The organism is Parasphingorhabdus sp., from assembly GCF_048269865.1.
In the GTDB taxonomy this organism is placed as follows: Bacteria; Pseudomonadota; Alphaproteobacteria; order Sphingomonadales; family Sphingomonadaceae; genus Parasphingorhabdus.
The window spans coordinates 1-56213 of the sequence record NZ_JBLWUA010000013.1 but is presented as its reverse complement, the minus strand read 5'-3'; the positions used below and the strand labels follow the sequence as shown (position 1 = coordinate 56213).

General features: G+C 53.0%; 59 protein-coding genes (1 of these 59 running past the window's edge). 24 read left to right on the top strand and 35 right to left on the bottom strand.

Translation table 11 applies throughout. The features are described from left to right. The 6 genes in view from ACN0WW_RS16120 to ACN0WW_RS16095 are tightly spaced (at most 46 nt apart) and all read left to right on the top strand, a layout consistent with a single transcriptional unit that may run on beyond the window. Positions 1-342: the 3' portion of a VOC family protein gene (locus ACN0WW_RS16120; protein WP_417613935.1), read on the top strand. It extends 132 nt beyond the left edge of the window; 342 of the gene's 474 nt are visible here — the last part of the coding sequence; the start codon falls outside the window, past its left edge; the stop codon is at positions 340-342. A gap of 40 nt (positions 343-382) precedes the next feature. After that, positions 383-835: a VOC family protein gene (locus ACN0WW_RS16115; RefSeq protein WP_417613933.1), complete on the top strand. Its 453-nt coding sequence runs from the start codon at positions 383-385 to the stop codon at positions 833-835. Between the two features lie 17 nt (positions 836-852). Beyond that, a complete protein-coding gene (locus ACN0WW_RS16110; protein WP_417613931.1) occupies positions 853-2181 on the top strand; it encodes an MFS transporter in 1329 nt (442 codons plus the stop codon). Beyond that, positions 2178-2984, top strand: a complete 807-nt coding sequence (locus ACN0WW_RS16105; protein ID WP_417613929.1) for an alpha/beta fold hydrolase — start codon at positions 2178-2180, stop codon at positions 2982-2984. The genes ACN0WW_RS16110 and ACN0WW_RS16105 overlap by 4 nt, the downstream gene beginning before the upstream one ends. Then, positions 2981-3283 (top strand): YciI family protein, encoded by a 303-nt coding sequence (locus ACN0WW_RS16100; RefSeq protein WP_417613927.1) that lies wholly within the window; start codon positions 2981-2983, stop codon positions 3281-3283. Before ACN0WW_RS16105 ends, ACN0WW_RS16100 begins: the two co-directional genes overlap by 4 nt. Before the next feature lie 46 nt (positions 3284-3329). After that, complete coding sequence (locus ACN0WW_RS16095; RefSeq protein ID WP_417613925.1) at positions 3330-3923, top strand: carboxymuconolactone decarboxylase family protein; 594 nt, start codon at positions 3330-3332, stop codon at positions 3921-3923. Here ACN0WW_RS16095 and ACN0WW_RS16090 read toward each other — a convergent pair whose 3' ends face one another. From ACN0WW_RS16090 to ACN0WW_RS16050, 9 genes are read right to left on the bottom strand one after another with little or no spacing between them, the layout of a single operon-like run. Next, entirely contained in the window at positions 3924-4829 is a 906-nt protein-coding gene (locus ACN0WW_RS16090) for a VOC family protein (protein ID WP_417613923.1), read from the bottom strand. 1 nt (position 4830) lies between these two features. Further along, the gene (locus ACN0WW_RS16085; RefSeq protein WP_417613921.1) at positions 4831-5595 is read right to left on the bottom strand and encodes an enoyl-CoA hydratase/isomerase family protein; all 765 of its coding nucleotides are present in this window, start codon (positions 5593-5595) and stop codon (positions 4831-4833) included. Continuing rightward, complete coding sequence (locus ACN0WW_RS16080; protein WP_417613919.1) at positions 5592-6458, bottom strand: polysaccharide deacetylase family protein; 867 nt, start codon at positions 6456-6458, stop codon at positions 5592-5594. The genes ACN0WW_RS16085 and ACN0WW_RS16080 overlap by 4 nt, the downstream gene beginning before the upstream one ends. Beyond that, the gene (locus ACN0WW_RS16075) at positions 6458-7258 is read right to left on the bottom strand and encodes an SDR family NAD(P)-dependent oxidoreductase (RefSeq protein WP_417613917.1); all 801 of its coding nucleotides are present in this window, start codon (positions 7256-7258) and stop codon (positions 6458-6460) included. Before ACN0WW_RS16075 ends, ACN0WW_RS16080 begins: the two co-directional genes overlap by 1 nt. After that, entirely contained in the window at positions 7258-7563 is a 306-nt protein-coding gene (locus ACN0WW_RS16070; protein ID WP_417613915.1) for an REDY-like protein HapK, read from the bottom strand. The genes ACN0WW_RS16075 and ACN0WW_RS16070 overlap by 1 nt, the downstream gene beginning before the upstream one ends. Before the next feature lie 11 nt (positions 7564-7574). Further along, the gene (locus ACN0WW_RS16065; protein WP_417613913.1) at positions 7575-8774 is read right to left on the bottom strand and encodes an amidase; all 1200 of its coding nucleotides are present in this window, start codon (positions 8772-8774) and stop codon (positions 7575-7577) included. A 7-nt stretch (positions 8775-8781) separates the two neighbouring features. Next, positions 8782-10143 (bottom strand): phenylacetate--CoA ligase family protein, encoded by a 1362-nt coding sequence (locus ACN0WW_RS16060; RefSeq protein WP_417613911.1) that lies wholly within the window; start codon positions 10141-10143, stop codon positions 8782-8784. Then, entirely contained in the window at positions 10140-11447 is a 1308-nt protein-coding gene (locus ACN0WW_RS16055; protein ID WP_417613909.1) for an MmgE/PrpD family protein, read from the bottom strand. Before ACN0WW_RS16055 ends, ACN0WW_RS16060 begins: the two co-directional genes overlap by 4 nt. Beyond that, positions 11444-12514, bottom strand: coding sequence for an MmgE/PrpD family protein (locus ACN0WW_RS16050; protein ID WP_417613945.1), 1071 nt, complete (start codon positions 12512-12514; stop codon positions 11444-11446). Before ACN0WW_RS16050 ends, ACN0WW_RS16055 begins: the two co-directional genes overlap by 4 nt. 65 nt (positions 12515-12579) lie before the next feature. Here ACN0WW_RS16050 and ACN0WW_RS16045 point away from each other — a divergent pair, with 65 nt between their 5' ends. Then, positions 12580-13494 carry a GntR family transcriptional regulator gene (locus tag ACN0WW_RS16045; protein ID WP_417613907.1) on the top strand — a complete coding sequence of 305 codons (915 nt, stop codon included), beginning with the start codon at positions 12580-12582 and terminating at the stop codon, positions 13492-13494. A gap of 5 nt (positions 13495-13499) precedes the next feature. Here ACN0WW_RS16045 and ACN0WW_RS16040 read toward each other — a convergent pair whose 3' ends face one another. The 5 genes from ACN0WW_RS16040 to ACN0WW_RS16020 are packed head-to-tail and all read right to left on the bottom strand — an operon-like array spanning position 13500 to position 18386. Next, entirely contained in the window at positions 13500-14582 is a 1083-nt protein-coding gene (locus ACN0WW_RS16040; RefSeq protein WP_417613905.1) for a CaiB/BaiF CoA transferase family protein, read from the bottom strand. A 5-nt stretch (positions 14583-14587) separates the two neighbouring features. Further along, positions 14588-15796, bottom strand: a complete 1209-nt coding sequence (locus ACN0WW_RS16035) for a CaiB/BaiF CoA transferase family protein (RefSeq protein WP_417613903.1) — start codon at positions 15794-15796, stop codon at positions 14588-14590. Continuing rightward, a complete protein-coding gene (locus tag ACN0WW_RS16030) occupies positions 15793-16986 on the bottom strand; it encodes an acyl-CoA dehydrogenase family protein (RefSeq protein WP_417613901.1) in 1194 nt (397 codons plus the stop codon). Before ACN0WW_RS16030 ends, ACN0WW_RS16035 begins: the two co-directional genes overlap by 4 nt. A gap of 47 nt (positions 16987-17033) precedes the next feature. After that, complete coding sequence (locus ACN0WW_RS16025; protein WP_417613899.1) at positions 17034-17543, bottom strand: MaoC family dehydratase; 510 nt, start codon at positions 17541-17543, stop codon at positions 17034-17036. Between the two features lie 3 nt (positions 17544-17546). Then, positions 17547-18386, bottom strand: coding sequence for an HpcH/HpaI aldolase/citrate lyase family protein (locus ACN0WW_RS16020; protein ID WP_417613897.1), 840 nt, complete (start codon positions 18384-18386; stop codon positions 17547-17549). 161 nt (positions 18387-18547) lie between these two features. Here ACN0WW_RS16020 and ACN0WW_RS16015 point away from each other — a divergent pair, with 161 nt between their 5' ends. The 6 genes from ACN0WW_RS16015 (at position 18548) to ACN0WW_RS15990 (ending at position 25321) form a co-directional block, all read left to right on the top strand. Next, positions 18548-19408, top strand: a complete 861-nt coding sequence (locus ACN0WW_RS16015; RefSeq protein ID WP_417613895.1) for a DUF1838 family protein — start codon at positions 18548-18550, stop codon at positions 19406-19408. 305 nt (positions 19409-19713) lie between these two features. After that, positions 19714-21006 carry an MFS transporter gene (locus ACN0WW_RS16010; RefSeq protein WP_417613893.1) on the top strand — a complete coding sequence of 431 codons (1293 nt, stop codon included), beginning with the start codon at positions 19714-19716 and terminating at the stop codon, positions 21004-21006. Then, a complete protein-coding gene (locus tag ACN0WW_RS16005) occupies positions 21003-22556 on the top strand; it encodes an FAD-binding oxidoreductase (protein WP_417613891.1) in 1554 nt (517 codons plus the stop codon). Before ACN0WW_RS16010 ends, ACN0WW_RS16005 begins: the two co-directional genes overlap by 4 nt. Before the next feature lie 121 nt (positions 22557-22677). Next, positions 22678-23733 carry a nitrilase-related carbon-nitrogen hydrolase gene (locus tag ACN0WW_RS16000; RefSeq protein ID WP_417613889.1) on the top strand — a complete coding sequence of 352 codons (1056 nt, stop codon included), beginning with the start codon at positions 22678-22680 and terminating at the stop codon, positions 23731-23733. Next, positions 23730-24962: a methyltransferase domain-containing protein gene (locus tag ACN0WW_RS15995; RefSeq protein ID WP_417613887.1), complete on the top strand. Its 1233-nt coding sequence runs from the start codon at positions 23730-23732 to the stop codon at positions 24960-24962. Before ACN0WW_RS16000 ends, ACN0WW_RS15995 begins: the two co-directional genes overlap by 4 nt. After that, the gene (locus ACN0WW_RS15990; protein ID WP_417613885.1) at positions 24959-25321 is read left to right on the top strand and encodes a hypothetical protein; all 363 of its coding nucleotides are present in this window, start codon (positions 24959-24961) and stop codon (positions 25319-25321) included. The genes ACN0WW_RS15995 and ACN0WW_RS15990 overlap by 4 nt, the downstream gene beginning before the upstream one ends. A 90-nt stretch (positions 25322-25411) precedes the next feature. Here the strand turns inward: ACN0WW_RS15990 and tnpA are convergent, their stop codons facing one another. Beyond that, positions 25412-25837 carry an IS200/IS605 family transposase gene (tnpA, locus tag ACN0WW_RS15985; protein ID WP_417613883.1) on the bottom strand — a complete coding sequence of 142 codons (426 nt, stop codon included), beginning with the start codon at positions 25835-25837 and terminating at the stop codon, positions 25412-25414. Positions 25838-25984: 147 nt separating this feature from the next. Beyond that, positions 25985-26677, bottom strand: coding sequence for a hypothetical protein (locus ACN0WW_RS15980; protein WP_417613881.1), 693 nt, complete (start codon positions 26675-26677; stop codon positions 25985-25987). Between the two features lie 113 nt (positions 26678-26790). Between ACN0WW_RS15980 and ACN0WW_RS15975 the strand changes: the two genes are divergently transcribed. Next, positions 26791-27519 (top strand): hypothetical protein, encoded by a 729-nt coding sequence (locus tag ACN0WW_RS15975; protein ID WP_417613879.1) that lies wholly within the window; start codon positions 26791-26793, stop codon positions 27517-27519. Here the strand turns inward: ACN0WW_RS15975 and ACN0WW_RS15970 are convergent. Genes ACN0WW_RS15970 through ACN0WW_RS15950 form a run of 5 tightly spaced genes read right to left on the bottom strand, consistent with a single transcriptional unit; the run spans position 27509 to position 32433 of the window. Then, positions 27509-28522, bottom strand: a complete 1014-nt coding sequence (locus ACN0WW_RS15970) for a zinc-dependent alcohol dehydrogenase family protein (protein ID WP_417613877.1) — start codon at positions 28520-28522, stop codon at positions 27509-27511. The genes ACN0WW_RS15975 and ACN0WW_RS15970 overlap by 11 nt on opposite strands. Beyond that, positions 28519-29943 carry an aldehyde dehydrogenase family protein gene (locus ACN0WW_RS15965; RefSeq protein WP_417613875.1) on the bottom strand — a complete coding sequence of 475 codons (1425 nt, stop codon included), beginning with the start codon at positions 29941-29943 and terminating at the stop codon, positions 28519-28521. Before ACN0WW_RS15965 ends, ACN0WW_RS15970 begins: the two co-directional genes overlap by 4 nt. Next, on the bottom strand, positions 29940-30863 hold the full coding sequence (locus tag ACN0WW_RS15960; RefSeq protein WP_417613873.1) for a polysaccharide deacetylase family protein: 924 nt from the start codon (positions 30861-30863) through the stop codon (positions 29940-29942). Before ACN0WW_RS15960 ends, ACN0WW_RS15965 begins: the two co-directional genes overlap by 4 nt. Continuing rightward, complete coding sequence (locus tag ACN0WW_RS15955) at positions 30860-31753, bottom strand: polysaccharide deacetylase family protein (protein ID WP_417613871.1); 894 nt, start codon at positions 31751-31753, stop codon at positions 30860-30862. The genes ACN0WW_RS15960 and ACN0WW_RS15955 overlap by 4 nt, the downstream gene beginning before the upstream one ends. Further along, positions 31753-32433, bottom strand: a complete 681-nt coding sequence (locus tag ACN0WW_RS15950) for an isochorismatase family protein (protein ID WP_417613869.1) — start codon at positions 32431-32433, stop codon at positions 31753-31755. The genes ACN0WW_RS15955 and ACN0WW_RS15950 overlap by 1 nt, the downstream gene beginning before the upstream one ends. A gap of 84 nt (positions 32434-32517) precedes the next feature. Here ACN0WW_RS15950 and ACN0WW_RS15945 point away from each other — a divergent pair, with 84 nt between their 5' ends. The 7 genes from ACN0WW_RS15945 to ACN0WW_RS15915 are packed head-to-tail and all read left to right on the top strand — an operon-like array spanning position 32518 to position 38973. Further along, positions 32518-33906, top strand: a complete 1389-nt coding sequence (locus tag ACN0WW_RS15945; RefSeq protein WP_417613867.1) for an alpha/beta fold hydrolase — start codon at positions 32518-32520, stop codon at positions 33904-33906. Beyond that, a complete protein-coding gene (locus tag ACN0WW_RS15940) occupies positions 33896-34393 on the top strand; it encodes a DUF3598 domain-containing protein (RefSeq protein WP_417613865.1) in 498 nt (165 codons plus the stop codon). The genes ACN0WW_RS15945 and ACN0WW_RS15940 overlap by 11 nt, the downstream gene beginning before the upstream one ends. Beyond that, positions 34390-35775: a 3-isopropylmalate dehydratase large subunit gene (locus tag ACN0WW_RS15935; protein ID WP_417613943.1), complete on the top strand. Its 1386-nt coding sequence runs from the start codon at positions 34390-34392 to the stop codon at positions 35773-35775. Before ACN0WW_RS15940 ends, ACN0WW_RS15935 begins: the two co-directional genes overlap by 4 nt. After that, complete coding sequence (gene leuD, locus ACN0WW_RS15930; RefSeq protein ID WP_417613863.1) at positions 35768-36385, top strand: 3-isopropylmalate dehydratase small subunit; 618 nt, start codon at positions 35768-35770, stop codon at positions 36383-36385. Before ACN0WW_RS15935 ends, leuD begins: the two co-directional genes overlap by 8 nt. After that, positions 36382-37314: a hydroxymethylglutaryl-CoA lyase gene (locus ACN0WW_RS15925; RefSeq protein WP_417613862.1), complete on the top strand. Its 933-nt coding sequence runs from the start codon at positions 36382-36384 to the stop codon at positions 37312-37314. The genes leuD and ACN0WW_RS15925 overlap by 4 nt, the downstream gene beginning before the upstream one ends. Continuing rightward, positions 37311-38486 carry a CaiB/BaiF CoA transferase family protein gene (locus tag ACN0WW_RS15920; protein WP_417613861.1) on the top strand — a complete coding sequence of 392 codons (1176 nt, stop codon included), beginning with the start codon at positions 37311-37313 and terminating at the stop codon, positions 38484-38486. Before ACN0WW_RS15925 ends, ACN0WW_RS15920 begins: the two co-directional genes overlap by 4 nt. A 34-nt stretch (positions 38487-38520) precedes the next feature. Next, positions 38521-38973: a c-type cytochrome gene (locus tag ACN0WW_RS15915; protein WP_417613860.1), complete on the top strand. Its 453-nt coding sequence runs from the start codon at positions 38521-38523 to the stop codon at positions 38971-38973. A 155-nt stretch (positions 38974-39128) separates the two neighbouring features. On the opposite strand, the gene ACN0WW_RS15910 is transcribed toward ACN0WW_RS15915, so the two are convergent. Both ACN0WW_RS15910 and ACN0WW_RS15905 read right to left on the bottom strand, forming a co-directional pair. Next, positions 39129-40433 carry an MFS transporter gene (locus ACN0WW_RS15910; protein ID WP_417613859.1) on the bottom strand — a complete coding sequence of 435 codons (1305 nt, stop codon included), beginning with the start codon at positions 40431-40433 and terminating at the stop codon, positions 39129-39131. Positions 40434-40515: 82 nt separating this feature from the next. Beyond that, the gene (locus tag ACN0WW_RS15905; protein WP_417613858.1) at positions 40516-43032 is read right to left on the bottom strand and encodes a TonB-dependent receptor; all 2517 of its coding nucleotides are present in this window, start codon (positions 43030-43032) and stop codon (positions 40516-40518) included. A 142-nt stretch (positions 43033-43174) separates the two neighbouring features. On the opposite strand from ACN0WW_RS15905, the gene ACN0WW_RS15900 reads away from it, so the two are divergent. Both ACN0WW_RS15900 and ACN0WW_RS15895 read left to right on the top strand, forming a co-directional pair. Further along, positions 43175-43858 (top strand): hypothetical protein, encoded by a 684-nt coding sequence (locus tag ACN0WW_RS15900; protein ID WP_417613857.1) that lies wholly within the window; start codon positions 43175-43177, stop codon positions 43856-43858. 44 nt (positions 43859-43902) lie between these two features. Further along, positions 43903-44676, top strand: a complete 774-nt coding sequence (locus tag ACN0WW_RS15895; RefSeq protein ID WP_417613856.1) for an SDR family NAD(P)-dependent oxidoreductase — start codon at positions 43903-43905, stop codon at positions 44674-44676. Between the two features lie 39 nt (positions 44677-44715). Here the strand turns inward: ACN0WW_RS15895 and ACN0WW_RS15890 are convergent, their stop codons facing one another. The 4 genes from ACN0WW_RS15890 to ACN0WW_RS15875 are packed head-to-tail and all read right to left on the bottom strand — an operon-like array spanning position 44716 to position 47768. Continuing rightward, complete coding sequence (locus ACN0WW_RS15890; RefSeq protein WP_417613855.1) at positions 44716-45249, bottom strand: YybH family protein; 534 nt, start codon at positions 45247-45249, stop codon at positions 44716-44718. Positions 45250-45272: 23 nt separating this feature from the next. After that, entirely contained in the window at positions 45273-45965 is a 693-nt protein-coding gene (locus ACN0WW_RS15885; RefSeq protein ID WP_417613854.1) for a hypothetical protein, read from the bottom strand. Between the two features lie 9 nt (positions 45966-45974). Next, positions 45975-46190 carry a hypothetical protein gene (locus tag ACN0WW_RS15880; protein ID WP_417613853.1) on the bottom strand — a complete coding sequence of 72 codons (216 nt, stop codon included), beginning with the start codon at positions 46188-46190 and terminating at the stop codon, positions 45975-45977. 3 nt (positions 46191-46193) lie between these two features. Further along, positions 46194-47768 carry an FAD-binding protein gene (locus ACN0WW_RS15875; RefSeq protein ID WP_417613852.1) on the bottom strand — a complete coding sequence of 525 codons (1575 nt, stop codon included), beginning with the start codon at positions 47766-47768 and terminating at the stop codon, positions 46194-46196. A 57-nt stretch (positions 47769-47825) separates the two neighbouring features. Here ACN0WW_RS15875 and ACN0WW_RS15870 point away from each other — a divergent pair, with 57 nt between their 5' ends. Next, positions 47826-48695, top strand: a complete 870-nt coding sequence (locus ACN0WW_RS15870; protein ID WP_417613851.1) for a LysR family transcriptional regulator — start codon at positions 47826-47828, stop codon at positions 48693-48695. Positions 48696-48706: 11 nt separating this feature from the next. Here ACN0WW_RS15870 and ACN0WW_RS15865 read toward each other — a convergent pair whose 3' ends face one another. The 8 genes from ACN0WW_RS15865 to ACN0WW_RS15830 all read right to left on the bottom strand — a co-directional run bounded on the left by ACN0WW_RS15865 (position 48707) and on the right by ACN0WW_RS15830 (position 56124). Further along, positions 48707-49012 carry a YciI family protein gene (locus tag ACN0WW_RS15865; protein WP_417613850.1) on the bottom strand — a complete coding sequence of 102 codons (306 nt, stop codon included), beginning with the start codon at positions 49010-49012 and terminating at the stop codon, positions 48707-48709. A 14-nt stretch (positions 49013-49026) separates the two neighbouring features. Next, positions 49027-50613, bottom strand: coding sequence for an FAD-binding oxidoreductase (locus tag ACN0WW_RS15860; RefSeq protein ID WP_417613849.1), 1587 nt, complete (start codon positions 50611-50613; stop codon positions 49027-49029). Next, positions 50613-51272, bottom strand: a complete 660-nt coding sequence (locus ACN0WW_RS15855) for a hypothetical protein (protein WP_417613848.1) — start codon at positions 51270-51272, stop codon at positions 50613-50615. The genes ACN0WW_RS15860 and ACN0WW_RS15855 overlap by 1 nt, the downstream gene beginning before the upstream one ends. After that, positions 51269-51994 carry a hypothetical protein gene (locus ACN0WW_RS15850; protein WP_417613847.1) on the bottom strand — a complete coding sequence of 242 codons (726 nt, stop codon included), beginning with the start codon at positions 51992-51994 and terminating at the stop codon, positions 51269-51271. The genes ACN0WW_RS15855 and ACN0WW_RS15850 overlap by 4 nt, the downstream gene beginning before the upstream one ends. 27 nt (positions 51995-52021) lie before the next feature. Continuing rightward, a complete protein-coding gene (locus ACN0WW_RS15845) occupies positions 52022-52864 on the bottom strand; it encodes a DUF1838 family protein (RefSeq protein ID WP_417613846.1) in 843 nt (280 codons plus the stop codon). Positions 52865-53279: 415 nt separating this feature from the next. Further along, entirely contained in the window at positions 53280-55070 is a 1791-nt protein-coding gene (locus ACN0WW_RS15840; protein WP_417613845.1) for an MATE family efflux transporter, read from the bottom strand. Positions 55071-55205: 135 nt separating this feature from the next. After that, positions 55206-55931, bottom strand: coding sequence for a TonB-dependent receptor domain-containing protein (locus tag ACN0WW_RS15835; RefSeq protein WP_417613844.1), 726 nt, complete (start codon positions 55929-55931; stop codon positions 55206-55208). Next, positions 55918-56124: a hypothetical protein gene (locus tag ACN0WW_RS15830; protein WP_417613843.1), complete on the bottom strand. Its 207-nt coding sequence runs from the start codon at positions 56122-56124 to the stop codon at positions 55918-55920. Before ACN0WW_RS15830 ends, ACN0WW_RS15835 begins: the two co-directional genes overlap by 14 nt. Positions 56125-56213 lie beyond the last annotated feature (89 nt).

The following is a 56213-nucleotide window of genomic DNA, read 5'->3' as shown; positions in this document are numbered from 1 at the left end:
GCTGGTAAGAAAGGCGACAAGACGCGGCTCATCATATTGAAATGCAACGATGATTTAATCGGCATGATCGGCTTGCTCGAATGGATCGATCCAAATCAGGACGCGCCATCTGAACTTCCGACAGAAATCGCGTTCGGAACGCCAATATTTGTAGTCGCTTCGGAAGATGCAAGACAAGCGGTCGAGCGTGCCCGCGCGCTCGGTTCACGCATCCATTGCGAACCGCATGACTGGCAGGTCACCGGCGCGGACGGGAAACAAAAGGATATGATCGGTTGCTCCTTCTGGGATCTCGACGGATATTTTTACGAAGTGAACCAGCTAGTCAAGATCCACGAATAAGTAAGCAGGCTACCGAAAGCATGGAGTTGAAGGGAACAATATGACCGGAAAACAGCAAACCCGATTTCAGCGGGCCAATTTTGTCGTCGAGGATATCGACCGTGCCCTGACCTTTTATGAAGGCGTCCTCGGGTTCGAAGTGACATATCGCAAGGGTCATAATTCGGATAGTTATTCCATCCCTGTCTTTGAAATCCCCGAGGGCGCGGAACTGGATTTCGTCATTTTATCGTTGCCGGAGCAACCCCGTGTGATGGCGCTCTCAGGGATAAAGAACGTGCCAGTGCCTCCGGTTCCCTACCCCCGGCGCAGCGCCATCGTGCTCGATGTTGCGAATCCTGATAAAGTGATGGCCGATAGCGAGGCACTTGGTCTCAAAGTCTATGAGGAAGGTCGTCTGGAAACACATGATGGCCGCATCGGACGGGAAATTGGTATTGTTGATTATGATGATAATCTCGTGGTGATTTATCTTATTCCGGATGCGCAATGATGAGCGTGGAACCTACAGTGGCAATTGATGTAGCGCCAAAACCATATCCCGCTGCGGCAACCGGCTGGTTCATTGTGGTGATGCTAACTATCGCCTATATTTTCAGCTTTATTGACCGCTACATCCTCGGCCTGCTGATTGAACCGATCAAGGCCGAATTTGATCTTTCCGACCGATCTATAGGCTGGCTGCTCAGCGCCTTCACGCTGATCTACGGCTTTGTCGGCATTTTCATGGGCTGGCTGATCGACCGAGGCAAACGCGTATGGATCGTCTCCATTGGCGTATCCCTTTGGTCGGTCGCGACCATCGCCACCGGCACGGCAAAAAACTTCGCCCAGCTTTTTGCCGCTCGCATGGGAGTTGGTATAGGCGAAGCAACGCTCAGTCCGGCAGCGTTCTCGATCATCGGTGACAGTTTTCCGACCGAACGGCGCGGCAAACCCGTCGCCTTTTACTCTGCCGCTCTTCCTCTGGGCGCCGGCATCGCATCGCTGCTGAGCGGCGCGATCATCGCCTGGACCGCGGCGAGTGGAAACCAGAGCCTGCCGCTGTTCGGAGAACTGTCACCCTGGCGATTCACAATGATTGTTGTTGGCTTACCTGGCCTCTTACTGGCGCTGTTCTTTATTTTTATCAAGGAACCGGCCCGCCGCCCGGTCGCTGCTTCAACCGAGGTAATCAGCGGCAGCGGCTTTCGCGACGCAATGAAATATATCTGGGATAATCGACTGCTGTATTTTGGTTTTCTATCGATCATCGGAACAATGACGGCAATCGCCTATAGTCAAGGCTTTCTTGCCCCCACTTTTGAACGCACATGGGGGTGGTCGCCGCAAAAATATGCTCTTGCAAACGGAATAGCACTGTTGATCCTTGGCCCGGCAAACATGCTGATCATCGGCACTCTTTCTGACTGGTGGACGAAAAAAGGCGTCAAGGATGCTTCGCTTCGTCTGCTCTTTATCGGCTTTTTCATCCTCGTGCCGACCGGTGCGCTGCCGCTGTTCATGCCAACCGGGGAACTGGCCTTTGCGATATTGTGCTTGAATATCGTCGGCACCGGGATCGTTACGGCGATGGGCGTCGTATCATTACTGATTATAACGCCCGCGCAGATCCGCGGACAAATTGTGGCGCTATATTATCTGGCGATCAGCTGGTTCGGATCACTTGGCCCCATCGCTGTAGGGGAGCTATCCAGCGGCCTGTTCGGCGAAGACAACCTACGCTACGCGGTTGCCAGCGTGCCGATCCTGTTCGCGATCATCCCATTGCTCATGATGCCCCTCACCCGCCGACTTTATCTCGCGCAGATGGCAAGGCTTGGTGAAACGACCGAATGATACAGAAAGGGTATAGCGACGGTCCATTTGGTCAGGTGCACTGGCGGATTCAGGACCCTGAAACCACTTCATTCCGGCCCGATCTTTATTGCCTGCACCCGGCACCTTTTAGTGGTCTCGCGTTCACCACTATCATGCCGCATCTCGCCAAAGATCGCCGCGTCATCTCGCCGGATTATCCGGGCCATGGCGGATCGGATGCATTCATGCCATATCCTTCCATCGAAGATTTCTCGGAAGCGATTCTCGCGGTAGCCAGCGATCTTTCCGGCGCGGAGCCAATCGACCTGATGGGTTTCCATACCGGCAATCTTGTTGCGGTCGAGATGGCGCTTTGCGCGCCTGAAAGGATCAGGAAACTGGCGCTCGTCGATGTCCCCGCTTTCGACGCGGCAACCCGCGAAAAATATAGGGGTGCAACCGCCAAGCCATTCGAGATTACAACGGATCTAATCTGTCTGGAACAACCTTGGGATCGCGGAATGACCAAGCGCCTGGAAAGCCAGGGACGAGAGCGCAGTTTCGAGATGTTCGTGGAGCAGGTTCGCCACGGTCGCAATATGAACGCGGCCTTCCATGCCGGTTTCACCTATGACGTTGAGGACAAGCTGCCAAAGGTTCAGCACCCTTCGCTCGTAGTGGCTTCGCAATCAGCCTTGCTCGATGCAACCAGACGGGCGGCAAAATTGATCCAAAGCACCAGACTGGTCGAACGGCTTGATATCAAACGCACGGTTCTGGATGAAGCAGCCGGGCAAATAGCGCAGGAACTCATTTCATTTTTTGAAGAGGCCAACCCATGAAGACCTACGCGATTTACTGCACCGATAAACCGGAAACCGCGCAAGCACGGCTGAATGCCCGCAATGCGCATTTCAGCCACATCGAGAAAGTGCTTGATGACATTCTCATCGCCGGACCACTTGTTGGGCCGGACGGCATAACGGTGGGATCATTGCTGATTGTAAAAGCCGAGGACGCAATCAGCGCGCGAACGCTGCTGGAACGGGACCCCTATTTCAAGGCAGATATCTGGGCCGATATCCGGATCACCGAATTTGTTCCGGCAGCGGGAGTCTGGATTGGCGGCAAGATATGGTAGCCATGCTGGCGCACACTCGCCCGAGAGAGCAATAAAGGAGCATCTCATGACCCGTATCAAACCGCTAACCTTGGACGAATTGCCAAGCGAAACGCAGGCGGCGCTCAAATTTTCTCAAAATCTGATGGGCTATGTTCCCAATTCACTGATGACCATGGCGCACTGGCCGGAACTGCTCGGCGCCTTTCGCGGTCTGGTATCGGTAATCTATGGCGAGAGCGAAATCGACAATGGCCTCAAACGCCTGATTGGCGCCGTGGTTAGCGCAGCGGCAGGTTGTCAATATTGCAAGGCACATACAACGCTGGGTGCTCGTGATGCGGGCGTTGATGAGGTCAAGGTGAAGGCGGTGTGGGAATATCAAACAAGTGATCTTTTCACCGATGCAGAGCGCGCAGCGCTGAACCTTGCGTTTGCGGCGGGTCAGGTTCCCAATGCCGCGACCGATGAACATTTTGCCGCGCTCGATACCTATTATTCGGAACGCCAAAAAACCGAAATCATGGCGGTGATCAGCATGTTCGGATTTCTCAACCGGTGGAACGATACGCTGGCGACCGAGCTGGAGGAAAAGCCGTTCCAATCCGCCAGCGCACTCTATTCGCCGGAACAATGGACGCCCGGTCAGCACCTACGCTAGCTATTTGCCGATTTCGATCAACTCCAATAGTTCCCCGGCAGGCCCTTTGACAGTGGCTGATCGACGACCATTATAGGGCATTGTTTCCCGCTTCTCCGGCGGTGTAATCCAGTCCACATCAATGTTGCGAAAATCATCCACAGCCAATGTCACCAGTGCATTGCCTGGCGGCAACATACCGTCATGCCGGGTCCGGATTGTGGCGGTCGCCGGATAGTGATCAACCTCGACAATGGGCAGCCGCCCACTTTGCACCATCGTCAAATCGGACCTGGTATCCGCCGGCAAGCCGAAGGCGTTGTTGATCATCGAATAAGCGAGTGAAAAAGTATCTGCAGCGTCAAAGCCCAGCTTTTCCTCATACCATCGGACGGTTTCCGCACGGTCCGGCGAGGCCAGTATCACGATGAAGATCTGATCCGTCCGCGATTGTGCTTTCGGCAAATCAGTCGACGGCATATCTTCGCGCACCTCATTGAGATAGATCATCTCGCGACCAGTCCCCAGAACCTGCATCGGAACGAAAAAGGGCATGCCTTCCAATTCCTTGGGCGGCCCGACAATATCAAACCCGCTGCCCTGCAAACGATCGGGCCAGCCAAAAACATCCTGAACGCTCAACTCGTAGGCGGCCCAGCCATAGGTCATTGTCGGTTTGAAATCTGGATGGTCCGGCTGTTCGACAAGACGGATGAAACATTTCGCCCCGCTTGCAGGTTGCAGGACCGACATCTTTGCTCCTGCGCTATTCTGACAGCCCCAACTACCTGCGAGATCACTAGACAAGATTCCATTTTCAACAATCTGCATGCCCAGCACATCGCGATAGTCTTTGTTCGCCACTTCGAGATCGGGAACGGTTGCTATACCACCTAATATGGAACCATGTTGCACAGTATCAGTCATATCAGAATTCCGGTTTGCGTTTGTCAAGGAAAGCACTCACACCCTCTTTGAAGTCATCGCTTTCAAAGGCGGAATCAAACAATGCCCTCGATTCCGCATCATCATCCGCCTGCCCATCCAATATACGTTTTATGATCGTCTTGCTCATGCGCTGGCTGTGCGAAGATACCGAAGCCATTGTTTCAGCCAATGCCATGGCTTCGGCATAAGGTTCTTCAGCGAGAATCGTAATTAGACCGATACGCAGCGCTTCTTCCGCCGGTAAAATCTGACCAGTGAACAATATGCGCTTTGCTTGTGACGGGCCAACGGCGTCGACCAGCAACTTAGTATCGTGAAGCGGATAGACCAGTCCAAGCTTTGCCGGCGTAATGCCAAAACGTGCCCGAGGTCCCGCGACCCTTATATCGCACGCCAGCGCGATACCACAACCGCCGCCAACGCAATCGCCATCTATCACTGCGATGGTCGGCTTGGGTGCCTGCGCCAGTTCATGCTGCACCTTGCCGATTGCGGCCTGGTTCTTTGCCCGCCATTCCGGATCCGTCGAACCAGCGCCAAATTCGCCAATATCGGCGCCGGCGCAAAAGGCGCTGTCCTTTTTGCTCGCGTTTACGGTCAACACCCGGACCGCATCGTCCGCCATCGCGTCTGCCAGCAGCGCTGGGAACAGCTCCCACATCTCTTGGGTAAATGCATTACGCTTGTCCGGTCGATCGATAATCAGACACGCGATCTTGCCATTTTTCTCGAGACGCAGGGTCATGCAGGATCAACTTTCGCCAGATGTTTTGCAATCTGATGTCGGGATGTCACCCAGACATCTTTTTTCGACCGCACATGCTTAAGAAACTCTTTCAGGGCCCAGATGCGCCCGGGACGACCGATGATCCGCAAATGCAAGCCAAGCGACATCATTTTAGGATTGCCCTCTTCGCCCTCGCGATAAATCTGGTCAAAATTATTCTTGGCATATTCAAGCCAGTGGGCCGGCGTCATCGCCGGATCGGTCCAAATTTTCATGTCGTTGGAATCGAGCTGATACGGCACGATCGCAATAGGTTTATCCGGCACGGTGTCCCGGTCCCAGAACGGAACATCACCGGAATAATCATCCATATGATAGTCGAAACCTTCCTCGATCAAAAGGCGGCGGGTGTTGTCGGTATGGAAATAACGCGACAGCCAGCCATAGGGGCGAACGCCGACTGTTTTCTCGATGGACGTCACTGCCTTGCGGATAAATTCGCGCTCTTTTTCTTCGTCCATCTTGAATTGATGAACCCAGCGATATCCATGGCTCACCGGCTCATGCCCCATTTCTTCAATCGCGCCGGCAATCTCCGGATAGTTTTCAAGACTCATCGCTGCAACAGTCCAGCTAGCCATGATATCAAACTCTTTGAGGAGCTTTACAATGCGCGGCGCACCAGCCTTTAGCCCGTAAAGATAGTTGCTTTCATTGCCATAGTTCCGGATCGGAGATTTGATATGGATACCGAGCTCATCCACGGGTTCCATGCCGCGATCCCCGCGCGCTACCGTCATCTCGCTACCTTCCTCGACATTGACAACAATACTCAGCGCCATTTTCGCGCCGTCCGGCCAATCCATGCGTTCTTCTTGCATCAGTGCATTTCCTCCCCGCCTGCAATATTAAGTGCTTCACCGGTCATATAAAAAGCATCATCACTGGCTAGCCATGCACAAACCGCAGCCGTATCAGTTGGCAACCCGGGACGACCCATCGGGTTTTTGGCACTCATGTTTTCGAGATAGTCAGCCACTTTTTCAAACCCTAGCAGCTTCGAGAAATAGTCATTTTGCTGCCCTCCTAACCCGGTTGTGACATGGTTGGGGCAGACGGCATTGACGGTAATGCCATGCGCGCCAAGCTCCAGCGCGCTCGCCCGTGTCAAGCCGACCATGCCATGTTTCGAACTGACATAGGCCGGCAAATGCGGAAAGGCCGTCTTAGCAGCCTGAGAGGCAATGTTGATTATGCGCCCGCCATTGCCAGCTTTGACCATCGCTTTCGCTGCGGCCTGCGTGCAATAGAATGCGCCAGAGAGATTCACGCCAATCACCGTCGCCCAGTCCGCCGGATCAACATCTAGCAGCGGCTTCATCATAAAACCAATCCCGGCGTTGTTGACGAAAATATCGACCGCGCCAAAGGCTTCAACCGACTGATCGACTAGCACCTGACATTGCGCGGCATCGCTGACATCGCAAGCAACGGTTACAACCTTCGCGCCGCGGCTACGCAATTCGTCCGCAACACCGTCTTCCTCATCGCCAATGGTCAAATCGGAAACAACGCAATTGGCCCCTTCATCCGCGAAACGCTGCAATATGCCCTGCCCCAGTCCCTTCTCCTTGCCGGACCCGGTAACGACGACAGTTTTTCCTTCAAAACGCTTTGCCATCAGATATCTTCGGTCAAGATGAACTGCGGGTTATCGGCAAAGTCCTGAAAAGGAGCCGCCATCGCCTGAAATTCCTCGGTGGAAATATCAGCAACAAACTGGTCCATACCATTGATATCCAGCACCTCGACATATTGATAAGGCGCGGCATCGTCAGAGCCGAAAAGGCCTGTCGCCTTGTGCACGGTGAACTTTTCGACCGAGCTGAGCCGGTTCACGCCCGGGATATCATCCTTCTTGGCCCAGGCTTCGTAATCAGCCGCGCTGACGCCTTCTTTCAGGTTAAACACAACAATGATGCGCATTCTTTCTCTCCTCAGGATATTTCTAGAAATGTTTCCGGCCGGCGGTATGCGTCCAACTTTTCGTCCAGCTTTCGCGCCAGTCCGAACAATCCTGCCTCATTACCGGCTGCGCCGATCAACTGCACGCCAACGGGAAGTCCGGCGTCATTCCAGCCCGCCGGGATGGTAATCGCGGGCAGTCCCGCGATACTGGCGAGGCAGGTAAAATCCGCCTGATTGGCAGGTGCTATGTCATCATGGCTGAACGCGGCCTGCGGCGTAGTCGGAAGCAAAATTGCGCCATGTTCACCAACCGCCGAGACCAGAGCTTCTTTCACCCGTTCAAGAATATTGCGATCTTCGGCCAGATCAACGGCGAGGCGTTTTGGGCCGTATGTCATCAGATGCTTGAGGTGATCGGACAGGCCATCCGGATTTTTTTTGATAATGCTGGACAGACTGTTCGCCAGCGCCAGAGATGAAAGGATAAAGCCAGCGAACCGGACCCTAGTCAGGGGATATGGCAGTGAAAAGGCGGTTTGTGCACCAAGCGTCAATTTGACCCTCTCGTAGGCATCCAACACCGCCGGCTCACATTCCACTTCGCCGAGATTATCCAACAATACAATATTTTCAATGACTTGCGGCGCACTGAAGTCCATCATGATCCGCGAACATGCTTCCAATTCTTCCAATGACCGCGCGAGCGGCCCGATCGTATCGAGCATCGGCTCGCAAAGTTCCAGGCCATTCTGGCTGACCGATCCGCGCGAAGGCTTCAGACCATATACACCGCAATAAGCCGCCGGCACGCGAACCGAGCCCATCGTATCGGTGCCCAAAGCCACGTCGCACAACCCGGCCGCCACCGCCGCACCACTGCCCCCGGACGATCCGCCCGGCGTGTAACCGATCTTGTGCGGATTCTGTGTCGCTCCGAAGAACGGATTATCCGTTTTGGCACCCAGTGCAGCTTCTTCCATGTTGAGAGTGCCGACAATTGCCGCACCGGCGTCGCGAAGCCGCTTAACAACCTCTGCATCCTTACTGGCAATACGATCGCGATAGGCTCCGATACCACCAGTCCAAGGCAAGCCCTCAACAGCGATATTAGACTTCACACCAATGGTCATATTATCCAAAGGTCCTTCACCAAACTCGGCCTTCCTATCAAATTTCGTGAAGGCATTAATAGGTTCATTTGCCGCTTCAAGATCATCCCAGTTGATCATTGCCAGATCATAGCCCCCGTTCGTCGATCAGGCGTATTGGCTTTTGACGGGTGTCGATCTGCGTGTCACTCGCCGTGTCGCCTGCACCGACAAGCGCGACGCCCACTTCAATGCCCAAGCCTTTGCGAAGTAAGGCAGCAATCTCGTCGTTGTCAGAACCACCGCGGCTCTCGAGCGTCACATGCATGTCATCGCGCCCCGCTTCATCGCGCGTGACGCGGCAGACATATTCCCCGGTCAAGTCGCTGCGTCCCTCGATGATAGCGCCAATTGCATGGGGGAAGATATTGATTCCGCGGAGCTTGACCATATTGTCGCTGCGGCCCTTGAACCCGGTGATGCGTTTGAACACCATACCGGTGGAATTTGCGTCCGTCCGTTCTTCAGTAATGTCGTGGGTGTTGAACCGGATGCACGGCGCGATATCGTCCTTGAACAGGCATGTGACAACCATATCGCCGGTCTCACCAGGGGCGATCGGTACACCCGTATCGACATCGAGCAGTTCGAGATATTGAGCATCTTCCCATACGTACATGCCATCGCGATCCGGACCTTCGCCGGCGATTGTACCGGTATCGCCAACCCCGTACCAGTCATAAGCCTTTGCACCATGCCAGGCAGCCTCGGTCGAGGCGCGATCTTCAGTCCCCAAATGACCGATGATCATCTTGAGGTTGATCTGGTCAAACAGTTTTTCCGCCTCTGCCACATCGGCCAGCTTTCGAATATAATCGACAAAACCGACCATGCAGGTGACATTGAAATCAGCCATTAGATTAACCTGATTGATGGATCGCGTTTCGATGCCCGTTCCCGCGCTGAGGAACAGTGAATTGGTAAAATGCGTGACGGCCTCTCGAATATAGTGGCCACCATTAATCATCCCGTGACCATAGACCGACTGCACCACATCATCGCGGCCCAGCCCCATCCAGCGGTACATCCGTCCTACCATAAGATTGGTGATTTCGCGGCCCTTGGGACCGAACATCAACGGCTGCGGACGGCCGGTTGTTCCGGAAGTGGTATGGAAAACGACAGGACTATCGCCTCGCCCGTCAAAATCTCCGTAAGGCGGGTGCTCGTTGACCGAGGCCATCAGATCGGTTTTGTCATAAACGGGCAGTTTCGTGATGTCGACCAAGCTTTTGATATCACCTGCTTCTATGCCCTGATTGCCCCACAGACGCTGATAGAATGGTATTTCCCAGCCGCGTTTCATCAATATCCGGAACTGCTTGTCCTGAATGGCAAATAGCTCGTCGCGCGACATATTGGTGTAGCGCTCAACAAAGGTATCCCCGACCGGATATTGATCAAGCATCTGCTTGGCATCGAAGGATTCGAAATAGGTGGGAAAGGTCATTGGGGCTCCGTTGCATAAGCTAGAGGATTTTCAAAAATACGAGAGTCGCAGTCATCACTCGCTAAAGCCCGTGCCAGATCACGTTTCGATCGGGTTTGGCCATCGGACATCGGCGCAGAGGGACTACCGAGATTATCGGTGATTATATGTTCGATGACATTGTTATCTGACATCGTGATAGCCAGTTTTTGCGGAGCTAGCGCGTTGTGATCAGGGTTATCATCTATCCGTACAGTGACTTTCTCACCGAGCTTCACAATATCCGGATTGGCGAATTCTTCTAACGTAAAACAACGCGGGTCAATGATCCGGTCGCGTAGCATCAGCGGGACCAGAAACGGCAGGCATAATCGCGCATAGGCCGGTGTCATATCGGTTTTATAGGGTCGCCCGACAAGGCGGTGGATTAGCGGCGGCGCCGAAACATCGACTGACATTACATGCGATGGATCAAGCGAACCATCCCGCAACATATTATCAATCGCGCCCAGTATACCGTGACTGGCGCGGCCGGACGGAAAGGGTTTTATACTGACCTCTTCGATCAGCCAGCGCTCGCCGATACTATCGGTATAGCGCGCCAAATCACCCGGCTCGAACAGTTTGAAATAACCAAATGGCCCTTCCAGGGCATCATGCGGGCCATCCATTCCGGCCTTCGCAAGATCAACCGCTGTAATCGCCGCGCGCGAAGCGTTGGCAATTTGCAACGGCAACGCAATCGACGCCTCGACATGCGCCTGCATCGTGCCTGCCGCCTGGGAATAAGCAATGCCCATTACATCGGCATATTTTTCGCGCGGTAGCTTTGCCAATCGCGCAACCGCCAGAGATGCGCCGATGACCCCCGCAGTTGCGGGGCGGAAAAACTGCATCGCGCCATTTGCCGCCACACCAAGACCGCTGGCAATATCGACACCAACACAGAGCGCTGACATGAATTCATCGGCATCGCAGCCATCCTGCCGGTCGGCGGCAGCCAATAACGCCGCGGTCACCACCGACATCGCGTGCACCACTGCTGGCTCATGCACGGCATCCCATTCCAGACAGTGAATAGCAAAGCCGTTGAACCAGGCCGCAGATGGAGCAGGCAGGCGTTTGTTCGATCCCAGCAAACGCGCGTCGTTGCTATCGCCCCAGCCTCGGACTGCTGATAGCATAGCCTGCGCTTCATCCGACACAGCTCCGGCCGCACCGCCAGCCAAAGTGTCGCCGAGCAAATGAAGGGCAGCTGCTGTGGTATTTTCCGGCAGGATATGGTCTGCCGCTGCAAAATCCAATATGGCTGTGGTAGCGTTCATGACAGCCAATTCTCCAGCATTTTATGGATAGCCGCCGAATCATCGCCATGGAGTGCCAGATCAACAGCACGGTCCGCCTCTTTTTCGGGCAGGCCGCCCCAAGAAATTAGCGCTTTCGCTTTGTCAATAATTCCGTCTTTGGCCAAAGGCCGCTCGGGGTCACCGAGCGTGTTGAGCAGTTCAACACTTTCACGACCACATGTTACCCGCGCGCCGTAATGCTCCGGATAGAGCGCAGTAATGTGAGATGCTTCGGATACGGTCACCCGGCTGCGCGCATCAGCAAGCGCGGCAATCGCTTCGGGCTCAAAATCAGCGAGCTGCGGGACTCCGCGTTCGGCGACCACGGCAACCGAGTGTTGAATCGAAAATTTCGCATCGTTCGCTGTTTCAGGATTAAGACGGTCACAAAAAGTTATGGCATCGGAATAAGTTTCCACCTGAATAGCGCCCTCAAGCGAACCGATCTTCTCTTTTAATTCGAGCGCCGCATCAATCGCCGGATGGGCATGGCGGCAGGCTCCCCATGGTTTGAAGCTGACCTCATGGATACGCCATTGGTCGAGAAACGCCATCGGTTTGGGGGCGTTGCAGGTAGCAGCATACAATCCTTGCGGCCCTTCCAGTATAAAGCGCGGGCCTTTTATGCCCTTGAACGCGACCACCGAAGCGTCAAGACCTGTCTTTACCGCTCTGGCTATATGCCATTGTTTCGTATCGCCAACTTCATGGCGCAATTGCCAAAGGCCCGAACTCATTGTGCCTGCTAACCCGAGAGCTGAAACCAGCCTTTGCAAATTGTCTCCTGTTAGCTGTGCATCCTGCTCCTCATCGGGAAATGGCCAGAACGCAGCTGTTGCGCCGAAAACGCCAGCGGTTGCGGTGTTGTGATAGAAGCCATAATGAGTCCTGTCGAAAGTCTCTCCAACTATAATGGTTGCTTCGTACCCCACGATTGCCGCGTCGAGCATAAATTCAAAATCGCAGTCTCGATCGTCCAAAATACAAGGCCAGATCACCGGTCCTGGATGTAATATAGATCTTCGATGGACATCATCCATCTCCATCACGTTACCGAGCCAGGAAGCGACAGCGAAGGGACCGTCTTCTATGCCTTCCGAAATTATAAGCTGTGCAAGGTCGCTGCGAAGCGCTCCCGCAACGCACCCCAACCAATCCAGTAAATGCAGCCGCGCCCGTTGCCGCGTCGCCTCATCGACTGGCCGCATCAAATGCGTTGCAAGTTTCTCAGTCAGGCTCTCTTGCGTCATATCCCTGCCCGCTCTATGATAAGTCCATGTCCGGAAAAGCAAAATTGGTGTCGAAAAAGAAACCACGATATCTGGAACTGGCCGACAAGCTGCGTCAGGAAGTGTTGCGCGGGGACTATTCCGGTTCCGGAGATTTTCCGACCGAATCCGTTCTGTGCAAAAAGTATAGTGTCAGCCGCTTTACCGTGCGAGAAGCTTTGCGACAGCTTACGGGCGAAGGTTTGATCTCCAGGAAACGCGGTTCGGGAACCATTGTGCAGCCCGCCTCTGCCCGGGCCGGAGCCCTGCATCAACCACTCAGCAATGTGGGTGAAATATTGCAATATGCGCTTGATACCAAAATCAGTTTTGAACAAAAAGTGCCGCAGGAACTTCCTGCCGGCATCGCCGAGCAGGTTGGGATCAAACCGCAAGGCGAATGGTTTGTGATCCATGGCAAAAGACAGAAAGCCGGGCGCAAACGTCCAGTTGCTCTGACTATTGCGTGGATCAACCCCGAACTCGAAAAAACGGTGCAGAAAATCGATCTGCAAGGATCGACTTTGTTCGGGCAAATTGAACAACATGAAAATATCACGGTAACCCGCGTCACGCAGGACATCCAAGCCATTCTGGCATCCAAAGACACTGCCGACGGCCTTGGTATTGAAGAAGGTGATCCGGTGCTTCGTATCCTGCGCTGCTATTTTGACGAAAACGACCGGATGTTCGAGATTTCGGAAAATTACCACCCTGGTGAACGCTTTGCTTATTCGATGCATATCGAGGTGAACTGAGCCACTCATTTCTGCAGTTCCGGAGCATCGGACGGCTGCCAGTTTTCTTCGGACCGAAACTGGAATGAGGGCGCGATCTGGTGCGATCCATCCGATTCGATCAGCAGGCCACGTTCGAGCAGAAACCCTTGATCCAACGCCTCCGCAAAATTCAGTACCGGTGCAAAAGCGACGTCCTTGTCGGCGAACCATTCCACCCAATCGTCGCGAGTTTTGGTGAGGAAAGTGCCGCGCAGATATTGGATCAATGGCTGCTGCAACTCTCCGGCCTCTTTCTCGGCTAGTGGCAGAAGGTCGAGGCAATCCAGAGCGGTCAGCAGGTTGTTCGCAAACTTTACTTCGCGGGCACCCAGCACGACAAATTTATCGTCCAACGTTTTGTAAACATTGTAAAAAGCAGCGCCGCCCAGCGAACGCTGCGCTTGCGATACCGGTGCGTCACCGCCCCGGATCGCATCGCCGGCAATATGGGCGCACCATGGCAACATCGAGTCGAACATGGCGATATCAACATAATCGCCCCGGCCGGTCCTATCGCGTCCGATCAACGCCATCAGCACTGCTGACAAACCGTTCAGTCCGGCCGCCATATCTGCTGACGGAGCGCCTGGTACGACCGGCACTCCATCTTCGCCGTCGTTTACCGATAAAAATCCCGAAAGCGCTTGAACCGCCAGATCGTGGGCGGGGTGCAGCGCCATCTCGCCCTTCTGTCCGAAAGCAGAAATTGAACAGTAGACGATACGTGGATTTTTTGCAGAGACAGCATCATAGCCGAAACCCAGCCGTTCCATCACCCCGGGGCGGAACCCTTCGATCATGACGTCTGCATCGGCTAGCAGCTCCCAAAGATGTTTGCGCCCATTGTCGCTTTTCAAATCGAGGGCCAGCGCCCGCTTGCCACGATTGAGATTGCGGAACCAGACCGATTGACCTGACTCCGTCGGTTCCATCTGCCGTGCCGGATCGCCTGTAGGAGGCTCAACCTTGATCACCTCCGCGCCATGATCCGCCATCATCATGGTGAGCATCGGCCCCGGCAGAAAAAGCGAGAGATCGATAACTTTTATGCCAGTGAGCTTTCCCATTTTATTCAGATCACACCCTTGGAACGCAAAGCGTGAATGGCATCGGCATCATAGCCAATTTCACCCAAAACCGCATCATTGTCCGCACCAAGAAGCGGCCCGGCTTTGTTGGGAAGACGTTTTCCGTTCAGCTTGATCGGGCTGGATAGTATATTCATTTCCGGATTGTCCGGGTGGCTGACGGTATCGCGCATACCGATTGTTTCAAGCCAGGGATTGTCTAGAGCCTGGTCAAGACTGTAAACCGGCGCAATCGGAACGTTGCCTTCCAGCAGACCTTGCCAATGCGCAACTTTATGTGTGCCAAAAATATCATCCAATATCCCTGAAAGTACATCGCGGTTTTTCAGCCGGTTGGCTGGGGTATCAAAGCGTGGATCATTGATCAGTTCACCATGCCCGATTGTCTCTGCCAGAATCGGCCAGAATTTCGGAAGTTGCGCCATTACAAACATCCAGCCATCCGCCGCCTTAAACATCTGACTAGGCGTCGCGGAAGGATGCGCACCGCGCTTAACTCGCGGGGTAACATCCCCTTCATTCATATACCAGAGCGCTGGATAGCTGGTCTGGTGCACCGCGGCGGAGAGTAGATCGACGTCCACGTCGCAACCCTTTCCAGAGCGCTGAGCATCCAGAAGTGCGGCCAGCAAACCGACTGCCATTTGCGTACCGGACATAAAGTCCACCATCGACAGGCCAAACCGAACCGGTGGCCCATCAGGTTCGCCGGTCAGAGCACAGAAACCTGCCTCGGCCTGCATCAGATAGTCAAAACCGGGCCATTTGGCTCGCGCATTGTCACGGCCATACGCCGAACAATGCGCGCAAACGATTGCCGGGTTGATTGATTTCAGGCTGTCATAATCCAGACCAATTTTGGCGGGCACATCGCCGCGCAGATTATTGGCCATGACATGCGAATTCTTGATCAGCTTATGGAGAATTTCCATGCCTTCTGTACTTCGCAAATCCAGAGTCAGCGAACGTTTATTGAGGTTGAAGCTCTGGAAATACAGACTTTCCTCTTCGCGGAGCCAATGCGGTCCGACGTGGCGTGCAGTGTCACCGCCGCCCTTTCCGTTTTTAGATGGCGGCTCAATCTTAATGACATCAGCGCCCAACTGGGCGAGATACATGGTGCCGTAGGGTCCGGCACCATATTGTTCGGCAGACAGAACACGAAAGCCTTCAAGGGGGAGTTTTGTGCTCATGCCGGATTCTGCTTTACCCATTGCTTGGAGATAATCATTCGCTGCATTTCGTTTGTGCCTTCGCCAATACACATCAACAGCGCGTCACGGTAATAGCGCTCGATTTCATATTCTTTGGAATAAGCGTAACCGCCGTAAATGCGCATCGCCTCTTCCGAATTGCGAACCGCCGATTCCGATGCAAAATATTTCGCCATGCCGGCCTGCATGTCACAGCGTTCTCCGCGATCATACGTTTCCGCGGCGTCCATTGTCAGCAATTCCGATGCGCGGGCACGCGTGACCATTTCGCCCAGTTTCAACTGGATTGCCTGATGCTCACAAATAGGCTTGCCCATTGTTTCACGAAGCTGCGCATATTCGGTCGCCAGCCGCAACGAACCCTGGGCAAGGCCAACGCCACGTGCGGCGACATTGATACGGCCAAGCTCCAGGCCGCCCGTGGCTTGGAAAAAGCCCTTACCTTCCACGCCGCCAATAAGGTTTTTGGCCGGTATACGGTAATTATCAAAAATCAGTTCCGCACTATCAATGCCTTTATAACCAAGCTTCTCGAACTTCTTGCCAACGGTAAAGCCTTCGCCCTTTGGCGCGATCATCAGACTCATACCCTTGTAACGCGGGTCAGCTTTGGGATCGGTTTTGACGAGTAGTGCAAAGCAGCTGCCCTTGATCCCATTCGAGATCCACGTCTTCGTGCCATTGATAACATAATCATCACCATCGCGGGTCGCTACTGTACGAATCGCTTGTAAATCTGTGCCTGCATTGGGCTCGGTCAGCGCCAGACCGCCACGTATTTCTCCGCTGGCGAACTTCGGCAGCCATTCCTGCTTTTGCTCCTCTGTACCAAAACGCTCTACCGCCGCGGCCATAATCAGGTGCGAATTGAAGATGCCGGTCAGCGCCATCCAGTAGGAAGACACATAGGTCACGATTTTCGCGTAGGTTGTCGCTGGCAAGCCGAGACCGCCATATTCTTCACCAATAGTGGCGCCGAACAACCCCATTTCGGCCATTTGATCGACCAGTTTTTCAGGCCAGATATCCCCATGGTCATGCTCCATGACCACCGGTTTCACTTCGCCTTCAACCCATTTTTCAATGGCGTCCATGAAAGCCCTTTCATCATCGGGGTCGATCGTTCGGGGGATAAATTCTTTTGCGGGATCCTGGGCTGCGCTAGCCATAGCCAAACTCCTAATAACGTGTTTTGTCATTTTAGCGGATATTCAATCTAATCGTCAGTGTTGCCGAAGCCCCGCTTCCAGATCAGCATCGTGCGTTCAAATGTGCAGACTATGTCATCATGCTGGTTCTTCCCGATCGTCTTGATGGTAACAATGCCTTGCTCGGGACGTGATGAAGATTCCCGAGTTTCCAGCACTTCGCTTTCGGCATAAAGCGTATCACCGGGAAACATCGGCTTGGTCATTTTAATCTTGTCCCAACCAAGATTCGCAACGGCCTTTTGACTGGTGTCGGAAACGCTCATTCCGACCATTAACGCAACGGTGAGCGGTGAACAGATCAAAGGCTTTTTGAACTCGGTCTTTTTTGCAAATTCATAGTCGAAATGCGCCGGATGGGTGTTCATCGTCAACAGTGTGAAATGCACATTATCGGTATCGGTAATCGTCCGGCCAGGGCGGTGTTCGTAAATGTGCCCCACAACAAAATCTTCAAAATAGCGCCCAAATGTTTCGCGGAACCGCCCCGGGCTGACTTCTATAACTCCATCACGCATGTCTCAATCCTTCTGTTTTTGAATTTTTGCATTGCCAGCCGCGGATAGCATCCGCCGATAACGCTTCATTATGGGTGCTTCCAGCATCCGTCCGTCGTGGCTGATAGCTCTGCCATCCGCCGCATCATATGCGGCAATGGCCGCTTTCGCTTCGGCAATTTCAACTTCGCTCGGACTCATGGCTTTCCGAATCACCTGCAGTTGTTTGGGATGAATTGCAGCCTTGGCATGGAAGCCCATTGCCTTTACGCGGGCGCATTCCTCGGCAAGGCCGTCTTCATTGCCCATATCTATGTAGGGAACATCAATCGCCATCACTTGCGCCGACGCACAGCACATAATGAACGCCCCGCGAGCTGCTAACAAAGGCTCCCATTCCAGCTTGGTTCCCAGTTCAGCAGAAAAATCACCCCCCCCGAACATCATCCCAGTAACGCCGTCGCTTGCCGCTATATCATCGCCAGCACGCAATCCCTTGACCGTTTCGATCAGTGGAATCAGTCCATTGATCCGGTTGCCCAATATGCTGCGTGCGATTTCAACTTCGCTCGCGCTTTCAACCATCGGTAGGAAAATTATTGATGGAAGATGCTCAGCGCGCGCTAGTGTCAGCAGGTCCGCAAGACCCTCGGCGGTTTTCAAACCATTAATCCGGACAGCGGTCTTTGTGCTTTCAAGACCAGCTAGTGCGACCATGACAGAATCGCGCGCGCTGTACTTCTGATCGGCAGGAACCGAATCTTCCAAGTCGATGCAAATCAGATCCGCGCCGCTGCAGACAGCCTTTTCAAAGCGCTCCGGACGATTGGCTGGCACAAAAAGAAAGTTGGTAATAATGGTCATATCGCTCGTTTTGTATCTTTCACTGAAATATCTCTTCACAATTTGTCCGGACAAATCTAATAGTCAACCGGAAAATTAAATCAATCGCGTATTTGAACAACAGGAGAGACGCTATGAAACGATATCTGAAACATGGTGCGACAACAGCGATCATCGCAACGATGGCGTTCGGAACATCATTATCGGCAAGAACGCTGGACCCAAACAAAGCAGAAGATGCGCTCGAAATTTCGAAACGCGTCCAATGCGGTGAGGCAGATGGTGTTCCCGCTGTTTATCACTGGTCGGGCAAAGTCTATTCGCGGGTTCAAGGCGAGCCCGACCGGCACTTGTTCAATGGCGAAGGCATGAACATTCGGCAGTGCGTCAAAATCACCGATCCGAAGCGTGGCACAGGCTACCGGCAAGTCAGCCGCGAGGTCATGTTTTACCTCGATCCCGAAACGAATGAAATTCTAAGGACATGGGAGAATCCATGGAGCGGCGAAACGGTCAACGTGATGCAAATTGCGAACGATCCGGTGAATAGCCGTCCCACTTATCCATATTCCGCAGACGGCAAGCCTTTCAAAATGACCACGTTGCGCCGCCAAGGCAAATGGATGTTCATGCCGATCGAAGTCCCACTTTTCTATCACAATGAGCTTGCTGGTGATTATCAGGATTATGTTGGCAATAAATATCACGCGATGGAGATATTCGACTTCGCCTTTCTTGCAGACGAAATGTTGGATACGAAAAATCCAACCGCTTATCCTACTGTCAGCTGGGTGAGGATTTCAGACTGGATGCCGTGGATGAAAATGCGCGGACGACAGGGACAGATGGTATTCAACGCTATGGGCGCCAAACTAAAAAAATATGATGATTTGCCCCGCGTAATTAAGGACGAGATTGCGCTCAACCATCCTGAGTATACCGTTCCGCCGCCAGGAGATGATCCGCGACCAAACGAAACCACTTGGACTGTTTTCAAGGCGATGATCGACGCGGAACGGGCAGAGAAAAAGGACAGCAAATAACGCCGCCGCAACAAAAAATTTCTCTCTAGGAGGCCGGCCCTCGGACCGGCCTCCCTTTTTATCCGGGATGGCTTGCCTCAAATCGCATCGATAAAAATTCCCTCCCAATTCTGATCTCGGTGTTGTTTGCATTCAGATTGACAAGATCGGCCTGGCATTTCTACCCAAACTCTTGACGCTTCAGATCGAAAACCGGCATTCAACGCGAAGCAAACGAGATAAATAGCGGCATATTCGACTTTTTGTAGCATCATGATAAAATTAGGGTATAGTTGTCCGGACAACTTATAAAGAGTAAGGTACACATGACCGATAGCATGGAAACCCGTAATGAATTCTCTAGGGGCTGGACCATCCTGTTTGCTGGGGTTTTAGGGGTCGCCTGCGGTGCATCTCCGTTACCGTTTAACGTTGTCGGATTTACCGTCGAACCGATGATCGCGGAATTCGGCTGGAGTCGGACACAGATTCTCTTTCCCATCACAATCTTCGGCGTCATTGCTGCATTGCTGGCCCCTTTCTTTGGGTCACTGGCCGATAAATACGGCGTTCGCAAAGTTGCGCTTTATTCTCTGCTCGGCTTTGGCCTTTCTTTTGCAGCCATTTCACTGACGCCAACGGCCAAAGCAAGTTCCACCCTCTATATTTACTACGCGCTGTGGGTGGCTGTCGGTCTGATCGGTATCGGCTCAACGCCGGTTAGCTGGAGTCGCGCCATCAATCTGTGGTTCTACAAACATCGCGGTTTGGCGCTGGGCATTTTGCTATTGGGCACAAGCCTTGCCGCGATTGTGGTACCCAAACTCGCGGTATGGGCGATCCAAAATTACGGCTGGCGCGAGATGTTCGCAATCGTCGCACTATTGCCATTGGCTATTGCCTTGCCGATTGGCTTTTTTCTGTTCCGTGAGCCGCGACCTGAGGAACGCCCAAAAGCAATATTGAGCAAAAGTGGAAATCTTACCGGTGTCACTCTGAGAGTAGCGATGAGAGATCACAGGTTCTGGTTAATCTGGCTATCGATCGCGTTTATATCTATGGCCTTTGGCGGTGCGTTTATCAACATGCCAGCCATGTTGTCAGACCGCGGGCTTGAAGCGCAGGCAGCTGCTTCGGTCATGGGTGTTCTTGGTCTCGGAATATTTGCCGGCCGCCTAATTACCGGCGCGCTGCTCGACCGGTTCTGGCAGGGATTTGTCGCCTTTCCGCTGCTGTGCCTGCCGGCTCTGTCCTGTTATCTGCTGCTTGGTGACTCTATTGTGTTTCCGGCTGCTGCCTTGGCCGGATTTCTGCTCGGATTTGCCGCAGGGGCGGAGAGTGACTTGATCGCGTATCTCACAGGTCGCTATTTCGGAATGGCTCATTATGGCAAAATCTACGGCATGCTTTACATGCCGTTTGGCCTCTTCTCCGCCCTTTCTCCGATTATTTACGCTGCCGTCCGCGACAACACCGGCAGCTATGATCCGATCCTGGCTCTGGCTATTTTCGGATTTGTTATCGGCGGCGGCATCTTGCTGCTGCTTGGTCGCTATCCGGAAGACTTTCCGGAACCCGACCTTCCCCTTGTTACTGATCTAACAGGAGTGCCAACATGATGGCTACCAAAGCGAATACTAATGCAACCGATGTTATTGCAGAATCCGGCGCCGAGGTTTTGACCGATGGCGATACTCTCGATTTTTACGCCCATGATGTATATGAACGCGGCGCGGACTTGCTGGCCGTGGTGCGTCCGAAAAACAAGGAAGAGCTGGCAGCAGCGGTCGCTGCAGCCACGTCTCAGAATATTCCGGTGATCCCGCGCGGTGGCGGTATGAGCTATACGGGAGGATATACCAGCAACCAATCTGGCGCGATCTTGTTTGATCTGGCCGCGATGGACCGGATCCTCGACATAAACGAAACCGATATGACGGTCACGGTCGAAGCAGGGTGTACGTGGGCGAAACTCTATGAAGCGTTGCAACCCAAAGGTTTGCGGACGCCTTTCTGGGGGACGCTTTCCGGTCTGATAGCCAATATCGGCGGCGGAATGAGCCAGAACTGCCTGTTCTGGGGTTCCGGTCGCTATGGTACGGCGGCTCAAAGCTGCATCGCGATGGAAATGGTTCTAGCCGATGGTACGATCCTCAAAACCGGGAGCGAGTTTACGCGGCCTTACGGCCCGGACCTGACCGGATTGTTTCTCGCCGACACCGGCGCGCTGGGGATCAAAGCGACAATCACCCTACGCCTGATCCCGGAGGCGGAGGCCCATGGTTACGCCAGCTTCTCATTTGAAACCCACGAAGAAACATTAACCGCCGCAGCCGAGATCGAACGTTCTGGAGTCGCAACCGAATGTTTCGGCTTTGACCCGAGCCTCAACGCTATTCGTATGAAACGCGACAGCTTAGGCAGCGATGCCAAGGCGCTTGGCAATATGATGAAGAAACAAGGGTCGGTCTGGGGCGCGATCAAAGAAGGCGCGAAGGTCGTCACCGCCGGTCGCAATTTCATGGATGAAGCGAAATTCTCGCTGCATGTCCTGACCGAAGGGCGCATAAAGGCGGCTGCGGATGATGATCTGGCGCGCGCGCGCAAAATGGCATTGGCCAATGGGGCGACGGAAACCGAGAATACGATACCAAAAATCATTCGTGCCAACCCGTTCGGACCACTCAACTCAATGCTCGGGCCAGAAGGCCAACGCTGGGCACCCATTCACGGATTATTGCCGCACTCCAAAGCGGTCGCCTGTTATACCGCGATCGAAGCATTGTTCGAAAAACATCGCGCGGAAATGGATGCACTCGACATATTTACCGGCACGCTGGTTTCTGCTGTCGCCGGGTCGGGTATGATCATCGAACCTTGTCTGTACTGGCCCGATGCGACCAATCCTTTGCATGAAGATACGGTAGAGAAAGCGCATCTTGCGAAACTACCAAAACTGGCCGCCAATCCCGAAGCCTGGGCGATGACCCGGAGGATGAAGCAGGCGCTGGTTGATCTGTTTTATCAACACGGGGCGGTGCATTTCCAGATTGGAAGAACCTATCGCTATCGCGACAGCCTAGATCCGGCGGCAGATGCGTTGCTACTGGATTTAAAAAAATCGGTTGACCCAAAGGGACTGATGAACCCGGGATCCTTGGGGTTGTAGGATTGGGGGCACGGAGCAAGCTATGGATTTTGATCGAAGGCAGATCATGGCAGCGGCGATTTGTGTCTCCGCATCCACGGGCGCTTTGGCGGCCAAACAAAAAAATGATAAAGCGAGTAATATGACAGATATAAAAACCTACGCCGCAGTCGCGATGCAGCTGGCCGCGCGTTCGATAGAAAGAACACCGGACAAAGCGGCTGCGCGCGAGCAAATGCTGGATCTGATAGGCAGTTTGGAAAGCAAAATTCGTTCTGCCGCTATCTTCATCCAGCAATATGCCGGCAACCCGGTCAAATTGGCGGTGCTGCCGGAATATCTGCTGACTAGCTATCCGGGGCGGATTTCCATTCCTGACTTTGCCGACAAGGCGGCACTGGAAGTGGGTGGGCCGGAATATGAAGCACTGGGCGCCATGGCGCAGCGACTCAAAATGTTCATCGCCGGCAACGCTTATGAAGCGGATAAGAATTTTCCAGGGCTATACTTCCAGGCCAGTTTCATTATTGCGCCGTCCGGTGACGTCGTCCTGCGCTATCGACGGCTGAACAGTATGTTCGCGCCAACGCCGCACGATGTCTGGTCAAAATATCTCGATATTTACGGGCTGGATGGCGTGTTTCCGGTCGTTAAGACCGAGATTGGAAATCTTGCGGCCATCGCTTCGGAAGAGATACTCTATCCGGAGATCGCGAGGGCACTGGCGCTCCGTGGTGCCGAAGTATTTGCCCATTGCAGTTCGGAAATCGGGTCGCCGATCGATACACCAAAGGATATCGGGAAACGCGCACGCGCGCAGGAAAACATGGCTTATGTTGTCTCGGCCAATACCGCCGGTATCGAGCTATCAACCATGCCTGTCGCATCTGCGGACGGCAACAGCATGGTTGTCGATTACAAGGGCCGGGTACTGTCCGAATCGAACACTGGTGAAACTTTCACTGCCTTCGCCGATATCGATCTCGGCGCGCTGCGTGCTGCCAGGCGCAAACCAGCGATGACAAACTTCCTCGCGCGGCAGCGACTAGAATTATTCGCCGCAATTTATTCCGGAAATTCGCCACAAAAAGCCGACGGTTTGATCCAGAACAATGAAGTTGTGACGCCGGACCGCGATTATTTCCTCCGTACTCAAGAAGAAACGATCGAACGCATGATCAAGGATGGCCTGATATGAATGAAGAACAGAAGCTCGATGTAGCCCCCCCCTATAACGCTGTTGCGCGGCACGGCGTATCGCCGATTGCATCTCATGACGAAATTGCGCGGTTTGACTTCCTCGCAAATTTCAACAAATTCCTCGCAGGCCCGCTCGGCGCGGGAAACAAGCTGACATATGAAAGACGCGTACTTCCCGCCTTTCAAAAAGAACATGGCCGCGATCCCAATGACCGGTTTGAAATTCGTCATGCGATGAATAAAGACCATTTCCACATTTTCTGGTCAGCGGTCAAACGCAACTCGATGGAGATGCGCCAACAAAACGGGCGGGCAATAACCCTCCGCCAGATTGACGAACTCAACGCAAAAGCGCGTCAGTTCAACGAAGGGCGGGATTCATTGGAACTCAATTCTGAAATAGATATACCGCGCTACCAGAGCGCGGTGGACATTCACTGCATGCCAGGTGGTTATCACGGTGAGGAACTTCCGGGCGATGTTTCAGCAGGCGTCAATTATGATTGCGGTATTTTTGCCACCACTGGCGGTGGTCTTGGGGCACTAAACGACGGCGGCGGACAGGCTCTCGTCGAATGGATCAAGAAGGAACGGCCCGGCTGGAAACCGCGCCGGGTTCTGGATGTCGGCTGTACCACGGGTCATAATATCGTACCTCTGGCACTCGCCTTTCCAGATTGTGAAGTTATAGCGATTGATACAGCAGGGCCGATATTACGCTTTGCGCACGCCCGCGCTCAATCTCTGGGCGCAACCAATCTCAAATTTATTCAGGCCAATGCGGAAGATCTCTCGCGCTGGGATGACGGCACTTTTGACTGGGTGCAAACAACCATGTTCCTGCATGAAACCAGCGGCCAAGCTCTACCGAAGATATTATCAGAATGCTACCGAGTGCTGGCGGATGAAGGTTTGATGCTGCATCTCGAACAACCCGAATATTCGGATGGAATGCCGCTGTTTGAACAGTTCCTGCGCGATTGGGATGCGTTTAACAATAACGAGCCATTCTGGTCCTCGATGCACTCGCTGGACATGAAGGACGAGATGATTTCAGCCGGCTTTGATCGTTCAGAGCTTTTTGAGACCGGTGTTCGGGCCGTGGTTGACCGGGAGATATTCCCCGAATCACCGATCGACGACACCGAAGATCATGGCCGGGCTGCTTATTGGCATGCCTATGGCGCCTGGAAAAACTCTAAAGAGATCATGGAGACCGCAGAATGACTGATACAGCTTTTGACTGGATGGCAGCAGCCAACAAGCGCGCCAAAGGCAAGCGCCCGGAATTTTTTAATGACCCGCAAGACGAGCGATTTCTGTCTATCTTGATGGCGGTCGTCGGTGAAGTATCCGTGCTGCGTGAAAGGATGGATACCGTTGAACGGCTACTGGAGGATAAAGGTACGATCACCCGGGAAGATATCAACGGTTACACGCCGGACAAGCAAGCTGCTTATGAGCGCGGCTTGATGATCCGCGAATATATTTACCGCGTGATGCGCGGTCCGCATCAGATGTTACAGGAATTGGAAAACCCTGATCGACCGGTTGAAGAAATCAGCCGGGAGATGATGGACATCTAGCCTTTGAGAACAAAAGAAAGGGCTTGTCGAAACTTCATGCGGCATCCCATTTTTTCGGACTAAACCACTAACCGGCTGATGCCAGTAGGTTCATGGCCTGGGGCTGAAGCCAGTTTTATTTGGCTTGGTATGCTTGTCGAGATAATTGAGGATCACGTCGTCGGTAATATTACCTGAGGTGGTGGAGAAATAGCCTCGCTGCCAGAAGCGCTGTCCCCAATAGCGCTTGCGGATATGTTCAAACTCCTGCTGTATCTTGCGCGATGATCGTCCTTTTACCCGGCGCACGAAGTCGCTGACCGCAATGTGGGGCGGGACCTCGACAAACATATGCACATGATCGCGTGACAGTGCGCCGTGAATGATCTTCACGCCCAGTTCGCTGCAGACCTGCCGGATAATCTCCCGCACCCGCAGGCGTACCTCTCCATGCAGCACCTTGAACCGGTACTTCGGTGCCCAGACAATGTGATAACGATGATGAAATGCCGTGTGGCTGCCGCGTGAATATGGCATAAGCACTATCCTCCAAAAAATGATGTCGCCTGCGAGCCGGTCATTTTCTGGAGGATAGTGCTGAGCAAACCAAAACGGCTGAAGCCTTCTACCAGCTATAAGCTGGTGGGTTTACTCCAAAGGTGAGACACTAAAATCAATGCATGGTCAGAATGGTTTCACCGCCCCCAGGAAACAAACGCCTGCAATCGTAATCCAGTAAATATAAGCGGATATGCGCGCTTGGGCAATTTCCCGTTCTAGTGCTGCCTCTTCTGCCGCATTGGGTCCCTGTGCTAAGACTTGAAACCGTGTTGTCCAGCGTCGCATCACCAATCGTAGAAACAGACCGATGCACAGCGCGAAAGCATAGAGCGCCATTTTTGCGGGATACCAGTGGCTCCCCTCTCCAGCGACAATCGGACCGTTCCCACCAAAAGCCATAAACGCCACAATGAACAGCGCCAAGATAAGTGGGTAGCGCAATTTTTCTTCCAGCACGGTAACCTTGATGCCAATCGCCGTTTCGCGCTTGATAAATGCCATCCACGTCATCGATAGCCAGATTGCAAAAAACAGCCACATCCACCAGATTCCTGTTCCATCAAGAAATGGAACAAAACCGTATAGTTTACCCATGTGCAGGCCTAGCGGCAACAACAGCACAATGCCTGTCCGCGCCAATATGTCGATACGATAGGCAGTCTCCATATGGCGCTTGCGTTCTTCCAGCGAAAGCTCGCGATTAGTCACGTTATAGCTTGTCTGGAAAACGCCCCACTCGCCGCCGAGCCAGTAAACCATTGCCAATATATGCACCCAGCGCAAAATGCTGAGTTCGTTCGTCATCAAAAATTCCATGATATTTACCCACCCGTTCCAACCAATTTTTATCAGCCTCAATTTGTCCGGACAAATTGGACTTGGCAAGAGAAAAATACAATGGCATGAAAAGGAATAAGGAGAAACGGCGCATGAAACACCGCATAATTGAAGGACGCCTCGAATATACCTCGCGCAAGCCAGAGATGAAGGGGAAAAATCGCGGCTTTGAAACGTTCATGTTCACGCACCATAGTGATGGCAGTGTAATCATGCGCGCCCATTGCGAGATCGAGGAACCCGAACCAACCGTGATGCGCGATATTGTCTATGCGATGGACGGGAACAAACAGCCGACCAACCTTCATGTGCATTTGACCGTGGGTGATACTTTCATGGGTGCCGGCTGGATGCGTTTTGACGGCAAGCATATTGAAATGGAGAGCTTTGGGCCATCGATTGGTCGGCTCTCGCAAAAAGTTGAAGCCGAACTGCCACTGACCGGGTTTGGCACGCATCCGATTGTTTCAGACGGTTATATGCTCTCGACGATGGAATGGACGGAAGGCCAGTCACGTTTGCTCAATTGCTATCTCCCCTCACCCGACCATCGCGGCGCAACCCCGCCGCAAATCGCGCAGGTAAAGATCGGTGCTCTCTATATAGGCAAGGAAGAAGTGACGGTGCCTGCGGGCAAATTCCAGTGCAAGCATCTGCAATTCGTCGATGATGCCACCATCGTCCCGGGCACCGGCGGAATGGCCGGCGAGCACCCGCCCTATGATGTCTGGATCACCGATGATGAGGATGGCATCTTCGTAAAGGGCGGCGTTGGTGGTTACATGATGACCTGGTACGAACTGGCCGAGCTCAAAAGGTAATCATCACTTTCCCCATATGATCGCCGCTTTCCAGATAGGCAAAGGCTGCAGGCGAATCGCCAAAAGTGAATTTTTTGTCGATCAGCGGCTCTATATTTTCGCGCGATATCAGATCAACCACATCGCAAAGCATGGACCGACTGCCTGCAGTAATGCCTTTCATGGTCAGGTTCTTGCCGATGATTCCGCCCATTTGCGGTGCTTTTTCCGGCTGACCCGACAATCCGCCAATCAAGGCAATACGCCCGTTAGGAGCACAAGCGGCGATGCTCTGTTCGATGGAATTAAGCCCGGCGGTATCCACGACTATATCCGCACCGCGACCGCCGGTCTCGGTCATCAAGGCCGTCGCCCAGCCTGGGTTTTCACGGTAGTTGACGCAATAGTCCGCCCCCATGTCCTTACAAACGTCAAGCTTGGCGTTGCTGGAGGACGTGATCGCGAAATCCGCGCCCAGCGCTTTTGCAATCTGTAGTGTCAGGATCGATACACCACCTGTACCCAGAGTCAGTACCAGATCGCCTTTTTGCAGGCCGCCAAATATATTTATACAATGCCAGATCGTACTGCCGGAAGCAGCGAGCGTGGCAGCGACATCATCACTCACATTATCTGGCACCGCGATAATTGCATCGGCTGGCAAAATTATCGTCTCTGCCAGCCAGCCATCCCGACTGATCCCGAGGTCCTGACCAAAAATTTCGGGTGTAAATTTACCACCAAGCCACGTAACAAAATTGGGGGCAATGACCCTCTGCCCCGTCGCAATTCCGGCTATATTCTCGCCGAGGGCAACCACGCTGCCAACACCGTCAGACAGCGGTATACGGTCTTGCGCTTTCAACGGGCCGTATTGACCCTTCAGGGTCAGCATGTCCCGATGGTTCAGGCAGGCAGAGTGAACCTTGACCGCAACTTCACCGCGGCCTGGCACTGGCATATCACGCTCTACAAGACGAATACCCTCCAGCCCGGATTGCGGACCGATTTCATAGGCTTTCATACAAAATTCTCTTCGGCAAATGCAGCGATCTTCGCCGCATCGCCTGATTGTCGAATCAACACCCGTTTCCTGAAAAACCGCGTCAAACCGCTAAAGCCCATCCGCGATGCGCCAAGACCGGAATAGCCGAAACTTGATTTCTCCGCTTCCCAGATCATCGAGGTAAGCGAACCATCATTGATCGAAACTGCCCCCGCGTTGAGCCGCGAAGCTATTTTCTCGGCTTCTTCGATCGAACCACTGACAACCGCCGCCGATAGCCCGAACTTGCTGTCATTGGCTTGTGCAATCGCCTCCTCGATATCATCAAAGACCGTTACAGGAATAACCGGACCGAAATTTTCTTCGCTGATTATTTGCATATCGGGCGTAACGTCCTTCAGCACTGTCGGCTTCAGATACAGTCCACCCCCAAGTTTCTCTACAGCCCCGCCGGCCAGCAATTTTGCCCCCCTTGCCATCGCGTCATCAAGTTGATTCTGTACGATTTCGGCTTGTTTTGCGAAAATAAACGGACCGACATGGCCTTTGTTGATATCCGGATAGTTGAGCTCCACGGCCTCGGCTTGCCGAACCAGATTTTCGAGAAACCGATCCGCAATCGCCCTGGCAATATAGATGCGTTCGATTGACTGGCAGGCTTGACCGCTATTCACGATGCTTGAACGGAGCGCGATAGCCGCTGCTTTTTCTGCGTCTGCATCGGCGAGAATGATCATTGGATCTTTTCCGCCTAGTTCCAGACTGGCGGGGATGAATGCCGCTGCTGCGGCCTCTCCCACCTTCCGGCCGGTTGCGACAGAGCCGGTGAAACAGACATAATCGACATTACCAATCATCGCCGCGCCCGTAGCCCCGTCCCCTTCGATAAGCGAAAGCACGGCTGCCAGTTCCGGAATTGATCGCACGATTTCCATCAGCGGCCTGATGAAACGCGGCGTGACCTCCGATGGTTTGACCAGCACCGCACAGCCCGCCATCAGCGCTGGAATCGCGTCGATCAGGGCCAAAATCATCGGAAAATTCCAGGGACTAATCACGCCGATCAACTGGTAGGGCACTAGCTCAGTCGAGGTCGTAATACCGGGCTGGGAGGTCGCTTGGCCAGTCGGTTGTCCAGTTGCAATAAGCTCGGGCGCCTGCTCTGTCCAACGCCGGATTTGTCCTGCCACGCTAATGACTTCGATTTTCGAGATTCCGGCGCGGCCCGTGTCTGCCGTCACTGCCGGGACAATATCGCCCAGATTGGCTTCAATGGCATCCGCCCAGCGATTTAGCACCTCTCCCCGCTGCTTGGGCGTTTTTGCGGCCCAGTCAGTCTGCCCCTCTCGGAGCCTTTTTGCTTCAGCTTCAATCGCCTCTGCATCCAGTGGGTGAATTTTGTAATCCGCTTCACCGGTCCGGGGGTTGCGTATTTTCATTGTTGGGCTTTCCAGCTATCGACGATGGTGTCGCCTCGCGCAAAATCAACCCCGCCACGTCGTGAGAGGTCTTCGACCAGTTTTTCAAAAACATCAATCCGGTAAGGCAGTCCCATGATATAGGGCGTCAGGTGCATCGGAAGCATCCGGCCGCCATAGGTTTCTGCTTCGCTCGACAGCCAAGATGCCGCATCATTGATCGACTGCGCATAACTGTCCACTGAATGCTGCTGCACGTTTATGATCTGCCGGTCCGACAATTCATGGTTCAGCGGGATATTGGTGATTTCTCCCGCGCTTGTCTGAAACGCATAGGGCAACTCATCATTCACCCAGTCGCACATATAATCGACTCCCGCTTCGGCCAGCAATCCTGCGGTTTTGAAACTCTGCGAGCGAGCAATGGACAGCCAGCCGCGCGGGCGGGTTCCGGTGGCTTTTTCAAGACGGTCGAGCGAATCGTTTATCAACGCCCGCTCATCCGCTTCTGCCATGCCGCTGGCAATGGTGCCGTTCATGTCGGTGCTATGCGCGATAATCTCGTGACCGCCCGCCATGATGTCTTCGATAAGTTGAGGATAACGCTCTGCAATGGCGCTGTTGGCGGCGACAGAAATATTCGCGCCCACTCTCTCGAACGCGCCGAGCAAACGGTATATCCCGATTCTCGTGCCATATTCGCGGGCTGTATAATGACGATAGTCAGGATAGGCTGTCTGCATATGGCCCGGCGCGCGGAACGGATCATCACTCGGCACCATCGGAAAATATTCCAGACTGACGACCGGCCAGACCAGCAGCTTGTTCCCATCCGGCCAAGCCACGGGCGGACGCTGGTGCATGTTCGAATATGAGTAATGTTCGTGGTCCATCCCACGCTGGCGTTTGGGATATTCCAGATAACTGGGGTCGAGACTCATGATGCACCTCCAGTCTGTGCACGAAATGCATCGACGATGTCACCAGCCTTGGTAATCCAGGCCCTGTCATCTGCGGCGATATGCTCTAACACCGCCTCAAACGGCCCGATCCGATGAGGCTGCCCTATTAAATAACTGTGCAGCGGAATGCACATTACTGTGCCTGATTTTTCACCCTCATCCGCCAACCGGTCATATTGCCTAATGAGTGTGTCAGCGTATTCGCGCGGGCTCATGTTATAGATGAAAAAACCGTAGTGGTCATTCACCTCAAGGCTGTAGGGAATCGCGGTCAGCTGTCCGGATTTTACCTTAATATCTGTCGGCTGATCATCGTGATACAGATCGCAGGTATAATCGAGACCATATTCGGCAATCAAGTCCAACGTGCGCGGGGTGTGGGTCAGTGCTGGCGCCAGCCAGCCACGAATGCGCTGGTCGGTGGCCCGCTCGACCGTCGCAATGCTGTCCTCGATAATCGCGCGTTCCTGCGCTTCATCCATGCCGTAGGAATAGCGTGTATTGTAAATACCGTGGCTGAAAAACTCCCAGCCGCGCTGGCGAGCGTCCTCTACGACTTCGGGAATATGGTCACAAAGCGCCACAGACAGACTCACCGATCCCGGAAAGCCGTGTTTTGTCATCATCTCCGCCATTCGCCAGTGCGATACACGGTTGGCGTGATCACGGTGGGAATAGCCGACGACATCGGGATTCGGGTTGGGCCAGCTCTTGCGGTGCGGATTGACAGCCGGGTCCAGCTCGTAAAACTCCATGTTGGGCGCGATCCATACCGCGCAGGTTTTACCGTCCGGCCATTCGATTTTTGGCCGATTACGATAGGATAGATAGTCGTAGAGACCAGGATCAGACTTTTGCGCCTCGCTCACTATCTCGCCTCCAGCCAGTCGATCACTGCCTGCACCGGCTCGACATCGGCATATTTGAGCTGCAAATCGGTGAGATTGGCGAAATGATAGCTTTCATGCTTGTCGGCGCAGGTTTCGATCGGGACGATCGTGCGATAGCCGTGACTGAGCGCATCCACCGCTGTCGCCCGGACGCATCCTGACGTAGAACCACCGGTAACGATTACGGTATCCACTTTGTGCCACACCAGATAACTGGCGAGCTGCGTTTCAAAAAACGCGCTGGGCATGCGTTTGGTATATTGCAGATCGTCGTCACCAATTTCACATCGCGGGTCAAGCTTGTGCCGTTCGGATTCATATTTGATATTCTGAAGAGAATCTTCGGTATCCGTTCGCGTCCCCCAGATACCTGCATCACCGGCATCATCCTTATATGCCACGCGCGACCAGATCACCGGCATGTCCTGTGCCCGCGCCAATGCCGAAATCTGATTGATATATTCAATCTGCTTCGGGTCGGTTTCATAGGCAGTTTTAAACATATCGGCTCGCGTATAGGCTTGTTGCACATCGACATTAACAATCGCCAGTTTTTCGCCAAAGCCAAATTTCTTCCGCGCAGGATTGCCAATTACTTCGTCAAAAATTTCGCGCGCAGTGCGTCCATCTTCAACCATTTTCGTGCCGATCAGCGTCATATTTCCATCTCCGGATTCGATAAATTTACAATAATCTGCAAAAAAGACTTGTCTAGATATATTTGTCCGGACAAATTGGGCGGCATGATCACACGCCACTATATCGACGTCGTTAAAGACGCCAGCAAACGCCGTATCCACTATCGCAAGAGCGGCAGTGGCCCGCCACTATTGATGGTGCACCAAAGCCCGCGCAGTTCAAAAGAATATGAAGCTTTAATGGAAAAATGGTCTGGCTATTTCACCTGTATAGCGCCGGATACCCCCGGTTTCGGGCAATCTGATCCGTGGGACGGCAATCCCGAAATTAATGGATTTGCCGATGCGATTATCGAATTTCTGGATGCCATCGGCATCCAGAAATGTGCGGCATATGGATTCCATTCCGGCGGAATCATTCTCGTTACGGCGATCAAGCGGCACCCGAATCGATTCGCCGCATTGGCAGTGGGTGGCTATGCGATCTGGTCGGAAGAGGAAGTGGCACTGTTCAGTGAAAAATATCTGCCCGCATTCTATCCTTCGGCTTACGGGGAACACCTAACCTGGCTGTGGAACCGGATATTGGAACAGACCTGGTTTTTCCCTTGGTTTGCAACCGATGGCGAACATCGGCTGTCGGTTGCCCATGATGATCCCCAACGGGTCGATGCGGTGATACGCGACATGCTCGATGCGGGGAATGCCTATCAGGCTGGCTACGGTGCGGTCCTCCGTGCACCGCGTGATATTCCGGCGGTTGATGCAAACGTGCCGCCTTGTCTGATCAGCGCCTATGATGGTGATCCTCTGCAAGACCATATTGCCCGGCTCGGCGAAATGCCGCCATCCTGGTCAGCGCGCAAGGTGGCAAATCCGGAAGAGCATCAGACGGTCAGTCTGGCGCACCTGCTGGAGGCAGACCGAACTGCCCTGCCTAAATTGAAAGAAGCGAACGACGAAGGCTTTGTTGGAGTCAAAACGGATCGTTTCACGGGATTAATTCACTGGCACGGTTCGCGGGGTGCGAGCAATCTTGTGCTCCATGCTCCCGGATCAGCAATTGATCGATCGATATCCGGTGACAATATTGCGATTGATTTACCCGGGCATGGACTCTCGGATAACTGGACCGGAGAGCCACCCTCGACTTGGGATGGATGGCAGGCTGTGGTCGATCAAGTAGCGGTGAAGCTTGCCGCCAAATCAATAGTTTTTGCAGATCTTCCGACTGGGGATCCGGACCGTCTATACCCTGATCTTTCGCCCGACCGTTTTGGTAATTATCTCACAAAAGCGTGGCAGATTGTCAGGTCAGCGGAGATATTCAAGCCGTGGTATAAAGCGGACAAGAATCATACCAGAGCGTTCGACACAACGGCTCTGCTTCCCGAGCGATTAGCAAAGCAGCATCTTGATCTGCTAAATGCCCGAGCGGCCAAACATTATCATTTGGCACTAGAATCAAGACAAAGGAGCGATCATGGGAATTAAAGAAGAAATGCCGTTACTGGCCCGCCACGAAGGCGTGTGGGATGGAACATATACCTATTTCAATGCACAAAATGAAAAGATCGACGAGCACGCCTCACGCCTGCTGTGCCGTTTTCCCGACGAAGGGCCGGCACCCTATCATCAATCCAACTATTACACGTGGGCCGATGGCAAGACCGAGACGCGCGATTTTCCTGCCGAGTTTCGCGACAAACGCGTCTGGTGGAACAATGAGTTGATCATTGGCTGGGCTGCCGAAGTACCGCTCGACCAATATAATCGCACCGTGATGCTTTACTGGCAGCGTACTGGCGATCCGTCGCTCTATCTTTACGAACAGATCCAGATTTCCGATGATGGTCAAAATCGTTGTCGGACATGGCATTGGATCCGGGATGGTGTGCTGGAAACCCGCACCGCTATTCAGGAAAAGTTCGTGACAAAAGACTGGCTTGCGGTGGACAAGAAAATGGGAAATAGCATCTGAACCAGCCGCAATCCCTATTTGACAAGCTGTGGGACAGCCACGTCATCGCTGATATACCCGGCGGTGGCGCGCTGATCGCTATTGACCGCGTGTTTCTGCACGAACGGACAGGCGCCGTAGCTTTGAATTCGCTCGCGGAGGAGGGCCGTAAGGTTGCAGACCCCGCGCGTGTTTTTGCGGTGACAGATCATATTGTCGACACTCGCCCGGGACGCACCGACCAGACGCTGATGCCCGGCGGCCAGGCGTTTATTACCGAGACCCGGGCCGCTGCGAAAACTGCTGGAATCACCTTGTTTGATGTGAATGACCCCAATCAGGGTATTGTTCATGTGATTTCTCCGGAACTGGGTATCGTGCTACCGGGCTGCACACTTATAGCGCCCGATAGCCATACCTGCACGCAAGGTGCTTTTGGGGCATTGGCATGGGGTATCGGCTCATCAGAAGCAGAACACGCGATGGCGACAGGCGCGCTGCGGCTTGCGAAACCGAAATCCATGCGAGTGACGTTTACCCGCAAGCTAACTGAAGGCACGACGGCAAAGGACATGATCCTGACGCTACTGGCCAATCATGGAGCAGCTGGCGGAAAAGGGCACGCAGTTGAATTTGCCGGTGAAGCCGTAACCGCGCTGGATATGGAAGGTCGGATGACCTTGTGCAACATGGCCACGGAATTTTCTGCCCTGTCCGGCTTTATTGCGCCAGATGACAAGACATACACATATCTCAGGGGCCGTCGTTACGCGCCCCACGGCGCGATGTGGGATGACGCTGTAGCAAGCTGGAAATCGCTCCGCAGCGACGGACAAGCCAGCTTCGATCAGGAAATCACAATTGATGCGAGAAAAGTGGCGCCGATGGTCAGCTGGGGCACAAATCCGGGGCAAACCATAGCTATTGACGCGGCCGTGCCGAGCGAGGCGGAAGCTCGGGCTCTCGAATATATTGCTTTGAAAAAAGGCCAACCTATCAAAGGCGTCCCGATTGATGCGGCATTTATCGGTAGTTGCACCAATAGCCGGCTTAGTGATCTCCGTCGTGCATCAGCATTGCTCGAAGGCAAAAAAATTGCCAATGGCGTAAAGGCGATCTGCGTTCCCGGCTCCACACGCGTTAAACGCGAGGCCGAAGCAGAAGGTATCGACCAAATTTTTAAAAACGCCGGATTCGAATGGCGTGAAAGTGGCTGCTCCATGTGTTTCTATGCGGGCGGAGAGAGTTTTGACGCCGGTTCGCGGGTCATCTCAACCACCAACCGCAATTTCGAAAGCCGTCAGGGACCGAAGGTCAAAACCCATATTGCCAGCCCTGAGACCGTTGTCGCCAGCGCCATCGCCGGAGCGATTGCGGATCCACGGGAAATCGCCAATGGCTGAACCGTTCACCACCCTCACCTCTTTGCCAATGCCGCTAATCCGTGACAATATCGACACAGACCAGATCATTCCCTCACGCGAAATGAAGAGTACCGGCAGGACAGGGCTCGCCGACGGACTGTTCGCAGGTTGGCGCTACACCGAAATTGGGGGACGCGACCCCGATTCGGATTTCATCTTGAATGATCCGTTTTTTTTGGACAGCCGGATCATTCTCAGCGGTAAGAATTTCGGTAGTGGATCGAGCCGCGAACATGCCGTGTGGGCACTGGCGGAATATGGATTTCGCGCAGTCATCGCAGCTAGCTTCGCGCCGATTTTCGCAGGAAACTGTGTCCGCAACGGTATATTGCCGGTTGTACTGGACAGTGAAGCCATCGGGGCCATCGAACAGGCAGGATTACCGGTCACAATCGATCTCCCTGAACAAAAGGTCAGCATCGAACAGGGGCCGAATTGGACCTTCGCCATTGACGAAGAGGCCAAGGCGATGTTGCTTGACGGACTGGATGCAATCGACCTCAGTTTGAAAATGGCCGATGATATCGCTGCATGGCAAAAGGCGGACCAGACCATCAGACCTTGGATATATTTAGGAGCAGAACAATGACCCGATCCGTTCAGATCAGCGAAGTTGGACCACGTGACGGGCTGCAAAGCGTCGACCGGGTTATGCCCACCGAAGCCAAGAAAGCGTGGATCAAGGCCGAAGCGGAAGCGGGGGTCAGCGAAATCGAAGTCGGCAGCTTCGTGCCACCAAAGCTGCTCCCGCAAATGGCGGATACCGCAGATATTGTCGCCTTCGCCAAAACCATTCCGGATCTCGATGTCGTGGCGCTCATCCCCAATTTGCGCGGCGCGGAAAATGCTATCAAAGCGGGCGTCGATAAAATGTCTATCCCGTTTTCGATGTCGGAAACCCATTCCATCAACAATGTTCGCAAGGACCATCCGGCAATGATCGCGGAGATCAAAGCGATTGCCGATCTGGTGGCCCGGCAACCCGAAGACCGGCGTCCGCATTTCGAAGTTGGTCTTTCGACTGCTTTTGGATGCACGATTGAGGGACCGGTTTCTGACGATCAGATCGTCCGGCTTGCCGTGGCTGCGATGGAAGCAGGTGTCGCCGAAGTCGGCCTGTCTGACACAACGGGCTATGCCAATCCCGCTCAGGTCACGCGACTCGTGCGTGCCGTAAAGGCTGCGATCGGCAGTGATAAGCTCAATACACTGCACCTGCACAATACGCGCGGTTTGGGCCTGGCCAATGTTATGGCGGGACTGGCGGAAGGCATTACCACCTTCGACAGTTCACTTGGCGGTCTTGGTGGTTGTCCTTTTGCGCCGGGAGCATCGGGCAATATCGTGACCGAAGATCTTGTGTTCATGCTGGAGGCAATGGGCATTGATACCGGCATTGATCTGGAAAAGCTCTTGAAGGTCCGCGATATTATCGCAGAAGCTTTGCCCGGCGAACCACTTTACGGATTCACCCCTGATGCCGGATTGCCACTTGGATTTGAAAGGGCAGCAGCATGACTGGACCAACTCCTCTTGCAGGCCTGAAGGTCGTTGAATTCACTCATATGGTGATGGGTCCGGCGGTGGGTTCGATCCTTGCCTCGCTGGGCGCAGAAGTCATTCGTGTCGAGCCGATCGGCGGCGACCGTACGCGTAATCTGGTGGGCTCCGGATCGGGCTATTTCCCTATGTACAACCGGCACAAGAAGAGCATTTGCCTCAACCTGAAAAGCGAGAAGGGTCTGGAGATTGCAAGACAGCTGGCGGATGGCGCGGATATACTGGTTGAGAATTTCAGACCCGGTGCGCTGGACCGGTTGGGGCTGGGCTATGACAAATTGGCCGAGACCAATGAAAGACTGGTCTACTGTTCGGAAAAAGGATTTCTGCCCGGACCTTACGAGAACCGGACGGCGCTAGATGAAGTCGCGCAGATGATGGGCGGCCTTGCCTATATGACCGGCCCTCCGGGCCAGCCATTACGCGCTGGTTCGAGCGTAATCGACGTTACCGGCGGCATGTTCGGGGTGATCGCCATTCTTGCAGCGGTCGAGGAACGTCACCGCACCGGCAAGGGTCAAATGGTGCAAAGCTCGCTCTTCGAAACTACCGTCTATCTGGTCGGTCAACATATGGCCCAAATGGCCGTCACCGGCAAAGCCGCCGACCCGATGCCTGCGCGCATATCGGCATGGGCGATTTACGATGTGTTCCAGACCAGGGATGATCCGATCTTCATCGGTGTGGTCACTGATGTGCTGTGGGAGAAATTCTGCAAACTCTTCGGTCTCGATGTCCTTTGGGCAGACGAGAGCATTCGCGAAAATAACAACCGCGTGGCCGCGCGGGAGCGTATCATGCCGCAAATTCGGAAATTGATCAGTGGCTTTGCGCGAGATGAGCTGATCGAAAAACTCGAGGGCACGGGCCTGCCGTTCGCACCGATCGCCAGGCCGGAGGATATGTTTGATGACCCCCATCTTAACAGCGGCGATGGGCTGGAAGAAACCATATTGGCCGATGGCTCCAAGACGAAACTGCCGACCCTGCCAATAGCCATGAGCGGCAAACGGCCGTCAAGCAGCTTCACTATGCCCGAAGCGGGCGCAGATGCGCAGGAGACACTTGCGGCGTTGGGATATGATGACGCAGATATAGAAGAGTTGCTGTCCACTGCCGCAGTGGGATAATCCGCAAAGCAAAACCGTAAAAAGGGAAATGACAATGAAATTGCTTTTACTATCTGCCACCCCGATGCTTTTGTTAACTGCGTGTGGTTCAGAAACAGCTAGCGCACCGAAACAAAACGATACGGCTGCTATGCAAACTGAAAGCGCTGAAACGGGAACCGCTTCAATCGGAGCAACAGAGATCGCAGCGACGCGGCCTGCCGGATTTGCACAATGCGGCACCTGCCACAATGTTGAAAAAGACGGTGGCAATGGCATTGGTCCCAATCTTTGGGGTGTCGCTGGGAATCCGGCCGCACAAAAAGCTGGCTATGCCTATTCACCTGCCATGAAATCATCTGGCCTTGTATGGGACAATGCGACTTTGAATACATATTTGAAGGAACCGTTAAAGACGGTGCCAGGCACTAAAATGGCTTATGCCGGCCTTCGAAATGACGAACAAAGAACGGAAGTGATTGCTTACCTTGACACATTGAAAGATTGATTGGTCGATGAAAGCTATCCGGTGAGTGGAATCCACTTGACCCCATCGCGGTACAGCGGACCAAATATGTTTCAACGACCGCCTCTTTAAGTCGATTCAGTAGGTTAGAGAAATCGGAATCGGCTTCTTACTGCCGCGGTCACCTCATTACGAATTTACGCTAACGAGGGGAGCGCATCCGATGATGGCTCTGGTGCTACGTCAAAATTGTCGGGGTAGCGTCCGAGCAAGAGTAACAAAGCCCCGCCGATAATGAAACCGAAGAAAGCGACGATTAAAACGGCGTCGTAGCTTCCGGTGACATCGCGCACATAGGCGTAGAGAATCGAAGATAATGCCGATGCAATGCCGAAGGGCATATAGAGCGATCCGTATATTTTCCCATAATGCAACATACCGAAATATCGACCTGCAAGATAAGCGATAAGATCCGATTCGGCACCGGCGGCAAAGCCAAGAAAAAACGCTGCAACTGCAGCCATCATGAAGCTTACATCATCTCCAAGCAGAATCACGCATGTGATCGCCGGCAAACACAGTAATGGGAAAGCGACGAATCCCTGCCAGAAACGATCAAGCAGCGCACCCGTCAACAAACGCCCGACCAAAATTCCTATACCAAGCACGCCCATCACACTCGCCGCAGTTTGTGCGCTCAATCCCTTGTCGGCTAGGATTGTCGGCATGTTGATAAATGCGCCAGCGTAACAACCCGCCACTATGGTGATGGATACCCACATGATGTGGAATCGGTATCCTCTGATCGTCCGGGACAGCGTCATACCGGTTAATCTTCCGTCGGCACCACCGATGGCACGGGGTCGCTCTGCTGGCGTCGGGTCTCGAAAAAGGAAATAAGCGACTGGCAACGCGATAAGCAAGGGAAGGAGTGCCATGATTGCGAACATGTTGCGCCAGCCATATTCGGCGATTGCCCACACGGCGATCTTCGGAACAATGAGAGCAGCGATGCTCGTGCCCAGCAGCAATATGCCGAGAGCCAATCCTCTATGCTTGAAAAACCATAAATTTATTGCCCGACTCCAAGTCACGGGTGTCGAGCCGATGCCAACAAGGCCAATAATGATCCAGAGACCGTAATAAGTGTATAAGGTCGTCTGATCATTGCTTATGGGGGTCAGTGCAATAGCCGCCAGCGCGATACCAAATGCAAATAGCGACCAAAGGGCGACAGGTCGTACACCATATCGATCTGCCATCCAGCCGAATAAAGGGGCAAGAAAGGACGCTATCAAACCATATATCGTCGCCGGGAATATGATCTCCGTGCGCGACCAACCAAATTCGGCGCTCAATGGCTCGACTGTAAACGCGATGAGATTGAAAGGAATCGGGGACGCTCCGCAAGTTACGCCCAACAATGCCGCAAGCAAGACTGTCCATCCAAGCGAAAACTCTCCCGGGGCGCCGTCAGCGGATTTATCTTTGGGTGCCGTCATTTTTCTATCCAAACAATCTGATCCAAAGAGAAGAGAGCGGCCGGGTATATTGATACACCGGCCGCTTCATGTGTTGCTTCTTTTAGAAATCAAACCGCGCTTTCACTAACCATGAGCGGGGAGCGTTGAGATATTCGACGTTGGCAAGCGTGGATGTAATCGTCTTTTCATCAAAGCAATTCCGGCACTCGGCTGATAATGACCAGCCTTGTTCGCTTCTCAACGTGAGCGTGCCGTTCACAATCCAGCGCGCTTCGGTCGCGGAACCCGACAGCCGGGCACCCTGCCCAGTTGTATTGTTATTATATACCGGACCGGCACTGCTCGTGACAGGATCGTCATAGAAGGTAATATTATTGGTCCCGACTTCTAGCTTGTCCAACCAGTTCGCATTGACTGCCGGAGTAAGCGTTAAGCCGCCGCCCAGATCGGCCTTGTAGCTCGCGCCAAGCGAAATATTGAACTTCGGCGAACGGACGGGCTCACCAATCTGGCCATTTGGCGCTACAATACCTTGCCCGCAGGCCGTCGCATCGCCGCCCGGCACAAGGCCTGCTGCAATCTGTGCTTGGCAATTTGCAAGTTGGGAGGCAACCGACTGGACGCCGAATGCATTGTTCGCAACGTTATTAAGATCAACGATATATTTATCGTCCTGGTAGCCCAACGAAGCAAATAAGTTTAGACCATCTACCGGTGCTGCGTTGATCTCAAGCTCAATGCCCTTGTTGCGGTAATCGGCAAAGTTGCTGGTCACGAAACCAATGGCGCCGTTAAGTCGCGTGAAGCCTGTCGGAGTTTGAAGCTTTGCAACATCCAGCCAGTAACCGGCCAGATTAAAACGAAGTCTGCGATCAAAAAGTTCTGTCTTGAGACCGGCTTCGTAGCTCCAGGCCTTTTCTGCATCGAATGGCAGCAGTTCGCTGGCACTCAGACCCCGTGCGTTCCAGCCACCGGATTTAAACCCGCGTGTTGCAGACGCATATAACAAGAGGTCATTGGTTGCCTGGAAATTAACGGCAAAACGAGGTGTCCAGATTTTGATATTTTGTTTACGCGGGATGGCCCGGCCATTGGGAGCGAATAAATTCATATTATCGATACATGTCGCTTCGATTGAACCATCGCGGCAAGAAGCTTTATTATCGGAAACCGAGAATGTCTTCGTCTCGTCCGTATAGCGCACACCAGCGGTCAATTTGAGCTGGTCAGTAAGGTTCAAGTCGCCTTGCAAGTAACCTGCATAAGCCTTCGTCGAGTTCCGAACCGTTCTATCGGCGAGTATCAGCGGTATTCCGCCTGGTGCTGCAACGGAAGATTGGCCGACACTAAATACGTCGGCTAGATCCGTGTAATTGCTTTCTTCAAAATAATATACGCCACCGACTAGATCAATCAATCCGTCAGCCAGAGAAGCATTAACCTTTATTTCTTGGGAGAATTGTGAAAACTCACCCTCGTTTACCACGGTAAAGCCGCCAAATTTATAGGCGAGAACCGGGGTAAACGGTGTATTTATGCTTGGTAGCGCGCGACCATCGGCGAAATCCAGTGCAAAATCCTGTGTCGTATAAACATACCCCGTGATGATATTGACACTGAAATCGCGGTCACCAAGCTCAAGGTTGGACGATATGAAGTCCATGGTGGTCTCTACGCCAAGGCCATAATTATCTTTTTCACCTGACAAACGACCACCGAAATTGCTGTTTTTTGTCAGACCCGTGGTGATGAAGCGACCGTCACAATTCGATGGGTTAGCAGGATCGCAATCAAAATTGGTCAAATTGGCACTATCGGAAAACGTGTGGATATAAGATCCTGTCCACCGGGCATTTTCAGAGAGTTCTCCGCGCAATCCAAGCCGTACGCCCCATCCGTCATTGTAGTTGAGCCTTTCGCCGGTCGACGTATTCTTGGCATAACCCCTGTCGTCCTGAAAATAGCCAGAAACCTTAACTGCAAAACTGTCGGCAAGCGGCACGTCGACAGATCCGCGCGCTGTGTATTGCTGATATGAACCGTAACCCACTTCACCATATCCACCTACACGATCTTCCGGCTCCTTCAGAAAAACGGCAACAGCCCCGCCTGTTGTATTTCGGCCAAATAATGTACCTTGCGGGCCGCGGAGAACTTCGACGCGCTCTACATCAAACAACGAGAGATTATTGGCGTTCTGACGCGAAAGATAAATATCGTCGAGATAGGTTCCGATGGGCGGATCGAATGTTGCAATCGATTCGGTATTGCCAAGTCCGCGTAAATAATATGCGTTTGCCGAACCCAAACCGGTATTGTTAATACCCACAAAATTGGGAACAAATTGCGTAACCTCGAGAGCATTACTGACACCGCGCGTTTGAAGTTCGGCGGAGTCAAAAGCACTGATTGCGATAGGAATGTCCTGAACGCTTTCCTGACGCCGCTGGGCCGTTACGACAATCACGTTCAGGCCGCCCTCTTGCGCGTCCTGCTCATTCAAACTCTGTTCCTGCGCCGCATCTTCCCCGAGTGTGTTTGCTACCGCATATGATGGATATGCAGCAGCAGTGAAGACGATCAGCGCCGCCCCAGTTAGCCATTTTGTCCGTCCCATAAATTCTACTCCCTTTTTCAGATGCTATCATAATTTGTCCGGACAACTTGCACAAACTATTTTATTATGCAAGATGGGATTTGCGTTTGAAAAACGATCTGCACAAATTTGATTACGTGCATCACAGGAAAGACCAACTAAAATGGCAGAGTTTTCCGTTAGTTATTACCAAATTCTGGTTTTTGCCCATTTATTGCTTTTTGTTCTCTGGTTGGGAGCTGATGTCGGGGTTTTCATGCTCGGTCAGCATTTTCGCAAACGGGAAAAATGGAGCTTGCCTCAAAGACTTGCGTTACTGCAATTGCTAGTAAATGTAGATATGGTCCCGCGCTCTGCGTGGGCTTTAATGGTGCCACTTACATTGACGATGGTCGATGCCGGCGGCTGGTGGGACTTGCCCATCTGGGTGGTTGGTCTGGCATGGATAATAGGCGGGTTTTGGCTTTGGCTGGTCTGGGATGCGCATATTCACGATCAAACAGAACGTGCGAAACGCGACAATAAAATCGAATCTGTGTTGAAAATTGGCCTGACGGTTTTCTATCTCGGGCTTGGCATTATTTCTTTGGTTGAAGGCGCACCGTTGGCACCGGCCTGGCTAGCTACAAAAGCGGTGATGTTCGGCCTGATCTTCGCTGCAGCCATCATGATCGACGTCGCGTTCAAGCCGGTAGGTCCGCTGCTCGGCAAACTCATCAGCGAAGGTTCGTCGGATGCAACGGAAATACCTTTACGACGAACGATGGATCGTACCCGTGTGTGGGTATGGGTGGTTTACCTGCTACTTTTGGGAACAGCGTTCCTCGGCAACATCAAACCGTTTTGAATGGCATGAAAAATCGGCAATCTGCATCATCGGAGATCTGATCAATGAACGACTCAAACGGACTAAGCCCGCCGCGCGGATCGAATATCGCGGTTGTCGGGGCCTGCGGCGGAATCGGTAGTGATCTTGTGCAAAAACTGGTCGCGGCTGACTGTAATGTAGTAGCGATTGATTTGGAAAAATCCATCACCGAAGCCCCCTCACCGGCCGCTCATAGTATCTCTTTCGATGGCAGAAACGCGAAATCCGTCGACGAGATGGCTGAGCAGCTAAAGAAGGTTATGCCACAACTAGACGGACTGGTCATCGCCTCGGGATTCGCCGGACAGAGAATGCCAATCACAGAATGGCCGATCGAGGCGATCGACGAGATCATCTCCGGCAACCTGCGCCTCATGACTTTGTGTTTACGGGCACTGGTGCCGCTTCTTCAACATGGAGATGCTGCCAGCGTGGTTCTAATCACCAGCGATATGGCCTATATTCCTCAGCCTGGTTATGCGCCCTATGTTGCAGCGAAGGCTGGACTGGTGGCGATGGGACAAAGCGTAGCGAGGGAGGTCGCACCGAACGTGCGGATAAATTTTGTGTCCCCCGGTGCGGTTGATACGCCGTTCCTGCGCGGCGGACGCGGCCGGACTGTGGACCCCGACGCGCCTTTGCGGTTTGATATGAAGGAATATTTGACAAAAATCCCGCTCGCGCGACTAGCCGTCGCCGAAGACGTGACCGGACCTGTATTGTTTCTGCTCGGTCCCGGATCATCGTATATGACCGGAAATATCCTGCATATAAGCGGCGGAGCATACATGGGTTAGTCGTGAGAATGGTGCAAAAGGAGCCGTCCAAGCGGCGCCTTAATCAAACTCCAACTCGACATCCGGCGCGCTATTGTCCATGTCCCGCCAGAGACGCCACATTCCATCGGTGCCCCGGCGATAGACCAGAAAAGTGCGCCCCTTTATGTGGGTCAACTTGCCGTCCGGTGATTTAATCCGCATTGCATATTGGGTTACCAGATAAGCACGATCACCTTCTATCACCAGATTTTCAGGTTCGGACCGGAACGTCACTTCATTGCCAGAACGCCGGTTGCGGGCGAAGAAATCGACGGTCTCGTCTGAACCCCGGAGCAGAGGGGAGCCGTTTGGCATAACCAAGGCATCGTCCTCGTAGAGATCCCGCATCTTTTCGATCTCTCCTGCTTGATAGTAGGTAATCCAGCGCTCTCCATTCGAGCGAATGGCGGCGCGATCTGCATCCTGTGTTGAGGTCACAATATTGTTTCGTGCGAGAGGAGCGACAGCACATGCGTTAAGGCCTGCTGCAACAGTCACGAAAAATATCCCCTTGAGAACCGAACGTGCGATGAGAGAACTACCGTCGTACATATTCCAATTTCCTCTTGTAAGGTCTAAATCGGCTTTACAGCGCCAAAAAACCCGGCGGCAAGGATTGTGATCCAATAGGTGAAGGCAACCCTCCTGGACGCGCGGATTGATTTTGCGAGCTGCATTTCGGCTTTGGCATCTGGCCCCTTCATCAAGGTCGCAAAAATGCCAGGCCAGCTATGTAGAAAATACCGAAGAACCAATCCGATGATAATCGCTACGCCGAATATAATCAGTTTGACCGAATACCATTTCTGTCCTTCGCCAGCTTCAAGCGGCCCCATTCCCAACAAAGAAGTGCTCCCGACAACAAGCAAGGCAGGGATCAGGGCGTAACGCGACCAATCTTCCAAATGACCGAATATTGTTTTGTTTTTCGCCATTTTGTCGCGAAACGCCAGAAGCGTGATGGCAATCCAAAGCACCCACAAGATCCACACAACCATTAAAAATGTACCGCCATATGGCTGCAGCCCCCACAAATATCCCATATGTAGACCAAGCGGCAAGAGCGAGACAATGCCGACCCGCGCCAAGACATCGATACGGAAAACTGTATCGAGATGTCTCAGTCTCTCGGGAGCCGTCAGCTCAGAATTGACTACCTTATAAGAGGTTTGAAACACTCCCCATTCCCCGCCAAGCCAGAAAACCATAGCGAGGATATGGAGGTACCTCAGGATGGCGAGTTCGTGTGAGGTGAAAAACTCTATCACAGCGTCACTTCAGTCCTTTGGTTCTGAACTGAACATCGATTTTATTACGAGGCCGATAACGGCCGGACGAATCAGCTTTCCCATCAGGCGCACAAGCTCGTGGCCCCCGATCTCGACGGTGCAAGGCATCGCATTTGCCACGCCTGACAAAATCAATCGTCCGTCCTCGGTGTTACTCTCGCGAACTTCTACGCCTAGCTTTATCGCCGGTGTTTTGACTAACATGGCTTATTCCGCTGCTTCGAGAAGTGTTGCAGGTTCAAGTGCCAATGCCGAACGGGCTGCACCGCGTCCGGTAATCATTGCTTCGGTGAGATAGGAACCGTTCTGATAAAGATCGGAAATGAATGAGCCCAACTCTCCCACTTCGAACAGCCTCGGAATAACATTGGCTTGGTGATCAAACACATGACCTTCCATATCACGTTTGGCACCGCCGCCCGTGCAGACAATCGCAGGCGTGATCGGAAGTGCATAGAAAGGACCATTCGCCACCGGCAATAATGTGTCGGCACTGCGCCCATGCACCTCATCTTGTCCGGCCGCGCAAGATGCGTTGTAATGCTCCACCTCTTGCTCGAATACGGACGGATCAACACCAATTTGCTGCGCGAGTGATGCGAAATCATCTGCTCTCTTGATGAAACCAGAATCCACTTCCGCACTATTGTCTTCGCTCCACGGCTCGGCGGTCACAACTGCACTCCACGTCATGACTTCGAGGACCAGCTTGCCAGCCTGACGCGTGGTTTCGTCAAAAATCATATAGACAGGATAAGCTTCGTTGAGGGGCACATCGACCCACCTGCCATGTTTCTTCTCTTTGTAGTGGGTTAGTTGAAGCTCGTTTGCTTCATTGTAGAAACGCCGTCCGGTGTTATCGATATCAAACCAACTAAATGCCGGTAGCATGAAGTTGCGCAGATAGGCGGTTTCCTGATGCGGAAGGTGAACGCCCGGCCAGATGCCACCGGACTGACCCTGATTGCGCAAATGCCACATTTCCGCACCCGCTTTTTGCAGAATGCGGATACCGTCACCCTGATTATATGGTGTGCCTAGCGGCGTCACATTGGACAATCCGTAATAATCGCGCTGCATCTGTTTGTCAGACTCATAACCGCCAACTGCCATGATTACGGCACGTTCGGCGCGAACCGCCTTGCGCGTTCCATCATGGGTGACCCACGCGCCGAATACTTCGAGCGTGTCAGGGTCTTGAATGAGATCCACCAGCGGGGCATCGAACCAGACAGGAATATTGCGTTTTTCGACATTGGATTTGAGCGCCAGCCAGACGCCTGAAGGAATCGGAAGGATTGTCGAGGTATAAGCGACCGCATCGCGTGCACCAAACTCTGGAAACTCAAGGACCGCATCACGCTCGGTAAAGCCGGTTCCCCGAAGAAATTCAGCACCCGCGTCTTGTGCAATTTTCTGGATCCATGGCTCCAGATTGACCATTTTGTCGGCCCACTCATCCAGAAACTCTTCTGTCACGGGATTGGCTTCGCTCATTTTTCTCTGATAGTCTTTGAGCGCTTCTTTGTTCTTTGAAATCAGCAAGGACTGGCCGGAGACACGGCAATTTCCGCCTGCAAATTGTTCCGGTGCTTTTTCGATTACGAGGATTCTTGCGTCAGGCTCAACGTCATAAGCTTCGATTGCGGCAGATGCTCCGGCACAGCCATAGCCGCAAATCAATACATCAACAGTTTCATCCCACCGTGTGACACTCTTAAGACTAGCCATATCATATCTCCGCATTAAGTTTGTTTTAGTTGAACCCAATTTAATGGTCATCTGACGGACGCATAACAAAAGGTTGTCAAAAACCACAAACTATGGTTGTATAGTATTATGGAACACCGGCAACTTGTTCACTTTCTTGCTGTTCTTGATTCAGGCAGCCTGACCGCAGCAGCCCAGCGAGTAGGGCTTACGCAGCAGGCGCTATCAAAGAGTTTGTCGCGGCTTGAAAACGAGCTTGGTGGCAAATTATTCGAGCGCGGCACTCGCGGCATGACAGCAACGAGGCTTGGCGAATCCATTTCTGAATATGCCCGTGACATTATTGCAAGCGCCGGAAAGCTTCGCCACACGGCTAGCGCTGCATTAGGACTAGAGCGCGGTAGGCTGGTGGTTGGACTGAGTCCGATTTCAGCCGCCAGCTTACTCGGTAAGCGACTAACCCAATTTGCGCAGAATTATCCCAATGTGCGGATCGATGTCGAAGGAGGAATAGACCGAGACTTCGTCGCCGCGCTTCATCGCGGCGAACTCGACATCGCGCTGTCCTCACAGGTTGGCGGACAATATGACGGAATTCTTTTGGAGCAGGTATCTAGCGAGCCGTGGGGCGTCGGCGGTTGCGTAAACAACCAGGCATTGCAAGATGCGCAATCCATTTCCGATCTCGCCGATGGAAATTGGATTATCGGCCGCAACACTGACCTGCTTGATGACATTATCGCAGAAACATTCTCGAACGCCGGACTGCCCATGCCCAAACCCGGTATCATGACAACATCGGTATTATTTTCGCTCCATGCACTTTCGCAGTCAGATTTCCTCGCAATTTTGCCGCAGTCACTTTGCCGTGACTTTAATGGCATATTATGGCGAGATCTGAGCGATGGTGCGTGGATTAGTCCCATTTACATGATGCGGCGCAGACGTGCGCATATGGATGAGCTTGTCAGCGTGTTGCTGCGAGAACTCAAAGGCTGAGTTAAGCCAGCTTACCAGGGTTTACCGCCAACCCAGCTACCAGCGGTCACGCCGACACGGTCAATCTTAATTGATTCCCAGATATCAGAGTTATAATAAGGGTCGCCCTCGATAAACGCGCGGGCGTCAGCCATGTCTGTGGCGCTTATCACCAGCATGGAGCCTGCAAAGCCGCCTTCTTCGTCGTGCAAGGGACAAGCGATTGAAACGCGATCAAAAACTTCATCCATATGCGCGAGGTGAGCCTTGAGACCCGCCATGCGTTTCTCTTTTGAATTAGGTTTGTCGCGACAATTGATTGCGTAAAGAACAGCCATGTTGTTAATATCTCCTATGTTTCCGTCTGATTATTGACTGGGAATTCGAGCACACCGGGGTTCATAAGCCCTTTCGGATCAAGATGGTTCTTGAGCGTCAATAGCAGCTCGCGCGGTTCGTTCGACAACGCAGAAAGAAACGGATAGACACGCCCGATCTGGTTAGAAGCCGCCGCAAAGTCACGAAACAGGTTGACTGTTTTACGACGCAAAATATTGACGAGTTCGCGCGCCTCTGGATTGGCATCTGGCTCTTGATACTTACGCACATGCGACGGATCCGGTGCATTTCGGTGCAGCGGAAGCCAGATATCTTTCCAATGGAACACCGGCTCAAAACTGTAACAATGGTTCGAAAGCGCCGATGCCAGCCGGGTCACGCGCACGCCCTTGGAACTCATTTCATCAGCATATGGTTCAATCATTGCATTGAAAGTTTTCAAAAGCTTCTGCGCATCGGAAAGAGCAACCTTCGCGTTTAGCGCTGCCCATCGTCCGCCGTCCTGCCCCATGACACCATTGAGATTGGCGAACGGATCGGCTCGTGCAGCCATGGGAATGGTCGCAGTGACTTGTTTGCCACGGGCCGCTTTTTGTATCTGGATAATGGATTTCATGTCCGCAGCTACAGCTTCGCGTGAAAGACCTGCCGCAGTGACGTGGAGCGAATAATGTCCTTTTGGAATGACGGAAACCCCCGCCTTACCCATAGCGAGCAACGACTTCGCTGCTGCCAAAGGGTTATCAGCAGATCTCGCTACCGCACTGGCTGAGCGGAGCATCTCGGCGGCATCAATGTCGAGATGGTCGGTGGCCGCAGGGTCCATAACATATGCTTCTTCAGCCACTCCCGCACGGGCAAGCTCGCATAGCGCGTCGCTCGCAGCCTCAAGTGTTGGATAGGCAAAGCTGGCGTAATCAAGCTGCTCTGGCATAGGAATGAGGCGAAGCGTTGCGCGTAGCTTTAAACCTAACGTGCCGCCATCGTGCACGAATAAGCCCGTGAGATCCGGACCAAAACTCCGGAGAAAGCTTTTGCCTTCGACCTTAAGTGCGCCCTGCCCCGTACGGAGCACGGACCCATTAGCACAGGCGACATCTATCCCTAGGACCATTTCCGCCGCAGAGCCGTGTCGTGCCGAGCCAAAGAAAAGTGCCCCGTGGCTCAGTCCGCCACCAACTGTTGCGCCCTTACCGGAAAATGTTCCGAAAAACGGAAGCCGCAGCTTATATTGTGCGAGCGCGTCGTAAATCTGCTTCCACGTAACACCGCATTCGACCGTAATCGTCATGTCATTCGAATTAATATCGATGATACGATTTAACGCCGCAGTATCTATCAGGACAGTCCGGTCGGATTGCGGAATATAGGCTGCCGTGTAGCTCAGTCCTCCGCCGCGCGGTGCAATAGCATAACCATGACGCGAAATTTCAGCGATGGCATCGGGAAGAGTATCGGCAACTGTCGGCTTCAATATTATGGCTGGTGCACATCCAGTTTCGTGAACATCGTAACGTGCATCATCAAGCTTTTCTGCCTCGACAATGACTGTATCAGCGCCGCAGATTTCTCGTAGCCGTTTGACTAGTTCTGCCTCCATTATACCGGCTTCCAGATGCTAACGATAACCACTGTAGCGATGAAAACCCAAAGGAGACCGAGAACTGATGTTGCCTTTACATAAGTGCGCTTGATGACATCATTACGCGCATCGGTAACGCCTTCGGTTGCCATGGTTTTCCAAGTCCGGAAATGTTCGATCAGCGCGAATCTTATCCCAACGCCACATAAAATTATGCCCGCGAAAAGACCAAATTTAACTCGCAGCCATAAAGGCGCAGGCCAACTGCCGCCGATCAATTGAAAAGCTAGCGCAAGAAAAATCGCGATAAGCACATAGCGAGAAGCGCGGTCTATCGATGCAAATGCCATGCCCGTACTATTGTGACGCAAGCGATGTACGGCTTCTACAAAACCAAGCCAGAGGAACATGGCTATGCCCGCTGCCCAAAACGCAGTGTCGCCACCAGGTATGAAACCATATGCTATCGCAAGCATAAAGCCGAGACCAGCTTGCAGCACTAAAGCATAGCGCACGTGCTGATCGACGTGCATGACGTGATCCATTAGCCGGGCACGCTCGTCAAAATCCATATCACCGCGATAGCTGACATACTTATAGGTTGAATTTATGACTAGTTCGGAACCCAACCAGTAACCAAGCACAGCGATATGCGCGACTAGCAACCATATGGTCATGCGTTGTCATGCCGCACGTGACTAAGTGATCCAAGCTCGTAGCGAGTTTGCATATATCCCCCAACGGCAGCTTTCAGCAAAATATAATGATCATCCGTCGTACACCACAGATCATATTCTGGATGCTCCTCTAGCAAGCCCGGTACGTCGGGATAGGAGAATTTATGCGCTTCAAAACGTCCTGCCTCAACTTCTATTTCCTCACGGCCATGATATTGAATAGCCAATTTTATCGGAAAAAACATTGGTCCCGTTGCTCCCCGATGATCAGGAGAAGATAGATACATATGCTCGATCAGCTGGATCCCGGGGCCCTGTGACAAATCGTAAAGGCTCAGCAGAAAACCATCATTTATTATCGCGTGGTTTCCGAATGCGACCAGCGGGCTGTCGAGCTCCATGCGCTGGGAAATCCGCCCTTCAATGGTCGTCATTGATTCACATTCGGCGATATTCTTGCCGAAACGAAACCATCCGCTGCCACGGAATTTGCCGCCCACGGCAATACGCACGAAACTGTCCTCGGGCCTGCCGTCGGGACCGATCCGCTGGTTGACATCGCGAACGACGGACGGCGCATCGTCGATTTCTGCATGGGCAGCGAGGACGCGAGAACCGTCCCGGTGAATGTCGATCCGGAAACTCTCGCGGCCACGCTCTGCGCCGCGCCGGCCCTCTGCATTACTTGTGTAACGAAGCTCGCCGGTAAAAGTCTCTAACACTCCGCCCATCATTCGATCCGATCTTTCTTAATTGGCCCAACCTTCACCGGCGGGAGCCTGCTGAAGCGCGCGGATTTCATCCATGTCAGCGGGCGGGACTAACCACATTGGCATTTCCGCTTTTGCCCATTCGAGCAGCTTGGGGGGAAACTCGCTTTCATGCTCGACGCGCCACGACAGCAAGTGATAAATCGCCTTGCCGGTTCCGGCCCACGTCGGGAGTCCCCCATAGCGCTGCCAACTCATTTGATGCGGTTCTTCGACTTTATTATTTCTATGCAGAAAAAAATCATAATTCTCCCAGGCTTCATAGCGCGCGCCGTTCGGAAGCGGCATATCGAGAAAGATCGGGGCGGAGACAACCAATGTATCGCGTCCTAACCAGCGCATCCCCATACCGTCTTGCATCTTTATCTGCTGTATCGCGGCGCCTGCACCCTGTTCAACATCGCCAAAAATCTTGCCTTCTTCGACACGGTAGGTGATCACCTGATACGGGTAGGCGATAGGAGTAACCGGTTGGCCGTTATATTCCGTCAATATTTCATCTGTGACCGGGTCGGTATAGGCAAAAGTCTTGCGCGTCAGATGTATGACGGGATCACCTTTTTTCGTCGGCCAGATTACACGGGAACTATCGAACCCGACCATCCCAAAAAGTTTTTTACCTGTAGGATACTCAAAAACGCCGCCACTGGCGATCCAGTGAACAGGCTTGCCGGTTCCAGCCCTCGCATCGACCCAGAGACGCAATTCTTCCGAAACATCATCGTCGACCACTTCTCGTCTGTCCTGTCGTCCCTCTTCAGCCGCCGCTGTTCCTGTAAACACCAACCCTGCCAGTAAAAAACCGATAATGCTAATCCGCATACCCACTCCTTCTCATGGACATCATCTTCATCGGACATCCTCGAAACTTACTAGATAATTTGTCCGGACATTGTCGAGCAACTTCAACTAGATTAACGACAACCAAAGGTAGTAGCGCCGTGTCTTTAAGAAAAAATCTTGACCCACTCATACCGGAAGGCAACTGAAGAAATAGCATTCCGGCGTGGTCATCCCAAACGCTCCATCTTCTCTCAAAAAATTGAAGTATTGCGATACACCGGTTACCTTCGCGACGACATAACTCGGCGATGCTACCCTCTCAGCGCAGTCCTTCCATCACCATCCGTATTTTTCTTCCGCGTGATATTGTTTGCGGGTTGCTCTGCGGATGTCCTTTACCACCAGCCCCGCCGGGGCTGTTGAGTTTTTCGCTTCATCTTCGTTCCACAAAAACCTAGGTCGGGCCGGAAGCATTTGCTGCATTTTCGGCAGGTACGGCTGCTTCCTTTTCGTGGTTGGCAGCGCTGCCGGAAATCATAGTTGCATTGCGCCAGTTGCCGAAACGGTAATAGGCGAGCGCAAGCGCCATCGAAACCGCAGAGCTTATGGGATAGGACCACCAGACCGCCTCCACACCATAGGTCGGCTCAAACAGAACTGCCGTACCGATGCGGACACCGACCAGCGAGATGAATATGATTATTAACGGCGGTATGACGGAGCCTGTTGCGCGCACGGTTCCGAACACCACCATCATAACACCAAACAGGATGAAGCCCCAGCTCACGATATTGTTGATATACACAGCGATCGGGATGGAGGGGCTTTCCGGGCCAAGGAACAACGACAAAGCGAAATGATCGGCCACATAGAGCAGCAAAACCATCGCACCGGTTAAAACGATATTCGCAATGATGCCGGAACGGGTGATCGCACCGACGCGCTCCCATTTACCGGCCCCAATATTTTGCGCAGCCATAGCCGAAGTTGCGGACCCCAGCGCCATAGCAGGCATCTGAATATAGCTCCATAACTGTGCTGTGACCCCGTAAGCCGCCGCCGTGGATACGCCATAGCTATTGACAAATCCGATCATCACAACTGCCGATCCGGAGACCACGAACAGCTGCAATCCCATTGGAAAGCCCTTTGTTATGATACTGATCGAAAGGTCCCGCGCTGGCCGGATATAGGCGAGTTCCACCCCACGCAGCCTGATAGGTAGGTCTTTAGCGTAGATATATAGAAGCATTCCGAAAAGCGCGATCGCTTGCGCCACGAAAGTCGCCGTTGCCGCACCGGCAATGCCCATTTCTGGTGCCGGCCCCAGGCCCATAATCAGGACCGGATTGAGGATGATATCGATAAATGCCGATAGCCCCATGAATATGAGAGGCGTAGTGGCATCTCCAGCACCCCGCTGCGCCATCATCAGAAAGTTGAGAAAAAACATGATCGGGATCGCGAGAAATATGATTCGCAAATAGCTGATAGCTAGCGGAACGGAGGCAGCTGGCGTGTCGAGTAAATGCAAAAGCTCCGGCGTAAAAATCCACCCCAGTACCGCAATGATGATCGAAAGAAAGAAAAACCAGAATGCTGAAGCGCCTACCACGCGTCTCGCACCATCGATATCGCCGCGCCCCATTGCCTGTCCGACCAGTATCGTTGCCGCCATTCCGAACCCGAAAACCGTTCCTAGCATCAGGAACATCACCAAATTTGCATTGGCGGTTGCGGCAAGCGCGGCTTCGCCCAAAATCCGTCCGATCCATACCGCGTTAATCGATCCATTGAGCGACTGCAAAACTGACGAGCCCAGTGTCGGCAAGGAAAAGAGCAACAGAGTCTTGAAAATTGGTCCGGTGGTCAGGTTGCCATCGAACCGTGCTTGAGCTTTTGCGACCATATTTTGCTTCAGTTTCCATTTACGGCGGAATGCGGGCTTTAAGATTAGCACGAGCCGCACAATATCGAAATTGAGTTGAATTTCTAACCTAGCCTTCGCCCATCGAGAGTGCATTGACCCAAAAGCAATGGAAGGTGATGGGACCTGCATTGTCTCCGCATTCGACCTGCATTTTTCCCGACCATACCTGTGAAAAGGCAGAATAAAAATAATCCTACTAAAACACAAATGGCAGACGAGCAGACGACCACACGATTGGTAAACCACCCATATCTGAGCGGTTATTAAACTTTTCCTTCCCAGGCAGCTGTGGACACCGCACAGCAAACAAAGCAATAGCGACTTGTGAGTGGTCAGCTATTGCCAAAGCAATTTCTGGAATGCTGACGAGTGGAAAAAAGCCCCAATATCCGAAATGGAAATCAGGGCTTTTTAGCCACAAATTATTGCTTCTGTTATCGTTTCATATGATCAAAAACGGAAGTTTGCACGAACCCCGAAGGTACGCGGGTCGGGTAATCCAGGTTTCCCGACGTTAAAAATCGTCGACGGTAATGTGAATGTCCGCAGATCGGTTGTCGTGGTGCCAACGCGGATCGTGTCGTCATCAAACACGTTCTTGACATAGCCGATCAGTTCCCAATTCTCGCCTCTGAGACCGACTTGCAAATCTGACAACCAGTAACCGTCATACCATCTGGAATTGCTACTATTGTCGAAGCGCTTTCCTTGGTAACGTCCATCCATTTCGATGTACACGCTCAGAGCGTCAGAGATAGTATGGGTGTAACGCCCCGAAATATTTAACGAATGGGTAGGTACATTCTCTAGACTATTGCCTGAATTATCAATTTCGCAGAAACTGGCACTTTCTACCATCTTGATTACGCATTCCCCTGCAGTTGCAATAGAACCGGGGTTTGACGTAAGAGACTTGAAATCTTTATATCTCGCATGCAGGTATGCATAGGATCCTGTGAACATTAGGCTTTCTATAGGCTGCCATGTTGCATCTATTTCAAGGCCCCAAACTTCTGCAGCCGCCGCATTGACCGGCTTAACGCCTGGTAACCCATTAGCAAGAATTGCCACGGAAGAAGCTTGCTTGTCGCTGAAATCTTCGAAGAATACGGCTGCATTGAAAACCAGAGACCTGTCGAACCAACTGGTTTTGGCGCCCACTTCATATGTGATCATCCGAAGGGGCTTCATCCGAGTGCCCGGCGTCGGAAATCAACATCAGTTCGGCGTTTTGTGGTTCGCTGACGCATTCAGCTGCTTCGGCAACCGTCATGCTCGACATAATCAGAACGAGCAAAACCGCCATCAGGCGAAAGAGCCCTGACATTTTTCTGGTTATGCCGCTTCGTTCATTCATGGTTCCGCCCAATACATTATCTCGTTAGTTCATCAAGTGCTTTTGAACAACATTCCCAATATTTCATGCAGTTAGATATGTAATATCATTAATTTTTAGGT

What these genes read in the sequence shown, in the direction of transcription:
- ACN0WW_RS15890 (WP_417613855.1), bottom strand. Translation starts at nt 45,249, where the DNA reads ATGTACGACGGTAGTTCTCTCATCGCACGTTCGGTTCTCAAGGGGATA.
- ACN0WW_RS15845 (WP_417613846.1), bottom strand. Translation starts at nt 52,864, where the DNA reads ATGCGGATTAGCATTATCGGTTTTTTACTGGCAGGGTTGGTGTTTACA.
- ACN0WW_RS15855 (WP_417613848.1), bottom strand. Translation starts at nt 51,272, where the DNA reads ATGACCATATGGTTGCTAGTCGCGCATATCGCTGTGCTTGGTTACTGG.
- ACN0WW_RS15925 (WP_417613862.1), top strand. Translation starts at nt 36,382, where the DNA reads ATGACCCGATCCGTTCAGATCAGCGAAGTTGGACCACGTGACGGGCTG.
- ACN0WW_RS15860 (WP_417613849.1), bottom strand. Translation starts at nt 50,613, where the DNA reads ATGGAGGCAGAACTAGTCAAACGGCTACGAGAAATCTGCGGCGCTGAT.
- ACN0WW_RS15995 (WP_417613887.1), top strand. Translation starts at nt 23,730, where the DNA reads ATGAATGAAGAACAGAAGCTCGATGTAGCCCCCCCCTATAACGCTGTT.
- ACN0WW_RS15905 (WP_417613858.1), bottom strand. Translation starts at nt 43,032, where the DNA reads ATGGGACGGACAAAATGGCTAACTGGGGCGGCGCTGATCGTCTTCACT.
- ACN0WW_RS16090 (WP_417613923.1), bottom strand. Translation starts at nt 4,829, where the DNA reads ATGACTGATACTGTGCAACATGGTTCCATATTAGGTGGTATAGCAACC.
- ACN0WW_RS15940 (WP_417613865.1), top strand. Translation starts at nt 33,896, where the DNA reads ATGGGAATTAAAGAAGAAATGCCGTTACTGGCCCGCCACGAAGGCGTG.
- ACN0WW_RS15950 (WP_417613869.1), bottom strand. Translation starts at nt 32,433, where the DNA reads ATGACGCTGATCGGCACGAAAATGGTTGAAGATGGACGCACTGCGCGC.
- ACN0WW_RS15910 (WP_417613859.1), bottom strand. Translation starts at nt 40,433, where the DNA reads ATGACGGCACCCAAAGATAAATCCGCTGACGGCGCCCCGGGAGAGTTT.
- ACN0WW_RS16005 (WP_417613891.1), top strand. Translation starts at nt 21,003, where the DNA reads ATGATGGCTACCAAAGCGAATACTAATGCAACCGATGTTATTGCAGAA.
- ACN0WW_RS15945 (WP_417613867.1), top strand. Translation starts at nt 32,518, where the DNA reads ATGATCACACGCCACTATATCGACGTCGTTAAAGACGCCAGCAAACGC.
- ACN0WW_RS16065 (WP_417613913.1), bottom strand. Translation starts at nt 8,774, where the DNA reads ATGATCAACTGGGATGATCTTGAAGCGGCAAATGAACCTATTAATGCC.
- ACN0WW_RS16105 (WP_417613929.1), top strand. Translation starts at nt 2,178, where the DNA reads ATGATACAGAAAGGGTATAGCGACGGTCCATTTGGTCAGGTGCACTGG.
- tnpA (WP_417613883.1), bottom strand. Translation starts at nt 25,837, where the DNA reads ATGCCATATTCACGCGGCAGCCACACGGCATTTCATCATCGTTATCAC.
- ACN0WW_RS15880 (WP_417613853.1), bottom strand. Translation starts at nt 46,190, where the DNA reads ATGTTAGTCAAAACACCGGCGATAAAGCTAGGCGTAGAAGTTCGCGAG.
- ACN0WW_RS16055 (WP_417613909.1), bottom strand. Translation starts at nt 11,447, where the DNA reads ATGAACGCTACCACAGCCATATTGGATTTTGCAGCGGCAGACCATATC.
- ACN0WW_RS16115 (WP_417613933.1), top strand. Translation starts at nt 383, where the DNA reads ATGACCGGAAAACAGCAAACCCGATTTCAGCGGGCCAATTTTGTCGTC.
- ACN0WW_RS16040 (WP_417613905.1), bottom strand. Translation starts at nt 14,582, where the DNA reads ATGGGAAAGCTCACTGGCATAAAAGTTATCGATCTCTCGCTTTTTCTG.
- ACN0WW_RS15990 (WP_417613885.1), top strand. Translation starts at nt 24,959, where the DNA reads ATGACTGATACAGCTTTTGACTGGATGGCAGCAGCCAACAAGCGCGCC.
- ACN0WW_RS15970 (WP_417613877.1), bottom strand. Translation starts at nt 28,522, where the DNA reads ATGAAAGCCTATGAAATCGGTCCGCAATCCGGGCTGGAGGGTATTCGT.
- ACN0WW_RS15980 (WP_417613881.1), bottom strand. Translation starts at nt 26,677, where the DNA reads ATGGAATTTTTGATGACGAACGAACTCAGCATTTTGCGCTGGGTGCAT.
- ACN0WW_RS16080 (WP_417613919.1), bottom strand. Translation starts at nt 6,458, where the DNA reads ATGCAAGAAGAACGCATGGATTGGCCGGACGGCGCGAAAATGGCGCTG.
- ACN0WW_RS16060 (WP_417613911.1), bottom strand. Translation starts at nt 10,143, where the DNA reads ATGACCTTTCCCACCTATTTCGAATCCTTCGATGCCAAGCAGATGCTT.
- ACN0WW_RS15915 (WP_417613860.1), top strand. Translation starts at nt 38,521, where the DNA reads ATGAAATTGCTTTTACTATCTGCCACCCCGATGCTTTTGTTAACTGCG.
- ACN0WW_RS15920 (WP_417613861.1), top strand. Translation starts at nt 37,311, where the DNA reads ATGACTGGACCAACTCCTCTTGCAGGCCTGAAGGTCGTTGAATTCACT.
- ACN0WW_RS15835 (WP_417613844.1), bottom strand. Translation starts at nt 55,931, where the DNA reads ATGATCACATATGAAGTGGGCGCCAAAACCAGTTGGTTCGACAGGTCT.
- ACN0WW_RS16100 (WP_417613927.1), top strand. Translation starts at nt 2,981, where the DNA reads ATGAAGACCTACGCGATTTACTGCACCGATAAACCGGAAACCGCGCAA.
- ACN0WW_RS15870 (WP_417613851.1), top strand. Translation starts at nt 47,826, where the DNA reads ATGGAACACCGGCAACTTGTTCACTTTCTTGCTGTTCTTGATTCAGGC.
- ACN0WW_RS16010 (WP_417613893.1), top strand. Translation starts at nt 19,714, where the DNA reads ATGACCGATAGCATGGAAACCCGTAATGAATTCTCTAGGGGCTGGACC.
- ACN0WW_RS16095 (WP_417613925.1), top strand. Translation starts at nt 3,330, where the DNA reads ATGACCCGTATCAAACCGCTAACCTTGGACGAATTGCCAAGCGAAACG.
- ACN0WW_RS16035 (WP_417613903.1), bottom strand. Translation starts at nt 15,796, where the DNA reads ATGAGCACAAAACTCCCCCTTGAAGGCTTTCGTGTTCTGTCTGCCGAA.
- ACN0WW_RS15865 (WP_417613850.1), bottom strand. Translation starts at nt 49,012, where the DNA reads ATGGCTGTTCTTTACGCAATCAATTGTCGCGACAAACCTAATTCAAAA.
- ACN0WW_RS16085 (WP_417613921.1), bottom strand. Translation starts at nt 5,595, where the DNA reads ATGACCCTGCGTCTCGAGAAAAATGGCAAGATCGCGTGTCTGATTATC.
- ACN0WW_RS15900 (WP_417613857.1), top strand. Translation starts at nt 43,175, where the DNA reads ATGGCAGAGTTTTCCGTTAGTTATTACCAAATTCTGGTTTTTGCCCAT.
- ACN0WW_RS16070 (WP_417613915.1), bottom strand. Translation starts at nt 7,563, where the DNA reads ATGCGCATCATTGTTGTGTTTAACCTGAAAGAAGGCGTCAGCGCGGCT.
- ACN0WW_RS15965 (WP_417613875.1), bottom strand. Translation starts at nt 29,943, where the DNA reads ATGAAAATACGCAACCCCCGGACCGGTGAAGCGGATTACAAAATTCAC.
- ACN0WW_RS16015 (WP_417613895.1), top strand. Translation starts at nt 18,548, where the DNA reads ATGGCGTTCGGAACATCATTATCGGCAAGAACGCTGGACCCAAACAAA.
- ACN0WW_RS15895 (WP_417613856.1), top strand. Translation starts at nt 43,903, where the DNA reads ATGAACGACTCAAACGGACTAAGCCCGCCGCGCGGATCGAATATCGCG.
- ACN0WW_RS16000 (WP_417613889.1), top strand. Translation starts at nt 22,678, where the DNA reads ATGACAGATATAAAAACCTACGCCGCAGTCGCGATGCAGCTGGCCGCG.
- ACN0WW_RS15875 (WP_417613852.1), bottom strand. Translation starts at nt 47,768, where the DNA reads ATGACCATTAAATTGGGTTCAACTAAAACAAACTTAATGCGGAGATAT.
- ACN0WW_RS15975 (WP_417613879.1), top strand. Translation starts at nt 26,791, where the DNA reads ATGAAACACCGCATAATTGAAGGACGCCTCGAATATACCTCGCGCAAG.
- ACN0WW_RS16020 (WP_417613897.1), bottom strand. Translation starts at nt 18,386, where the DNA reads ATGACCATTATTACCAACTTTCTTTTTGTGCCAGCCAATCGTCCGGAG.
- ACN0WW_RS16050 (WP_417613945.1), bottom strand. Translation starts at nt 12,514, where the DNA reads ATGGAGATGGATGATGTCCATCGAAGATCTATATTACATCCAGGACCG.
- ACN0WW_RS16075 (WP_417613917.1), bottom strand. Translation starts at nt 7,258, where the DNA reads ATGGCAAAGCGTTTTGAAGGAAAAACTGTCGTCGTTACCGGGTCCGGC.
- ACN0WW_RS16030 (WP_417613901.1), bottom strand. Translation starts at nt 16,986, where the DNA reads ATGGCTAGCGCAGCCCAGGATCCCGCAAAAGAATTTATCCCCCGAACG.
- ACN0WW_RS15960 (WP_417613873.1), bottom strand. Translation starts at nt 30,863, where the DNA reads ATGAGTCTCGACCCCAGTTATCTGGAATATCCCAAACGCCAGCGTGGG.
- leuD (WP_417613863.1), top strand. Translation starts at nt 35,768, where the DNA reads ATGGCTGAACCGTTCACCACCCTCACCTCTTTGCCAATGCCGCTAATC.
- ACN0WW_RS16025 (WP_417613899.1), bottom strand. Translation starts at nt 17,543, where the DNA reads ATGCGTGATGGAGTTATAGAAGTCAGCCCGGGGCGGTTCCGCGAAACA.